At 64.4% G+C, this 53,373-nt stretch carries 65 protein-coding genes (2 of these 65 cut by a window edge); 23 read left to right on the top strand and 42 right to left on the bottom strand.

What is annotated here, in order from left to right; genetic code table 11:
• Positions 1-758: the final stretch of an ABC transporter ATP-binding protein gene (locus tag IEV75_RS10645; protein WP_188452544.1), read on the top strand. 1,096 nt of this gene lie to the left of the window's left edge; the window shows 758 of its 1,854 coding nt (coding positions 1,097-1,854); the start codon falls outside the window, past its left edge; the stop codon is at positions 756-758.
• 315 nt (positions 759-1,073) lie between these two features.
• Here the strand turns inward: IEV75_RS10645 and ndk are convergent, their stop codons facing one another.
• Positions 1,074-1,496, bottom strand: a complete 423-nt coding sequence (gene ndk / locus IEV75_RS10640) for a nucleoside-diphosphate kinase (RefSeq protein ID WP_188452543.1) — start codon at positions 1,494-1,496, stop codon at positions 1,074-1,076.
• A gap of 97 nt (positions 1,497-1,593) precedes the next feature.
• Here ndk and IEV75_RS10635 point away from each other — a divergent pair, with 97 nt between their 5' ends.
• Positions 1,594-3,480: an ABC-F family ATP-binding cassette domain-containing protein gene (locus IEV75_RS10635; protein WP_188452542.1), complete on the top strand. Its 1,887-nt coding sequence runs from the start codon at positions 1,594-1,596 to the stop codon at positions 3,478-3,480.
• A 6-nt stretch (positions 3,481-3,486) separates the two neighbouring features.
• Here IEV75_RS10635 and IEV75_RS10630 read toward each other — a convergent pair whose 3' ends face one another.
• The 5 genes from IEV75_RS10630 to IEV75_RS10610 form a co-directional block, all read right to left on the bottom strand.
• Positions 3,487-4,134 (bottom strand): hypothetical protein, encoded by a 648-nt coding sequence (locus IEV75_RS10630; RefSeq protein WP_188452541.1) that lies wholly within the window; start codon positions 4,132-4,134, stop codon positions 3,487-3,489.
• Positions 4,135-4,281: 147 nt separating this feature from the next.
• Positions 4,282-4,965 carry a hypothetical protein gene (locus IEV75_RS10625; RefSeq protein WP_188452540.1) on the bottom strand — a complete coding sequence of 228 codons (684 nt, stop codon included), beginning with the start codon at positions 4,963-4,965 and terminating at the stop codon, positions 4,282-4,284.
• Positions 4,966-5,070: 105 nt separating this feature from the next.
• Positions 5,071-5,364 (bottom strand): I78 family peptidase inhibitor, encoded by a 294-nt coding sequence (locus IEV75_RS10620; RefSeq protein WP_188452539.1) that lies wholly within the window; start codon positions 5,362-5,364, stop codon positions 5,071-5,073.
• Positions 5,361-5,810 (bottom strand): DNA polymerase III subunit chi, encoded by a 450-nt coding sequence (locus IEV75_RS10615; protein ID WP_188452538.1) that lies wholly within the window; start codon positions 5,808-5,810, stop codon positions 5,361-5,363. The genes IEV75_RS10620 and IEV75_RS10615 overlap by 4 nt, the downstream gene beginning before the upstream one ends.
• 10 nt (positions 5,811-5,820) lie before the next feature.
• Positions 5,821-7,293 (bottom strand): leucyl aminopeptidase, encoded by a 1,473-nt coding sequence (locus tag IEV75_RS10610; RefSeq protein ID WP_188452537.1) that lies wholly within the window; start codon positions 7,291-7,293, stop codon positions 5,821-5,823.
• Positions 7,294-7,459: 166 nt separating this feature from the next.
• Between IEV75_RS10610 and IEV75_RS10605 the strand changes: the two genes are divergently transcribed.
• From IEV75_RS10605 to rsmA, 5 genes are all read left to right on the top strand, one after another.
• Positions 7,460-8,584, top strand: coding sequence for an LptF/LptG family permease (locus IEV75_RS10605; RefSeq protein WP_188452536.1), 1,125 nt, complete (start codon positions 7,460-7,462; stop codon positions 8,582-8,584).
• Positions 8,581-9,675: an LptF/LptG family permease gene (locus IEV75_RS10600; RefSeq protein ID WP_188452535.1), complete on the top strand. Its 1,095-nt coding sequence runs from the start codon at positions 8,581-8,583 to the stop codon at positions 9,673-9,675. Before IEV75_RS10605 ends, IEV75_RS10600 begins: the two co-directional genes overlap by 4 nt.
• 84 nt (positions 9,676-9,759) lie before the next feature.
• Positions 9,760-11,013, top strand: a complete 1,254-nt coding sequence (locus IEV75_RS10595; RefSeq protein WP_217979566.1) for a peptidylprolyl isomerase — start codon at positions 9,760-9,762, stop codon at positions 11,011-11,013.
• Positions 11,013-11,996 carry a 4-hydroxythreonine-4-phosphate dehydrogenase PdxA gene (pdxA, locus tag IEV75_RS10590; RefSeq protein ID WP_188452534.1) on the top strand — a complete coding sequence of 328 codons (984 nt, stop codon included), beginning with the start codon at positions 11,013-11,015 and terminating at the stop codon, positions 11,994-11,996. The genes IEV75_RS10595 and pdxA overlap by 1 nt, the downstream gene beginning before the upstream one ends.
• Positions 11,993-12,856 carry a 16S rRNA (adenine(1518)-N(6)/adenine(1519)-N(6))-dimethyltransferase RsmA gene (gene rsmA / locus IEV75_RS10585; RefSeq protein WP_188452533.1) on the top strand — a complete coding sequence of 288 codons (864 nt, stop codon included), beginning with the start codon at positions 11,993-11,995 and terminating at the stop codon, positions 12,854-12,856. The genes pdxA and rsmA overlap by 4 nt, the downstream gene beginning before the upstream one ends.
• 3 nt (positions 12,857-12,859) lie before the next feature.
• Here rsmA and gmk read toward each other — a convergent pair whose 3' ends face one another.
• The 9 genes from gmk to IEV75_RS10540 form a co-directional block, all read right to left on the bottom strand.
• Entirely contained in the window at positions 12,860-13,519 is a 660-nt protein-coding gene (gmk, locus tag IEV75_RS10580) for a guanylate kinase (protein WP_188452532.1), read from the bottom strand.
• Between the two features lie 4 nt (positions 13,520-13,523).
• Positions 13,524-14,414 (bottom strand): YicC/YloC family endoribonuclease, encoded by an 891-nt coding sequence (locus IEV75_RS10575; RefSeq protein ID WP_188452531.1) that lies wholly within the window; start codon positions 14,412-14,414, stop codon positions 13,524-13,526.
• A 2-nt stretch (positions 14,415-14,416) separates the two neighbouring features.
• On the bottom strand, positions 14,417-15,487 hold the full coding sequence (gene mltG, locus IEV75_RS10570) for an endolytic transglycosylase MltG (RefSeq protein WP_188452530.1): 1,071 nt from the start codon (positions 15,485-15,487) through the stop codon (positions 14,417-14,419).
• Positions 15,488-15,512: 25 nt separating this feature from the next.
• The gene (fabF, locus tag IEV75_RS10565; RefSeq protein ID WP_188452529.1) at positions 15,513-16,802 is read right to left on the bottom strand and encodes a beta-ketoacyl-ACP synthase II; all 1,290 of its coding nucleotides are present in this window, start codon (positions 16,800-16,802) and stop codon (positions 15,513-15,515) included.
• A 14-nt stretch (positions 16,803-16,816) separates the two neighbouring features.
• Positions 16,817-17,053 carry an acyl carrier protein gene (locus tag IEV75_RS10560; RefSeq protein WP_036511926.1) on the bottom strand — a complete coding sequence of 79 codons (237 nt, stop codon included), beginning with the start codon at positions 17,051-17,053 and terminating at the stop codon, positions 16,817-16,819.
• A gap of 199 nt (positions 17,054-17,252) precedes the next feature.
• Positions 17,253-17,990 carry a 3-oxoacyl-[acyl-carrier-protein] reductase gene (fabG, locus tag IEV75_RS10555; RefSeq protein ID WP_188452528.1) on the bottom strand — a complete coding sequence of 246 codons (738 nt, stop codon included), beginning with the start codon at positions 17,988-17,990 and terminating at the stop codon, positions 17,253-17,255.
• A 1-nt stretch (position 17,991) separates the two neighbouring features.
• Complete coding sequence (fabD, locus tag IEV75_RS10550; protein ID WP_188452527.1) at positions 17,992-18,945, bottom strand: ACP S-malonyltransferase; 954 nt, start codon at positions 18,943-18,945, stop codon at positions 17,992-17,994.
• Between the two features lie 84 nt (positions 18,946-19,029).
• Positions 19,030-19,320 carry a type II toxin-antitoxin system RelE/ParE family toxin gene (locus tag IEV75_RS10545; protein ID WP_188452526.1) on the bottom strand — a complete coding sequence of 97 codons (291 nt, stop codon included), beginning with the start codon at positions 19,318-19,320 and terminating at the stop codon, positions 19,030-19,032.
• On the bottom strand, positions 19,313-19,564 hold the full coding sequence (locus tag IEV75_RS10540; protein ID WP_188452525.1) for a type II toxin-antitoxin system ParD family antitoxin: 252 nt from the start codon (positions 19,562-19,564) through the stop codon (positions 19,313-19,315). The genes IEV75_RS10545 and IEV75_RS10540 overlap by 8 nt, the downstream gene beginning before the upstream one ends.
• A 151-nt stretch (positions 19,565-19,715) precedes the next feature.
• On the opposite strand from IEV75_RS10540, the gene IEV75_RS10535 reads away from it, so the two are divergent.
• Together IEV75_RS10535 and IEV75_RS10530 are read left to right on the top strand one after the other, a co-directional pair.
• Complete coding sequence (locus IEV75_RS10535; protein ID WP_188452524.1) at positions 19,716-19,985, top strand: type II toxin-antitoxin system Phd/YefM family antitoxin; 270 nt, start codon at positions 19,716-19,718, stop codon at positions 19,983-19,985.
• A complete protein-coding gene (locus IEV75_RS10530) occupies positions 19,972-20,193 on the top strand; it encodes a type II toxin-antitoxin system RelE/ParE family toxin (protein WP_188452523.1) in 222 nt (73 codons plus the stop codon). The genes IEV75_RS10535 and IEV75_RS10530 overlap by 14 nt, the downstream gene beginning before the upstream one ends.
• A 6-nt stretch (positions 20,194-20,199) precedes the next feature.
• Here the strand turns inward: IEV75_RS10530 and IEV75_RS10525 are convergent, their stop codons facing one another.
• Positions 20,200-20,343: a hypothetical protein gene (locus tag IEV75_RS10525; protein WP_188452522.1), complete on the bottom strand. Its 144-nt coding sequence runs from the start codon at positions 20,341-20,343 to the stop codon at positions 20,200-20,202.
• A gap of 104 nt (positions 20,344-20,447) precedes the next feature.
• Between IEV75_RS10525 and rpsF the strand changes: the two genes are divergently transcribed.
• The 4 genes from rpsF (at position 20,448) to IEV75_RS10505 (ending at position 22,239) form a co-directional block, all read left to right on the top strand.
• Positions 20,448-20,798 carry a 30S ribosomal protein S6 gene (gene rpsF, locus IEV75_RS10520; protein WP_188452521.1) on the top strand — a complete coding sequence of 117 codons (351 nt, stop codon included), beginning with the start codon at positions 20,448-20,450 and terminating at the stop codon, positions 20,796-20,798.
• A 12-nt stretch (positions 20,799-20,810) separates the two neighbouring features.
• The gene (gene rpsR / locus IEV75_RS10515) at positions 20,811-21,068 is read left to right on the top strand and encodes a 30S ribosomal protein S18 (RefSeq protein ID WP_188452520.1); all 258 of its coding nucleotides are present in this window, start codon (positions 20,811-20,813) and stop codon (positions 21,066-21,068) included.
• An 11-nt stretch (positions 21,069-21,079) separates the two neighbouring features.
• Positions 21,080-21,673 (top strand): 50S ribosomal protein L9, encoded by a 594-nt coding sequence (rplI, locus tag IEV75_RS10510; RefSeq protein ID WP_188452519.1) that lies wholly within the window; start codon positions 21,080-21,082, stop codon positions 21,671-21,673.
• A gap of 92 nt (positions 21,674-21,765) precedes the next feature.
• Positions 21,766-22,239 (top strand): GNAT family N-acetyltransferase, encoded by a 474-nt coding sequence (locus IEV75_RS10505; RefSeq protein WP_188452518.1) that lies wholly within the window; start codon positions 21,766-21,768, stop codon positions 22,237-22,239.
• 1 nt (position 22,240) lies between these two features.
• Here IEV75_RS10505 and IEV75_RS10500 read toward each other — a convergent pair whose 3' ends face one another.
• Positions 22,241-22,615 carry a DUF6768 family protein gene (locus tag IEV75_RS10500; protein WP_188452517.1) on the bottom strand — a complete coding sequence of 125 codons (375 nt, stop codon included), beginning with the start codon at positions 22,613-22,615 and terminating at the stop codon, positions 22,241-22,243.
• Positions 22,612-23,163, bottom strand: a complete 552-nt coding sequence (locus IEV75_RS10495) for an RNA polymerase sigma factor (RefSeq protein ID WP_188452516.1) — start codon at positions 23,161-23,163, stop codon at positions 22,612-22,614. Before IEV75_RS10495 ends, IEV75_RS10500 begins: the two co-directional genes overlap by 4 nt.
• A gap of 154 nt (positions 23,164-23,317) precedes the next feature.
• Here IEV75_RS10495 and IEV75_RS10490 point away from each other — a divergent pair, with 154 nt between their 5' ends.
• From IEV75_RS10490 to IEV75_RS10455, 8 genes are read left to right on the top strand one after another with little or no spacing between them, the layout of a single operon-like run.
• On the top strand, positions 23,318-24,811 hold the full coding sequence (locus IEV75_RS10490; protein WP_188452515.1) for a replicative DNA helicase: 1,494 nt from the start codon (positions 23,318-23,320) through the stop codon (positions 24,809-24,811).
• Positions 24,777-25,868, top strand: coding sequence for an alanine racemase (gene alr / locus IEV75_RS10485; protein ID WP_188452514.1), 1,092 nt, complete (start codon positions 24,777-24,779; stop codon positions 25,866-25,868). Before IEV75_RS10490 ends, alr begins: the two co-directional genes overlap by 35 nt.
• Entirely contained in the window at positions 25,865-26,638 is a 774-nt protein-coding gene (locus IEV75_RS10480; RefSeq protein WP_188452513.1) for an MlaE family ABC transporter permease, read from the top strand. Before alr ends, IEV75_RS10480 begins: the two co-directional genes overlap by 4 nt.
• 8 nt (positions 26,639-26,646) lie before the next feature.
• Positions 26,647-27,396, top strand: coding sequence for an ABC transporter ATP-binding protein (locus tag IEV75_RS10475; protein ID WP_373290529.1), 750 nt, complete (start codon positions 26,647-26,649; stop codon positions 27,394-27,396).
• A gap of 23 nt (positions 27,397-27,419) precedes the next feature.
• Positions 27,420-28,790, top strand: a complete 1,371-nt coding sequence (gene radA / locus IEV75_RS10470; protein ID WP_188452511.1) for a DNA repair protein RadA — start codon at positions 27,420-27,422, stop codon at positions 28,788-28,790.
• A gap of 10 nt (positions 28,791-28,800) precedes the next feature.
• A complete protein-coding gene (locus IEV75_RS10465) occupies positions 28,801-29,394 on the top strand; it encodes a CvpA family protein (protein WP_188452510.1) in 594 nt (197 codons plus the stop codon).
• Between the two features lie 20 nt (positions 29,395-29,414).
• The gene (gene purF / locus IEV75_RS10460) at positions 29,415-30,893 is read left to right on the top strand and encodes an amidophosphoribosyltransferase (protein WP_188452509.1); all 1,479 of its coding nucleotides are present in this window, start codon (positions 29,415-29,417) and stop codon (positions 30,891-30,893) included.
• Entirely contained in the window at positions 30,890-31,606 is a 717-nt protein-coding gene (locus tag IEV75_RS10455; protein ID WP_188452508.1) for an SDR family NAD(P)-dependent oxidoreductase, read from the top strand. The genes purF and IEV75_RS10455 overlap by 4 nt, the downstream gene beginning before the upstream one ends.
• 265 nt (positions 31,607-31,871) lie before the next feature.
• On the opposite strand, the gene der is transcribed toward IEV75_RS10455, so the two are convergent.
• The 10 genes from der to IEV75_RS10405 all read right to left on the bottom strand — a co-directional run bounded on the left by der (position 31,872) and on the right by IEV75_RS10405 (position 39,302).
• On the bottom strand, positions 31,872-33,236 hold the full coding sequence (gene der / locus IEV75_RS10450; protein WP_188452507.1) for a ribosome biogenesis GTPase Der: 1,365 nt from the start codon (positions 33,234-33,236) through the stop codon (positions 31,872-31,874).
• A gap of 23 nt (positions 33,237-33,259) precedes the next feature.
• Positions 33,260-34,675 (bottom strand): outer membrane protein assembly factor BamB family protein, encoded by a 1,416-nt coding sequence (locus tag IEV75_RS10445; RefSeq protein ID WP_188452506.1) that lies wholly within the window; start codon positions 34,673-34,675, stop codon positions 33,260-33,262.
• Positions 34,672-35,430 carry a tetratricopeptide repeat protein gene (locus IEV75_RS10440; protein WP_188452505.1) on the bottom strand — a complete coding sequence of 253 codons (759 nt, stop codon included), beginning with the start codon at positions 35,428-35,430 and terminating at the stop codon, positions 34,672-34,674. Before IEV75_RS10440 ends, IEV75_RS10445 begins: the two co-directional genes overlap by 4 nt.
• Positions 35,431-35,513: 83 nt before the next feature.
• A complete protein-coding gene (gene panB / locus IEV75_RS10435) occupies positions 35,514-36,341 on the bottom strand; it encodes a 3-methyl-2-oxobutanoate hydroxymethyltransferase (RefSeq protein WP_188452504.1) in 828 nt (275 codons plus the stop codon).
• A 68-nt stretch (positions 36,342-36,409) separates the two neighbouring features.
• On the bottom strand, positions 36,410-36,748 hold the full coding sequence (locus IEV75_RS10430) for a hypothetical protein (RefSeq protein ID WP_188452503.1): 339 nt from the start codon (positions 36,746-36,748) through the stop codon (positions 36,410-36,412).
• Positions 36,745-37,287, bottom strand: a complete 543-nt coding sequence (locus IEV75_RS10425; RefSeq protein WP_188452502.1) for an RNA polymerase sigma factor — start codon at positions 37,285-37,287, stop codon at positions 36,745-36,747. The genes IEV75_RS10430 and IEV75_RS10425 overlap by 4 nt, the downstream gene beginning before the upstream one ends.
• Before the next feature lie 27 nt (positions 37,288-37,314).
• Positions 37,315-37,719: a DUF6249 domain-containing protein gene (locus tag IEV75_RS10420; protein ID WP_188452501.1), complete on the bottom strand. Its 405-nt coding sequence runs from the start codon at positions 37,717-37,719 to the stop codon at positions 37,315-37,317.
• A gap of 44 nt (positions 37,720-37,763) precedes the next feature.
• Positions 37,764-38,348, bottom strand: coding sequence for an NnrU family protein (locus IEV75_RS10415; RefSeq protein WP_188452500.1), 585 nt, complete (start codon positions 38,346-38,348; stop codon positions 37,764-37,766).
• Positions 38,349-38,418: 70 nt separating this feature from the next.
• Positions 38,419-38,973 carry an HAAS signaling domain-containing protein gene (locus tag IEV75_RS10410; RefSeq protein WP_188452499.1) on the bottom strand — a complete coding sequence of 185 codons (555 nt, stop codon included), beginning with the start codon at positions 38,971-38,973 and terminating at the stop codon, positions 38,419-38,421.
• The gene (locus IEV75_RS10405; RefSeq protein WP_188452498.1) at positions 38,973-39,302 is read right to left on the bottom strand and encodes a PadR family transcriptional regulator; all 330 of its coding nucleotides are present in this window, start codon (positions 39,300-39,302) and stop codon (positions 38,973-38,975) included. The genes IEV75_RS10410 and IEV75_RS10405 overlap by 1 nt, the downstream gene beginning before the upstream one ends.
• Before the next feature lie 182 nt (positions 39,303-39,484).
• Between IEV75_RS10405 and IEV75_RS10400 the strand changes: the two genes are divergently transcribed.
• On the top strand, positions 39,485-39,913 hold the full coding sequence (locus tag IEV75_RS10400) for a DUF2178 domain-containing protein (RefSeq protein ID WP_188452497.1): 429 nt from the start codon (positions 39,485-39,487) through the stop codon (positions 39,911-39,913).
• Entirely contained in the window at positions 39,906-40,118 is a 213-nt protein-coding gene (locus IEV75_RS10395) for a helix-turn-helix transcriptional regulator (RefSeq protein WP_188452496.1), read from the top strand. The genes IEV75_RS10400 and IEV75_RS10395 overlap by 8 nt, the downstream gene beginning before the upstream one ends.
• A gap of 7 nt (positions 40,119-40,125) precedes the next feature.
• Here IEV75_RS10395 and IEV75_RS10390 read toward each other — a convergent pair whose 3' ends face one another.
• From IEV75_RS10390 to gspD, 14 genes are all read right to left on the bottom strand, one after another.
• The gene (locus IEV75_RS10390; protein WP_233351835.1) at positions 40,126-41,811 is read right to left on the bottom strand and encodes an FAD-dependent oxidoreductase; all 1,686 of its coding nucleotides are present in this window, start codon (positions 41,809-41,811) and stop codon (positions 40,126-40,128) included.
• Between the two features lie 88 nt (positions 41,812-41,899).
• Positions 41,900-43,822 carry an AsmA family protein gene (locus tag IEV75_RS10385; RefSeq protein ID WP_188452495.1) on the bottom strand — a complete coding sequence of 641 codons (1,923 nt, stop codon included), beginning with the start codon at positions 43,820-43,822 and terminating at the stop codon, positions 41,900-41,902.
• Between the two features lie 83 nt (positions 43,823-43,905).
• A complete protein-coding gene (locus tag IEV75_RS10380) occupies positions 43,906-44,106 on the bottom strand; it encodes a SlyX family protein (RefSeq protein ID WP_188452494.1) in 201 nt (66 codons plus the stop codon).
• A gap of 50 nt (positions 44,107-44,156) precedes the next feature.
• Entirely contained in the window at positions 44,157-44,900 is a 744-nt protein-coding gene (gene gspN / locus IEV75_RS10375; protein WP_188452493.1) for a type II secretion system protein N, read from the bottom strand.
• Positions 44,897-45,391 carry a type II secretion system protein M gene (locus IEV75_RS10370; protein ID WP_188452492.1) on the bottom strand — a complete coding sequence of 165 codons (495 nt, stop codon included), beginning with the start codon at positions 45,389-45,391 and terminating at the stop codon, positions 44,897-44,899. Before IEV75_RS10370 ends, gspN begins: the two co-directional genes overlap by 4 nt.
• Entirely contained in the window at positions 45,388-46,608 is a 1,221-nt protein-coding gene (gene gspL / locus IEV75_RS10365) for a type II secretion system protein GspL (RefSeq protein WP_188452491.1), read from the bottom strand. Before gspL ends, IEV75_RS10370 begins: the two co-directional genes overlap by 4 nt.
• A complete protein-coding gene (gspK, locus tag IEV75_RS10360) occupies positions 46,605-47,591 on the bottom strand; it encodes a type II secretion system minor pseudopilin GspK (protein WP_188452490.1) in 987 nt (328 codons plus the stop codon). The genes gspL and gspK overlap by 4 nt, the downstream gene beginning before the upstream one ends.
• The gene (gspJ, locus tag IEV75_RS10355) at positions 47,588-48,226 is read right to left on the bottom strand and encodes a type II secretion system minor pseudopilin GspJ (RefSeq protein ID WP_188452489.1); all 639 of its coding nucleotides are present in this window, start codon (positions 48,224-48,226) and stop codon (positions 47,588-47,590) included. Before gspJ ends, gspK begins: the two co-directional genes overlap by 4 nt.
• Positions 48,223-48,591, bottom strand: a complete 369-nt coding sequence (gene gspI, locus IEV75_RS10350; protein ID WP_188452488.1) for a type II secretion system minor pseudopilin GspI — start codon at positions 48,589-48,591, stop codon at positions 48,223-48,225. The genes gspJ and gspI overlap by 4 nt, the downstream gene beginning before the upstream one ends.
• Positions 48,581-49,078, bottom strand: coding sequence for a GspH/FimT family pseudopilin (locus IEV75_RS10345; protein ID WP_188452487.1), 498 nt, complete (start codon positions 49,076-49,078; stop codon positions 48,581-48,583). Before IEV75_RS10345 ends, gspI begins: the two co-directional genes overlap by 11 nt.
• Positions 49,075-49,521 carry a type II secretion system major pseudopilin GspG gene (gene gspG / locus IEV75_RS10340; protein ID WP_188452486.1) on the bottom strand — a complete coding sequence of 149 codons (447 nt, stop codon included), beginning with the start codon at positions 49,519-49,521 and terminating at the stop codon, positions 49,075-49,077. Before gspG ends, IEV75_RS10345 begins: the two co-directional genes overlap by 4 nt.
• A gap of 18 nt (positions 49,522-49,539) precedes the next feature.
• A complete protein-coding gene (gene gspF, locus IEV75_RS10335) occupies positions 49,540-50,772 on the bottom strand; it encodes a type II secretion system inner membrane protein GspF (protein WP_188452485.1) in 1,233 nt (410 codons plus the stop codon).
• A complete protein-coding gene (gspE, locus tag IEV75_RS10330; protein ID WP_188452484.1) occupies positions 50,759-52,234 on the bottom strand; it encodes a type II secretion system ATPase GspE in 1,476 nt (491 codons plus the stop codon). The genes gspF and gspE overlap by 14 nt, the downstream gene beginning before the upstream one ends.
• An 8-nt stretch (positions 52,235-52,242) precedes the next feature.
• On the bottom strand, positions 52,243-53,373 hold the 3' portion of the coding sequence (gene gspD, locus IEV75_RS10325) for a type II secretion system secretin GspD (protein WP_188452483.1). It continues 798 nt past the right edge of the window; 1,131 of the gene's 1,929 nt are visible here — the last part of the coding sequence; its start codon lies off the right edge, out of view; it ends in the stop codon at positions 52,243-52,245.

Below are 53,373 nucleotides of genomic sequence, written 5' to 3'. Positions count from 1 at the left end.
TCTCCTTCCATTATGGCAAGGAGGCCGGCGTGATCGACGGGCTCAGCCTCGACATCGCGGCGGGCGAGAAGGTGGGGCTGGTCGGGCGTTCCGGCGTGGGCAAGTCCACCCTCGTCAACCTGCTCCTGCGCTTTTACGACCTTGAGGGCGGACGCATCACGATTGACGGGCAGGATATCTCGAAGGTCACGCAAGATTCCTTGCGCCGCCAGATCGGCATGGTGACGCAGGACACCTCCCTGCTGCACCGCTCGATCCGGGATAATATCGCCTATGGATCGATGGATGCAGACGATGCGGCCGTGATGGAGGCCGCGCGCCGGGCGCAGGCCGATGCCTTTATCCCGGACCTCTCCGACATCGATGGCCGCACCGGCTATGACGCGCATGTTGGCGAGCGGGGCGTGAAGCTCTCCGGCGGGCAGCGCCAACGCATCGCGATTGCGCGCATCCTGCTGAAAGACGCGCCGATCCTGGTGCTGGACGAGGCGACGTCCGCGCTGGACTCCGAGATCGAGGCCGCGATCCAGGAACAGCTCTATCAGCTGATGGAGGGCAAGACCGTCATCGCCATCGCGCACCGCCTCTCCACCATCGCCATGCTGGACCGGCTGGTGGTGATGGAGGAAGGCCGCATCATCGAACAGGGCAGCCATGACGCGCTGCTGGCGAAGAACGGCGTCTACGCCCAGCTCTGGAAACGCCAGTCCGGCGGGTTCCTGAACGTGGATGCGGACTGGACCGTCGCGGCGAAGTAGCTCGTGCCGTCACCCTTCCAGCGTCATTCCGGGCGGAGCGCGTTAGTGCGCAGACCCGGAACCCAGGCTTGTTTCAGGTCCCGGCTCGGGGACCGGGACCCCGGTCTTGTTGTTCCCGGACCTCTCAACCGGGTTGCCGGGCTTGACCCGGGATCCATTGGGCGGGGAATGCGTTGCGCAACCAAAATAAAGACTGGGTTCCAGATAAGCGCCTCGCGCTTTCTGAAATGACGATTAAAAAGGGCGCAGACGATAAAAAAAAAGCCCGGCATCGCTGCCGGGCTTTTATCGTCTCGGGGAAGGCAGAAGAAAGCCTTAGCCCACCAGTTCCAGACCGGAGAAGAAGAAGGCGATTTCCTCGGCGGCCGTTTCCGGCGCGTCGGAGCCGTGCACGGAATTGGCTTCGATCGACTCGGCGAACACCTTGCGGATCGTGCCTTCATCGGCATTGGCCGGGTTGGTGGCGCCCATGACGGTACGGTATTTCGCAATCGCGTCTTCGCCTTCGAGCACCTGCACCACGACCGGGCCGGAGATCATGAAGGATACGAGGTCGTTGAAGAAGGGGCGTTCGCGGTGCACGCCGTAGAAGGTCTCGGCCTGCGCCTTCGTCATGTGGATGCGCTTTTGCGCAATGATGCGAAGGCCCGCATCCTCGATCATGGCGTTGATCTTGCCGGTGAGGTTACGCTTTGTGGCGTCGGGCTTGATGATGGAGAAGGTGCGTTGCAGCGCCATGGTGTCGTGTCCCTTGGGTGATGATTGGGGAGGTGTGGTTTGGCGCGGCTTATAGCGGCGCTTTTACCTGCCAGCAAGCCGTGCTACGCGGCGCTTCATGCTGCACATCAACGACCTCACCTACCGTATTGAAGGGCGCATCCTGTTCGATCAGGCAACGCTCTTCCTGCCGGCAAAGACGAAGATGGGCCTTGTCGGGCGCAATGGCACCGGCAAATCCACCCTGCTCCGGCTGATACGCGGAGAAACCGCGCCGGAGAGCGGCGATATCCGTATCCAGCCGGGCATGCGCATGGGCAGCGTGGAGCAGGAAGCGCCCGGCGGCCCGGTTTCCATCATCGATTTCGTACTGGCGGCGGATACCGAGCGGGCGAGCCTCTTGGCCGAGGCCGAAACCGCCACCGACCCCAACCGCATCGCCGATATCCAGACGCGGCTGGCCGATATTGATGCGCATTCGGCCGAGGCACGCGCCGGTGCGATCCTGCATGGTCTTGGCTTCTCCAACGAGGAACAGCAACGGCCCTGTTCGGCGTTCTCGGGCGGCTGGCGCATGCGCGCCGCGCTGGCGGCAACGCTGTTTGCCAGACCTGACCTTCTCCTGCTCGACGAGCCGACCAACTATCTTGATCTGGAAGGCGCGGTCTGGCTTGAAAACTATCTGCAGAAGTTTCCAGGCGCCGTACTGCTGATCTCTCACGACAGGGGGCTGCTCAACGCCTCGCTGGACATGATCGCGCACCTGAAAGACGCCCGGCTGACCGTCTGGGAAGGCGGATACGACCAGTTTGAAAAGCAGCTCGCCGAGCGCCAGCGTCTGACCATGAAGCTGGTTGAAAAGCAGGAGGCGGAGCGCCGGCGCCTGCAGGGCTTCGTCGACCGCTTCAAGGCCAAGGCCAGCAAGGCCAAACAGGCGCAGTCGCGTGTGAAGAGGCTGGAGAAAATGCAGCCCGTGGCGACGTCGGTCGATGATCCGGTTGCGCCCTTCGATCTGCCGGTTGCTCCGCGCCGCATGGCCAACCCGCTGGTGCGCCTCGACGGCGCGGCTACCGGCTATGGCGAGGATGCGGTGATCCTGAAGAACATGGATCTGCGTATCGATATCGATGACCGGATCGGCCTTCTGGGGCGCAATGGCGCGGGCAAATCCACTTTCGCCAAGCTGCTGACCGGTCAGATACCCGTGCTCTCCGGCGCGATGCGCATGCACAAGAAGCTGGAGATCGCCCATTTCGCCCAGCACCAGATCGATGCGCTGCACCCCAATACTTCCGCCTATCAGCACATTCTCGAGCTGATGCCGGATGCGACCGAAGCCCAGCGGCGCGCGCGCCTGGCCCGTTTCGGCCTGCCGGGCGACCGGCAGGAAACGCCCGCCAAAGACCTTTCGGGCGGCGAGAAGGCGCGATTGCTGATGAACCTCATCAGCTTTCACGGAGCGCACCTTCTCATCCTCGACGAGCCGACCAACCATCTCGACATGGACAGCCGCGCCGCGCTGATGGACGCCATCAACACCTATGAAGGGGCAGTGATCCTGATCAGCCACGACCGCCACCTGATCGAGGCGTGCGTGGACCGGCTGTGGATAGCCGAAGGCGGCACGGTGAAGCCCTATGAGGGCGATATGGACGAGTACCGCAAGCAGCTCCTACGCCCTGAAACCGAGGGCAATGGACGCGGGAGAGTCAAACCCGATGCCAGGCTGGAGCGGCGCAAGGATGCAGCCGAAGCCCGCTCAAGGCTCAAACCACTCAAGGCCGAGGCGCTGAAATGGGAGCGTGAGGCAGAACGCCTGAAAGGCGTGCTGGAGACCATCGACAAGGGGCTGGCCGTGCCGGGCCTTTGGGAGAAAGACCCGAAGCTCGCCACCGAGCTGACGAAGAAGCGCGCCCGCGCCGAGGAACTTATCGACGCGGCCGAGATGAAGTGGCTGGAGGCCGACGAGGCCTATGAACAGGCGCGCGAGGCGGCGGGGGTTTAGCGTCAGCTAGTCGAACCGGCCTGCGACGGCCACCGCGCCCGGATTCACGGGGGGATCAAACCTCTCATCATCGGGCGTCAGGGTGATAAAGAGCGCATACCCTTCGCGCCTTGCACGCTGCCCGAAACTGACCGCTACCTGGTCCAGCTCCCGAGCGGAAGTAATGAAGGTGTCAGTCGGAAAGAAGTCCACATCCGGATTGTGTTTGTGGAAAGTGTCGGTCGGAAAGAACATGTCTCCCGGAAAGGCCTGTGTGACGGCCCGCTCCAGCTCGCGCTGGTTGAGACGGACATCGCCGCGTTCGGACACTTCGGCGCGCACGCTCGCGCGTCCGGCGATCCGGCCGGACGCATCGGCTACCAGTACATGAAGCTGCGCAGGCGCGGGCGGTCGCGGGGCAGCCTGCTCGACGCCCATTCGGGCGTTGGCCCCGAACCAGCGCGAGAAGTCAGCAGCCGTGATGCCTGCTTCACCGGCGCGTTCGGCCAAAGCGGAGACGGTCCGCTCATCGAGTTGCAGTACGTAGTTGTCGCCGCGTTGGGCACTGGCGGCCCCGGACGCGGCTACCGCCAGACTGGCCGCTAGGGAAATTGCGAAAAGCGGTGCAAGCACACGCAGGCCCGATGTCACCAATTTCTCTGATAGTTCAGCCATAACCTGTCCTCCCTGATCGTTATCAATCGAACAGGACAGGCAACAGCGCCCGGCTAGGCGTACGGACCGGTTGCCCGGTCTGTTCGTCATGTAGCGTGGTCACCCTAGTCAGGCCGTTGGCAGGCTTCAACCCGCCGCCCGCGCGGCTCAGTTGTTGGAATTGGCCGGATCCATGAACATGGACAGGATCAGCGCCGTCACGACCGCGATCTGCCGGTCCTCATCACCTTCAGGCGGGATGTAGAGCAATGGCCGCATGATACGGTAATCCATCCCGCCAATATCACGCCCATCGGGCGTTGTGAGGATGTAGCCCGGCACCCGGCCCGTCGGCAGGCCGATACCGCCGCTCAGCCGGCGTGTCTCGAACTGGAGCGAGCGGCCATCAAGCGCGACCTGTCCGGCCCGCTCGGTGCGCGCCCGCGACAGGAAGCCGCCAGAACGCGAGAAGGCCAGCTCAAGACCGGCATCGGGCAGCACCTCGCCGTTGCGCGAGAAGGTGCACGAATAGGTGATGCGCTCGCGGTCCCAGGTGATGATGAAGGTCGTGCTGCTCTCGCGGCCCGCGCAGTCGACGCTCAGCGGCCCGTCCTCGAAGCCCGGCCCCTCGACAGTGAAGGCATTGCGGATACGGTCCAGCGACCGGATACCCATGATGCGCGCGCTCATGCCGCCCACCGTGAACTCGCCGCTCCACGGCCCGGCGCGGTAGACATTGCGCCCGTCCTCGCGCGATGCGCGCACCTCGACCTGCTCGCTATTGGCCATCATGGCTTCAGCGCCGGTGTCCTGCACCAGCAGTGCAGCCGCCATCATCAATATCGAAATCATCTTGCCCTCCCCGGCATCGGCTGGAGAGCAACCGTAGGGTATTGCGGCAAGGGAGTCAGCCCGCCGGGCCGGAGACAACCGGCCCCGGACCAAGGCAGACAGGAGTTACCCGCAGGTGACGCGCTCCACGCGGCCATTTTCACCGACAATGACATTCATCCGTTCCGGACGGTAATCCATCGTCACCGCTTCATCGCGGCCATAAATGCGGTAGGGAACGGGCAGGGTCGACGCGTCGATCTCGGAGCGCAACTGGCCGACCAGCAGCTGGAATTGCTGGGCCGGACACTCACGCGCTCCGGAACGGTCCACCACGCCGCCGTCCGCCGCATCATTCACGGCCGTGGCGCAGGCGGCCAGCATGGCCAGCGAAGCAAATGTGGCTGCGTATCGGATCATCCCTGTTTCTCCCAGCGTCCCTGATCGGACTGTTTCCAGTAGGATACCGTCTTTCCCGACTTTTTCATGGCCGACCAAAGCGACCGCGCGCTCTGCTTGGCCGCCTCGTCCCTATCCTCGAACAGGAGGATAACGCGGTTCCACCCGTCCGGGTTGCCCGGATCGGCGCCTCCGAGGCAGAACAGCATGTCAGCGCCATTCACATTGCGGGTTTGCGTAGAGATCAGAACCGGCTGACGCGGAGCGCCCGGCTCGCTGTCGAGCCCATGCGGCAGAAAGCTGTCCTCGCGGTAGGTCCACAGACGGGTATCGAGACTGGTGGCGGTTTCGGTATCGGGCACCACCACAAGCGCGCGAGAGCCGCGCTCCAGCACCTTCTGGATAAGGCCGGGCAGGACATCGTCCACGCCGGCCTTTTCCAGATGATAGAACCAGAGCTCGGCCATCAGCGCGGTATCAGTTCTCGTAGAAATCGCGCACGAAGCGGTCCAGCACACGGACACCATAACCGGTGCCGAAGGCAGGCAGGCGCGGATCCTTGGACCCGGCATACATGGCCGTTCCGGCGATATCCATGTGAACCCACGGCTTGCCGTTGACAAAGCGCTGCAGGAACACCGCGCCGGCAATCGAGCCGGCATTGCGGCCCTGGCCGAGGTTTTTCATGTCGGCGATATCGCTGTCGATATGGCGATCATATTCCGGCCCGATCGGCAGGCGCCACACGCCCTCGTCAGACGCCTTGCCTGCGGCATAGAGCCTGTCAGCCAGCTTGTCGTCATTGGAGAAGATGGCGGCGTGTTCATGACCGAGCGCCACAAGGACAGCACCGGTCAGCGTCGCCAGATCGATGATGAAGGCAGGGTCGAACTTCTCCTGAGTATACCAGAGTGCGTCTGCCAGCACGAGGCGGCCCTCGGCGTCGGTGTTCAGGATCTCGATGGTCTGGCCGGACATGGAGGTCACCACGTCACCCGGACGCTGGGCATTGCCATCAGGCATGTTCTCGACCAGCGCGACCACGCCGACCACATTGGCCTTGGCCTTGCGGCCCGCCAGCGCGCGCATCAGGCCGACCACGGCGGCCGAACCGCCCATATCGCCCTTCATCTCTTCCATGCCGGGTCCGGGCTTCAGCGAGATGCCGCCTGTATCAAAGGTCAGGCCCTTGCCGACGAAGGCGAGCGGCTTGTCACCCTCCTTCCCGCCATTCCAGCGCATGATGACCAGCTTGGCTTCGCGCGCGGAGCCCTGGCTGACGCCCAGAAGCGAACCCATGCCCAGCTTCTTCATCTGCGCCTCGCCGAGCACCTCGACCTCCAGGCCTTCTTTTTCCAGCTTGGCGATCCGCTTGGCATACTCCTCGGGGTGGAGAATGTTTGGCGGCTCCATCACAAGATCGCGCGCCAGCGTGACCCCGTCGGCAACCGCCTCCCAGCTCTTCCAGGCCTTGCGCGCCGCCTTTTCATCGGCCGCGACGATCTCGACCGTGGTCAGGGACGGTTTCTTGTCGGACTTCAGCTTGGTGCGGTACTGATCGAAGCGATAGGCCGCCATGGTGGCGCCAAGCGCTGCGCGCGAAGACAGTTCGCCGTCCTCGGCATCAATGTGAACCGAAAGGGCCTGCGTACCGCCAAGCAGAAGCTGTTTGACCGCCGCCGCGACCGCCTTCTCGTAGACATTGCCGTTGGCAGTCTTCTTCGAACCCAGACCGAACAGCACAATCCGCGCGGCCTTCACGCCGGCCGGCGCGGCAATCTCCAGCACCTGTCCTGCTTCACCGGTGAAGCGCGAAGCCTTGATGGCCCGGGTCAGGCTGCCGCTGCTTGCCTCCTCCAGAGCCTTGGCCGATGGCGACAGGCTCGCCTTCTCGTAAACAGCCACGGCCAGCGCGTCGCCGGAGGGTTTCGAGGAGAACTTGATGTGCATGGAATTCCTTTCTGAACGACGGGTTCCCAGTGTCGCATCCGGCAGGCCCTTGACACCCTCTAGGTGCCGGGCAGCCGAACTGCGGGAATTAGGCTGGCTTTAGTGGTATCCGATCTGAAGCCGGGGTAGAAGTCTGTCGTCACACAGAAGACCGCAAAGCATCTCCATGAAACTGTTTCAGCGTTACGCCTTCCGGCAGGCCATGCTGCCCTTCCTGACCACGCTTGCCGCGCTGACGGGTCTGGCGATTCTCACGCAGTCGCTTTCCAACCTGAACCTTGTGGCCGACCGGGGCGAAACCCTGCTCGTCTTCCTGTGGGTGACCATTCTGGCCGTACCGCAGATCGTCGCCCTGCTTATGCCGATAGCTGTTTTCATCGCCTGTGCCGGCGCGCTGAACCGGATGATGAGCGAGTCCGAGCTGACGGTCGCGGCCGCCGCGGGACTTAGCCGGCGCGAACGGCTCTCGCCGTTTTTGCGGGTGGCTGTCTATGCGATGCTGATCAATCTCGGCGTGAATCTCTTTGTCCAGCCTGCTGCCTATCGCGAGATGCGCCAGGCCATCTACGATGTGCGTACAGACATTGCCGCCAGCGTCATGCGTCCCGGGGAGTTCGTGGCCATGGGCGTGGATGTGACATTCTACGCCCGCACGCTGGGTGAAGGCGGCACGATGAGTGATGTGTTCATCGAGGATGGCCGTGGCACGGCAAGCACAGCCTATTCCGCCCGTCAGGGACAGATCGTGCGCGCAGAGCGCGGGCCTGTCATGCTGCTGCGCAACGGCGTTGTCTCGCAGATCGAGGAATCCGGCACGCTGTCGAGCCTGACCTTTGACAGTTACGAATTCGACCTCACGGCCTTCATCGATCCCACTGACGCCTTCTTCTTCAAGGAAAGCGACCGCTATCTTCCCGAACTTTTCAGCCCAAGCCCCGGCGAGGCCGCCCGTGCGCGCGGGCGGGGCAATCTGTTGGCGGAGGGCCATTACCGGCTGGCCGCACCGCTTTACAATCTGGCCTTCGCCATGATTGCGCTTGCAGCCTTTCTGAGCGGGCCGCCCCGGCGCACCGGCTATGCGCGGGCCGTCGCCCTGGCCGGCGCATGCGCGCTGATCGTACGGCTGACAGGATTTGCCGTTCAGGCCGGCGCGGCGAGTACACCTGAACTGAACTGGCTCCAGTATGCGATACCGCTCACTGCCATAGCCGGAGCCTATATCGTCATTCACCGCCCAATGCGCTTTGCCGCCAGGCGGCTCTCGCCACACCATGAGGGGGTGACCGCATGAGGGTGCTCACGCGGTATCTCCTCTGGCAGACATTGCTCGGCCTGCTCGGCGCCGCTGCGGTAATCATCGCGGTCATCCTGCTTATCGACTTTGTCGAAACCTCACGCGATATCGCGACGCGTGTGGATATATCCCCTGCCGACGCGGCCTTGTTCAGTCTTCTCAAATTGCCACTGCTGCTGCAGGACACCCTGCCCTTCATCGTGCTGTTCGGCGTGCTGTGGACCTTTTTCCGCCTGAACCGGCGCAGCGAGCTGATCGTCATGCGTGCTTCGGGCGTATCGGTCTGGCGAATCATGGCGCCGGTGGCTGGACTGGCTTTCGCGACCGGGCTGGCCGGCAGCTTCCTGCTCAATCCGCTCGGCGCAGCAACCAGTGCGGAGTTCGAAGCGCGCCGGTCAGCCTTGTTCGAGGGCCGTCCGGTGGAAGAAATCAGCGGGGCGCGGGTCTGGCTGCGCGAAGTGCGGGAGAATCAGTTCGTGATCATCGCCGCGCAGGGCATTGATGATTCACGCCTCATTGCGCCGGTGTTCAGGATCTACAATCCGCAGGGCACCGATGGTGGCCCGCCTGAACTGGAGCAGCAGGTCCATGCCAGCCAGGCAAGCCTTGCCGGCGGATTCTGGCAGCTCAGCGAGGCGGTGGAATATCGCCCTGAGTCCGGTGCGGCGGAACTGGGCGATATCTCCATCCCCACCAGCACCGGACCGGAAGCCCTGTTCGAGCGCACCCGGTCTGCGCAAGGCGTGTCTTTCTGGCGTCTGCCCGAGGTCATCGTGTCAGCGCGCGAGGCCGGACTGTCCGTACGCGCCTATCAGCTGCGCTGGCAATCGCTTCTGGCCCAGCCGCTCCTGCTGGTTGCCGCCGCGCTGATGGCGATAGCCGCCACGCTGCGCCTTACAAGGCTGGGCGGTGCTGCCGGGTTCGCACTGGCAGGCGGGGCGGGCGGGTTCCTTCTGTATTTCCTTCAGCGCATGCTGAACGGGCTGGGCAGTGCAGGCAGCCTGGACGTGGTCAGCGCGGCATGGTCGGCGCCAGCCCTGTTCGCCCTCGGCGCGCTATTGTATATCGCCGTCACCGAAGATGGCTGAAAGCTGTCATCAAGCTGCCGTTATGATTGCCTAGAGGCTCCCGATCAGTATGGTCTGCGGGTCGACAACCAGGAAGCTACACATATGCCGATTTCGTCCCTGAAGCGTCTGATGCTGTGCCTGGCCGCACCGTTCGGCCTGGCACTCGCAGCCGATGCGCACGCACAACAGGTCGAGGGCATTGCGGCGATCGTGAACGATCAGCCGATAACCACCTATGAAGTGCGTGACCGCATGCGCTTCATTCTGACCACATCAGGCGTCCAGCCCACCGAGGAAGTGCTGGCGCAGGTGCAGGAACAGGCCCTGCGCTCACTGGTCGAGGAATCGCTGCAACTGCAGACGGCGCAGGAATACGAAGTACCCATTACAGAAGAGGAAGTCGACGAAGCGATAGCCGACATTGCCGCCCGCAATGGTGTCACGGTGGCTGATATCCAGGCTGATCTCGAGAGCGCCGGCGCCAGTATCGACACCATGCGCCAGCAGCTCCGCGCTGAAATCGCGTGGTCATATCTGGTCAGCGGCCGCTATCGCAGCCGCATCCGTGTCTCCGACGCGCAGATAGAAGGCGCGCTTGAACGTCTGGCCGAAAGCGCTTCCCAGACCCAGTACCGGGTCGCCGAGATCCAGGTAAATCTGCCCGCCAGCGGCGATGAGGCAGACGCAGAACGCCGCATCACGGCCATCTACCGCGCGCTCGAGCAGGGCGCTCCCTTCCCGGCAGTGGCACAACAGTTTTCCGATGCGCCGACAGCGGCCTCCGGCGGAGATGCAGGCTGGCTGAGCGCTGCCCAGGTGCGCCCGCAGGTCGCACAGGTGCTGCAACAAATGCCCGTCGGCAGCATTTCCAACCCGGTCCGTGTACCGGGCGGCTACATGATCGTGGCGCTGGCAGACCGCCGTGAAGGCCAGGTGACCGAACAATTCACCCTTCAGCAGGTTACACTGGTCAGCTCGCAGATCACGCCGGAGCGCCGTCAGGCGCTTGAGCGCGCCGCAAGCCGCGCACAAGGGTGCAGCAATGTCCCTGCCGCTTTCGAACGCGTGCCGGAAGCGATCATTACCGATATCGGAACTGTTGGTGCGAACGCGCTGGTGCCGCAGATCCGCTCAGCCCTGTCGGGGCTTGAGGACGGACAGGCGAGCCCGGTGCTCGAGACGGCAGCAGGGCTCCAGGTTTTCATTCTGTGTGAACGCCGGCTTGGCGGGCCGGGTCTGCCCGGCTCCAGCGAGATCGAGAGCCAGATTGTGAACCAGCAGCTTTCCTTGCTGGCGCGCCGCTGGCTTCGTGATCTGCGCAATAGCGCCACGGTGGAGATGGTTGGCGATTTCTGATGCCGGAACCGCTGGCGCCTCTGGTCCTGACGCTGGGAGACCCTGACGGCATCGGCCCTGAAATTGCTTTGAAAGCCTGGGCGGCACTCCGGCCTGACGGGCCGGTATTTGCAGTGGCAGGCGGGCTGGATATTCTCTCGCGTACCGCCCGATTGCTGAACCTGCCTGCTCCCGCCGCCATTGCCGATTGTTCTGCGGCGCACGACGCGTTTGACCGCGCCCTGCCGGTTCTGCCCGGCGGTACAGGTTCGCCCACCCTTGCCTCTATCGAGGACGGTGTATCGCGCGTGCGTTCCGGTGAAGCCTCCGGCCTCGTCACAAACCCTGTCTCGAAAGCGGCGCTGTACGCGCAAGGCTTTGCTTTTCCCGGCCATACCGAATTCCTCGCCCATCTGACCAGTGATATGCCGGTGACCGGCGAACGCGGCCCGGCCATGATGCTCGCTGTTCCGGGGCTGCGCACTGTTCTGGTAACCATCCATCAGCCCCTGCGCGAAGCCATCGCATCACTGACCAGCGGCAAGATCGTGCAAACCGCGCGGCTGGCATTTCAGGCGCTGCAGCGGGACTTCTCCATCACCAGGCCGCGCCTGGCGCTGGCCGGGCTGAACCCCCATGCGGGGGAAGGGGGAAGCATGGGGCGCGAGGAAATCGACATTCTGGCGCCTGCGCTGGAGCAGCTGCGCGCCGAAGGCATTGACATCGCCGGACCAATGCCGCCCGACACCCTGTTCCATGCCGAGGCCCGTGAACGCTATGACGCCGCGATATGCCTCTATCACGATCAGGGGCTTATTCCCGTCAAGACGCTCGATTTTCATGGCGGTGTGAACGTTACGCTCGGGCTGCCAATCGTGCGCACTTCGCCCGATCACGGCACTGCGAAGGATATCGCGGGCAAGGGCGTCGCCCGGGCCGACAGCCTGATAGCGGCTGTCCGGCTGGCGCAGGAGATAGCGGGAAACCGGGGCCGGACGCGATGAGCGGTGATACGCTGCCGCCACTGCGCGACGTGATCGCAGCCCATGGGCTCGCCGCAGACAAGCGTTTCGGACAGCACTTTTTGCTGGACCTCAACCTGACAGCCAAGATCGCGCGTCTTTGCGGCGATTTGCCGGACAGCACGGCCGTCGAGATCGGACCGGGACCGGGCGGGCTGACGCGCGCCCTCCTGAGCGAAGGCGCCGCGCGCGTCATTGCCATTGAGAAAGATGCGCGGTTTCTTCCCGCTCTCGCCGATATCAGTGCGGCGTTCGGCAACCGGCTGTCGGTGATCGAAGCCGATGCCCTGAAAGTCGGGCGTGAGGCCCTGGGTCTAGCGGCTGGTGAGCGCGCCGTGATAGCGGCCAACCTGCCCTATAATGTCGGCACGGCCCTGTTCACGGGCTGGCTGGAGGCTGAGCCGCCCTGGTGGTCGCGCGCTGTCCTCATGTTTCAGAAGGAAGTGGCCGAACGGATTGTCGCGCGTACCGGCGAGGATGCTTATGGCCGTCTGGCGATACTCACCGCCGCCCGTGCAAAAGCGAAATACGCGTTCACTCTGCCTGCGCGGGCTTTCACTCCGCCGCCCAAGGTGGACAGTGCGGTCGTGGTTGTCGATCCGCTGCTTGGCGGCGAACGTTTCAGCGATGTCGAGGCGTTGTCCGTAGTGACAGCCAGCGCGTTCGGCCAACGGCGCAAGACATTGCGCAAATCGCTGGCCCAGGCCGCCTCGCAGACCCGCGCCAGCGCGGAGGAGTTGCTGACGGCCTGCGGTATCGATCCGGGTGCGCGCGCCGAGACCATACCGCCGGACGGTTTCATGGCCCTGGCAAAGGCATGGCGGGCCGCCCGGAGCGCGTAGCGGCTAACCTTCATCCATCAGGGCGTTGACGAAACCCTCCAGCCACGGGTGGCGCACCCGGCGCAGGCGTTCGGCATGAAGGATGAGTGACAGGCGCTCCAGCGCCTCTGAGAAATCGTCATTGAGGATGACATAGTCATACTCGTCCCAATGCTCGATCTCGGCCTTGGCCCGTGCCATCCGGCCATTGATCACTTCGTCGGAGTCCTGCGCGCGCTTGGTCAGCCGGTCGCGCAGCAGGCTCAGCGAGGGCGGGAGGATGAAAACCTTCACACAGTCCTGCGGTGCTCCAGCAGCCAGTGCGCGGCCGCCCTGCCAGTCAACGTCGAAAACGACGTCGCGCCCCTCCTCGAGGGCCTCCTCCACGGGTCCTTTCGGGGTGCCGTAATAATGGCCGAACACTCGCGCATACTCGTAGAACTCGTCATTCTCCGCCTGGCGCTCGAACTCTTTTTCGGTGAGGAAGATATAGTCCTGCCCGTCCACCTCGCCGGGGCGCGGCGCGCGCGTCGTGGCCGATACCGAAAGCACCAGATCAGGATTGGACGCGATAAGGCGGCGCGACAGCGTCGTCTTGCCCGCGCCAGAGGGGCTGGACAGCACCAGCATGAGGCCACGCCTCTGCCCGCGGAACACCGGACCTGATAGGGAACCAACAGGCATGGGCCTACTCCAGATTCTGGACCTGCTCGCGGAACTGGTCGACGACATGCTTCATGGACAGGCCGATTTCGGTCAGGCCGCGATCAGACGATTTGGAGCACAGAGTATTGACCTCGCGGTTAAATTCCTGTGCCAGAAAGTCGAGCTTGCGCCCACACGGTGAACCGCCGGCGAGAAGGCTCCGTGCGGCCTCGACATGGCCGGTCAGCCGGTCGATCTCCTCGCGCACATCGGCCTTCACCGCCAGCAGCGCCGCTTCCTGGGCAAGCCTGTCTGCATCGATGCCGGACGGCAGGAGATCATCAATCTTCTGCTTGAGCCGGTCCCGGATGGCCTCGGCGGCGGCCGCCGGATGGCTTGCGGCCTGTTGCTTGAGGTGCTCGATCTCACTGATCTGGGCTTCCAGAACCGGCTTCAGCTGGGCACCTTCCGCCTGACGGGCCGATTTCAACGCGGCGGCGACTTCGTCGATCACCGCAAGGACCGCGCTGTCGGCCTGCGCCGTGACAGCGTCCCCGGTGGCCGCCTGGTCTTCGCTGATGATGACGCCGCGCAAGGCCAGCAACCCGTCAATACGCGGCGGAGCGGCCAGGCCCTTGTCGACCAGATCGCGCCCGGCCAGTGCCAATGCCCGCAAGCGCGCCTCATCAATGTGGGCGCCGGCCTCTACACTTGCGGGCTTCTCGAGCGATACGGTTATTGATACGGAGCCGCGCTCGAATGCGGCCTTGATACGGCTGCGCGCCTCGGCTTCGAGATGGCCTGTGCCATCGGGCAGGCGCAGGCGGATATCCAGCCCCCGGCCGTTCACCGAACGCGCCTCTGCCGACAGCGTGCCGAAATCACCGCTGGATGTGGCACGGGCGAAACCGGTCATGCCGGAGAGAACACCCATGATCAGCGTCCCCCGGAGCGGGCGCGCTCGCGCTCGATCTGGCGCCAGCGGGCGACATTGCGGTTATGCTCGGCGAGTGTGCGCGCGAAAGCGTGGCCGCCCGTACCGTCCGCCACAAAGTAGAGATACTCGCTCTCGGGCGGGTTCAGTACCGCCGCAATCGCCTCGCGTCCGGGGTTGGCGATCGGCGTCGGGGGCAAGCCGTCGATATGATAGGTGTGATAGGGGTTTGTGGTGTCGTCCAGCTCGGAGCGCCGGATGCCGCGGCCCAGCGGCTCGCCGCCCGAAATCCCGTAAATGATCGTCGGATCGCTCTGCAGGCGCATGCCCCGGCGCAGCCGGTTCACGAACACGGCCGCCACCATGGGACGTTCATGGGCAATGCCGGTTTCCTTCTCGACGATGGACGCGAGATTGATCGCTTCCTCCCGGGTCGAGAAGGGAAGGTCCGGATCGCGGCTATCCCAAAGCTGGTCAAGAAGGCGTGTTTGCGCCGCCGCCATCCTGTCCAGCACGGCCTGACGGCTTGTGCCGCGATCCACCAGATAGGTGTCGGGCAGGAGTGAGCCTTCAGCCGGAATACTTTCGATCTCGCCGGTCAGAACATCGGAGGCCTCGACAATACGCACGATCATGGCCGTCGTCAGGCCTTCGGGCACGCGGACCGGGTGCTGGATGACTTCGCCATAGGCGAGCTCGTCGTAAATTTCCGCCATCGAGGCGCGGGCCGGAATGGCAAACTCTCCAGCGCGCATGGGCGCGCGCGCGCGGCCGAGTTCCTCGTCAATGCGCAGCTGAGCCAGGAAAATCCGCTGATCGGTGATGAACCCTTCCGCTTCCAGCCGCGCCGCAATCGCACGCACGCTGGACCCGCGCTCCAGGAGGATGGTGGTGTCCTCCTCCAGCGGGCCTTCGGCCCTGAACTGATAGCCGAGCCACGCATAGCCGCCGACAATGGCCGCGCCCGCCACGAGCGCAAGCGCACCTATCAGAAACAGGCTGATAATGAAAAGACGCAATGGACCGAGCCCCTTGCTGACCTGTTTGCCGGGAGGCGTGCTATCCGTGCTCATGGCCCCTCACCCGCAAAAGAGGGCCTTAGCCGGCAGCCTTCAGGACCACCGAGGCATTCGTGCCGCCAAATCCGAACGAGTTTGACAGGGCCACCTTGATATCTTTTTTCACGGCCTTGTGGGGTGCCAGATTGATCGGGCTCTCCACGGACGGGTTGTCCAGGTTCAGCGTGGGCGGGCAGATGCCATCGCGAATGGCGAGGATCGAGAAGATCGCCTCGATAGCGCCGGCAGCCCCCAGAAGATGGCCGGTTGCCGACTTGGTCGAGGACATGACGACCTTGCCGGCATGGTCGCCCAGCAGGCGCTCAACGGCCTTGAGTTCGATCTCGTCGCCCTTGGGTGTCGAGGTGCCATGCGCGTTGACGTAATCAATGTCGGACGGGCTGAGGCCCGCGCTTTTCAGCGCAGCGCTCATGGAGCGGAAGCCGCCATCACCATCTTCGGCTGGCGCCGTGATGTGATAGGCATCGCCAGACAGGCCATAGCCGACCACTTCGGCGTAGATCGTGGCGCCGCGGGCCTTGGCCGCCTCGTATTCTTCAAGCACGACAACGCCTGCGCCTTCGCCCATGACAAAACCATCCCGGTCCGTGTCATAGGGGCGCGAGGCCGCTTCAGGCCGGTCATTAAATCCTGTGGACATGGCACGGGCAGCACAGAAACCGCCAAAGCCAAGCCGGGTGATCGCGCTTTCGGCGCCGCCGGCGACCATCACATCGGCATCGCCATAGGCAATCAGACGCGCCGCATCGCCAATGGCATGCGCGCCGGTAGAACAGGCGGTGACCACGGAGTGGTTCGGCCCTTTAAGTCCATGGCGGATCGACACCTGGCCAGAAGCCAGATTGATCAGCATGGCAGGGATCACGAAGGGAGAGAGCTTGCGCGGCCCACGCTCATGGAGCGTGATCGAGGCGTCATACATGGTCTGCAGACCGCCAATGCCCGAACCGATCAGCACACCGGCACGCTCGCGCGCAGCGTCATCGGCAGGCTGCCAGCCCGAATGGGCAATCGCCTCGTCGGCGGCAGCAATGCCGTAAAGAATGAAATCATCGATGCGTTTGGCGTCGCGGGCGGGCATTACAGCATCCGGATCAAACGATCCGGGAACATCAGGCCCGCCCCCATTGCGGCCGTCCACGCGGGGGATCACGCCTGCGATCTGGCAGGGGAGATCCTCCGTCTCGAAATGGGTAACCCGGGCAAGCCCGGATTTCCCTGCGAGCAATTGCGCCCAGACATGCTCCACGCCGCATCCGAGCGGGGAGACGATGCCGAGGCCGGTGACGACAACACGACGCTTGGACATGGTCCGGTGCCGGCCTAGCCGACTTTCTCGGAGATGAATTTCACCGCATCGCCAACGGTCTGGATGTGCTCGGCTGCGTCATCGGGGATTTCGATGTCGAACTCTTCCTCGAAAGCCATGACCAGCTCGACATTGTCCAGCGAGTCCGCGCCAAGATCATCGATGAAAGAGGCTTTCTCGGTGACTTTATCCTCTTCCACATCGAGGTGCTCGATGACGATCTTCTTAACGCGATCAAAAACGTCAGACATGACGGACCCTTTATCTAATATTTCCGGGCAGGGCCATCAGACCCCTTATGCCCCCTGACTGGAATGGGACCGGAACACCTGCACCGGCACCCACAAGGTTGCGGCTGATAACACGCCAATTCAGGCAAGGCTAGCAACCTCAGCGGCTTGACGCCAGCGCGAAGACGATCCCCTCGTTCCGCCGCGACTCAGCTGGCGGTCAGATCATGGCCATCCCGCCATTCACGTGCAATGTCTGACCTGTCACATAGCCTGCTTCCTCACTGGCGAGATAAACGCACGCTGCGGCAATGTCCTTGCCCGTACCAAGATCACCGGCAGGGATTTTGGTCAGGATGGCCGATTTCTGCTCCTCATTGAGCGCATCGGTCATGGGCGAGGCGATGAAGCCCGGCGCAACGCAGTTCACCGTCACCCCGCGCGAGGCGATTTCCTGGGCCAGCGCCTTGGAGAAGCCGATCATCCCTGCCTTGGAGGCGGCGTAGTTCGCCTGGCCCGGATTGCCGGTCACGCCCACCACCGAGGTGATGCCGATAATGCGTCCCCAGCGGTTCTTCATCATGCCGCGCATGGATGCCCGGCAGAGGCGGAAATGGGCTTCAAGATTGACCTTGATGACCGTCTCCCAGTCCTCGTCCTTCATGCGCATGAGCAGCTGGTCGCGCGTCACACCGGCATTGGAGATGAGGATGTCGAGCCCGCCGAGCGCGTCGCTGGCGGCCTTCGGCAGATTATCGACCGCCTCTGCGTCAGAGAGATTGCAGGGCACCACCGCGGTGCGCTCACCCAGCTCATCGGCCAGCTTCTGCAACACTTCAGCGCGCGTGCCCGACAGCGCAACCGATGCGCCTTGCGCATGCAGCGCGCGGGCGATCTCGCCGCCGAGGCCGCCGGTCGCGCCGGTTACCAGCGCCTTTTTTCCTTCAAGAGAGAACATGTTACGCATTTCCTTTCAGTGAGGCGGCAAAGGCTTCCAGATCAGCCGGGCTGTTGAGGGCCACGCCCTCCACGCCTTCCACGGTACGTTTCAGCATGCCGGAGAGCACCTTGCCCGCGCCGGCTTCCGCAAACCGGGTGATACCGCCCTCGCCTGCCATGTACATCACGCTTTCACGCCAGCGTACGCGCCCCGTCACCTGCTCGACCAGCTGGGCGCGGATGGCTTCGGGATCGGTCGCCGGGCCAGCTGTCACATTGGTGATGACGGGCACTTTGGGGGCATTGATCGCAGCGCCTTTCAGCGCTGCGGCCATGGCGTCCGCAGCCGGCTGCATCAGCGTGCAATGGAAGGGCGCGGACACCGGCAGCAGCATAGCCTTGCGGATACCGTCGGCCCTGGCCGCCTCTATGGCGGCCTCGACAGCGGCCTTCGCACCGGAAATCACGATCTGGCCGGGCGCATTGTCATTGGCGATCTGAACGACGCCGGCCGCAGAACCGGCCTCGACGGCCTTTTGTACCTGGGCCTCCTCGGCGCCGAGAATCGCCGCCATTGCGCCCTCGCCCACCGGCACGGCCTTCTGCATGGACAGGCCGCGCAGGCGCAGGAGCCTGGCCGCGTCGTCAATGGAGAGCGCCCCGGCAGCGGCCAGCGCGGAATATTCACCCAGCGAGTGCCCTGCCACAAACTTCGCCGCCGTCACATCGATGCCGAACCCTTCCTTCAGGGCCGCCATGACAGCCAGCGAGGTCGCCATCAGCGCAGGCTGGGCGTTCTGGGTGAGGGTCAGGGTCTCGATCGGGCCGTCCCAGATCAGCGTGGAGAGCTTTTCGCCCAGCGCGTCGTCAACAGCCTCGTAGACGGCACGGGCCGCCGGATAGGCCTCTGCCAGCTCGTGGCCCATGCCGGCCGCCTGACTGCCCTGGCCTGGAAAGATGAATGCAAGCGCCATGAAGCGCGTCCTCCCTTGTTCTGATGTGGTGCCCGGATAGACCGTGAGGGGCGGGCAAGGCAAGCCGCAGCGTAGCGCAGCTGGTCAGAAATGCGCGTCAGGCAGCATGTGGCTATGCAGCACGAGCACGATCTCCACACCATAGCCTTCAGGCCGGTAAAAGATGACGTGCGACCCGCACACGCGCTGGCGATAGCCCTCGCGGATGTCGCTGGCATCCTGCCCGGCGAGCGGGAAATCGGCCAGGGCCGCAAAGGCGTCGAACAGAAGGGAGATGTAAGTTTCGGCCTGCTGCTGAGACCAACGCTCCGCAGTGTCCTGCCATATGCGTTCGAGATCGAGCCGGGCGGCCGGGCGCAGCCGGAATTCAGCCACGTGCCGTTGCTTTGGCGCGCATCGCCGCCACGAACTGCTTGCGCGTGACGGCCTCAGCAGGGCCGCTCTGCTCGCCCTGCTCCAGTGCGTGGCGCAACGCCGTCAGCCGCGCCTCACGCTCCTGCAGCAGGCGCAGGCCCGCGCGCACAACCTCGCTTGCCGAGCCAAAGCGGCCCGATGCAACCTGCTCATCAATATAGCTGGCCAGCTGGTCATTCAGGGCGATGGAGGTGTTCCGGCTCATCGCGCGCTCCTTGTTTGAAGCGCCCATATTACCAGAAATTGGTAGTGCGGGCCAGCCGGATGCCCCGCCCTGCTTCAACCCGCCAGCCGGACGATCAATGCCCTTCCCACTTTCGGCTAAATTAGACCAATCAGCCGATCGGAGCCGCCCCATGCGCACGTTCACCGCCGCCGATGCCAAGAACCGTTTTGGCGAAATGCTGGATGCCGCCCGGCGCGAACCGGTGCGCATCGAGAAGCATGGCCGCGCGGTCGCCGTGATGGTCTCGGAAGAAGATTATGCCCTGCTGCAACAGATGAAGCGGGAGGCGGTTCTGGAACAAATCGCCGAAGGACAAGCGGCCGCAGACGCCGGAAACGCTGTCGACGGCGACAAGCTGTTTGGCCGGTTGGGCGAAAAGCTGAACCGTGGCGCGGCTTGAGTTCTCTGCCCCCGCCGCGCAAGCGGTTGAGGGCGTCTTCGACTCTACGCTTGAAAACCGGGGGCCGTCACAAGCTGACCAGTATCTCACCGAGCTGATGCCGGCATGCCGCAGGCTCAGCGAGAACCCCAATCCGGGCAGCCGCTTCATGTCATCTCCAAGACCTGTGCGCCGCTTCCTCATCAATCAGCACTGGTGCTATTATTAGCCTGTCTCAGACGGCATTGTCGTACGCGCCATCGCCCCTGTGCGCCAGGAACCCGATCTGCCGCCGGGCCAGTCCTGAACCCTCCCGCTTGCCCTTTATGCGCTGATAGCGTATGTCCCGCGCCTTCACCGGCTGCGGTCTGGTGGGCATGACCGTTCCTGACATGGTGTCGGGGCGGGCCTGACCAGAGCCATCGCGGGGTCTGCCTTCCCTGGCAGGAACCGTGCCGCATCCACAGAAAACAGGGACTTAACATGGCATACTACGAACACGTGTTCGTTGCCCGCCCGGACGTGTCTCCGGCGCAGGTGGAAAGCCTCCTTGAGGAGCTTAAAGGCCTCATCGAGGAAAAAGGCGGCAAGGTCGGCAAGACCGAATACTGGGGTCTTCGCACCCTGGCCTACCGCATGCACAAGAACCGCAAAGGTCATTACGGCCTGATCGACATGGAAGCGGGCGCAGACGTGCTCGAAGCCATCGATTCGCGTCAGCGCTATTCCGATGACGTGATCCGTTACATGACCGTGCGCCTGGACGCGCTCTCCGAAGAGCCGTCCGCCGTTCTTCGCAAGAGCGAAGAGCGCAAGCGCCGCGACCGCCAGTAGGAGATCCGATCCATGGCTAGCGATGTCCCCACAATCGGCGCGCCTGTGCGCCGTCCGTTCGCCCGCCGCCGCAAGGTCTGCCCGTTCTCGGGTGAAGGCGCGCCGGCGATTGATTACAAGGATGTGAAGCTGCTTCAGCGCTACATGTCCGAACGCGGCAAGATTGTCCCCTCGCGCATCACGGCGGTCTCCGCCAAGAAGCAACGCGAGCTGGCCCGCGCCATCAAGCGCGCGCGCTATATGGGCCTTCTGCCCTACGCGCTCGACTAGGAGAGAAACCCATGAAAGTTGTTCTTCTTGAGCGCGTGGAAAAGCTCGGCACCATTGGCGATGTCGTCAGTGTGCGCCCCGGCTTTGCCCGCAACTTCCTCCTGCCGCAGCAAAAAGCGCTGCGCGCAACGGAGGCCAACATGGCCCGCTTCGAACGCGAGCGGGAAATCCTTGAAAAGCGTAATGCGGAGCGTGCTGCCGAAGCGCGCGGCCAAGGCTCGCACCTTGACGGTGCCAGCTTTGTGCTGATCCGTCAGGCGTCTGAGTCCGGCCAGCTCTACGGATCGGTGTCCACCCGTGACATCGCCGACGCAGCTTCGTCCGACAGCCTGACCGTCACGCGCGGCATGGTTGACCTCAACACGCCGATCAAGACGCTGGGCGTGCACACGGTGCGCGTCGTCCTGCACCCGGAAGTCATCGTTGAGATCACTATCAACGTGGCGCGCACGCCTGAAGAGGCCGAGCGCCAGGCCAAGGGTGAGGATGTCATCGCGGCAGCCGCCGAGGAAGACCGCGCCCTTGCCGATGCGCAAGCGGCCGAGCTGTCCGAGGCCTCTGCCGAAGGCGCCGAAGAGCGCGGCGGTGACCGCGACGAGGAGTAGTCCTCGCGTTTCACGCCTTGCTTGTTGCAAGATCAGGGGCGGCTCCTTTCAAAGGGGCCGCCCTTTTTCGTCATCAGGAGGGAAATCGCGCTTTGCTGATACGAGATTACACATGCGCTGATGCCAAGGACCTGGTAGATATCTTCCAGAGCGCGGTTCTGGAGGGAAGCGCGCCGCTCTACACCCGCGAACAAAGGGCGGCGTGGGCCGCTCGCATCACCGAGGGCGCGGCCTTACACGCACGGCTTGAAGACCAGACCTGCCTTGTGGCCATCGGCGATAGTGGCGCTCTGGGCTTCACCGCCCTGCAGGTAAACGGGCATCTCGACATGCTGTTTGTACTGCCCGGCCAGCGCCGTAGCGGCACCGCCGGAGCGCTGCATGATGCGCTACTGGAGCGCGCGGCCTCAGCCGGTCATGCCGGCCTGTCCGTCCATGCCAGTCATCTCGCGCGGCGCTTTCTCGCCAAACGCGGCTGGCAGTTCGTGCGCACAGAAACGGTAAACCTGCACGGGGTGACGCTGGAGCATCATTACATGACGCTCCAGCTCGGCCACCCTGCCTAGTTCAGCTCCGCTCGGCGCGCATCCGTTCGATGCGAAGCTCCAGCCGGCGGATTTCGGTCAGCAAGCGGTTCTCGCTGATATAGGGCGTCATGCTGGTCTTGATGACAATCGCCATGACAAACAGGGTCACAGCGGGCAGGCCATAGCGCAGCGCGTCCAGCGCATCTGAAGCCTGGAAAAACTCCCAGGCAAACCACACACCCACGACAAACATGATGCCTTGGCTAACCAGCATCACCCAGTTGGCCCAGGCGCGCGGCCCGGTCAGAAGCGGCCAGAATCCGCCAAGCACGCCCGGCTCCTTGCCCAGAACCTCACGCAGCGCCCGGTCCTCATCGTCCAGTGCCTGTTCGATCAGGCGGTCCACATCACTCATTTCATGCCTCCTTCGAGACTGTCGCGCAGCTTGCGCCGCGCATGCATCAGGCGGGTCTTTACCGTGCCCGCCGGCACGTCCAGAGCGATGGCGGTCTCCGCCACGCTCAATCCTTGCAAGTGGAAAAGCGCTATCGCCGCGCGCTGTTCACGCGGCAGTGCCTCCATCGCCTGTTTCACGCGCGCGCCATCGCCATCATCATGCCTGTCTTCAGCGCCGGTCTCGCGCGGCTCAGCGTCTACTGCACGAGCCAGCCGCCGGTCTGACCGGCGTTGCCCGATCAGCCGCGCGCACCGCCGTGTCGTGATACGGTAGGCCCAGGCGGCAAAGGCACGATCATCACGCAAGGCCGGCAGGCCGCGCAGTATTTCCAGCCACGCCTCCTGCACCGCGTCGGCGGTCAGTTCATGATCGCCTGTCAGCCGCCAGGCATGGGCGGTGAGCAGCGGATACCAGCGCATTGCCAGCTGGCGCAGGGCGTCGCGGTTATTGGTCCGCGCAGCGGCAGCCAGAAAGGCGTCGAAGGCATAGTCGGCATGCTTGCGCATCGGGCTTCCTGTCACACGTTCAGGGTAAAGGTGCGCACCAATGCCAACCCGGTTCAATCGCACAGCAGTTTTCCACAGTGCTGGCGAATCATTCCACATGGCGGGACGGCTGAGCGCTCGCATAGCCAGCCCCGATCCGGTATCACCTCTCCCCATGACCGCAGAAACCGCAGACATGAGCTTTGCCAGTGATGGCGGAGACGGGACCAGCCCGCCGCACAATATCGAGGCGGAGCAGGCCTTTCTTGGCGGTCTTCTCTACGATAACGAGATATTCAACCGGGTCTCCGACTGGCTGCTGCCAGAGCATTTTTACGACCCCTTCCATGGCCGGCTCTACGCCAAGGCGCGCGAGCTGATCGGCAGCGGGGCGCTGGCCGATGCCGTCGTTCTGAAGAACCGCCTCGCAGACGATGACGGGCTTAAAACACTAGGCGGGCCGGTCTATCTGGTCGATCTGATGCGCGAGGCGCCCGATAGCGTCAGCGCGCCTGAATATGCCCGCCTGGTCTATGAGCTGGCGTTGCGCCGCGAACTGATCACCATCGGGGAAACCATCTCTTCCCAGGCGCGCGACACCAGCGAGCAGGGCAATGCGTCCAGCCTCATCGAGAGCGCCGAGCGCGAGCTGTTCAGCCTTGCCGAGAAAGGCACGGCGCAGAAAAGCTTCCAGCCCTTCTCCGCTGCGCTGGCCCAATCACTCGAGGTGGCAGCCGCCGCCTATAAGCGCGGGGGCCAGCTGTCCGGTATAGCCTCGGGCCTCAAATCGCTGGATGACAAGCTGGGCGGGCTCCACCGTTCCGACCTTATCATCCTTGCCGGACGCCCATCCATGGGCAAGACGGCGCTGGCGACGAACATCGCATTCGCCGTTGCGCGCGCTGCCGAATTCGAGGAAGGCCCGGACGGCAAGCGCCGCGTCATCAAGGGCAAGGGCGGGGTCGTCGGCTTCTTCTCGCTGGAGATGAGCGCCGAACAGCTCGCTACCCGCCTGATCGCGGATTATACCGGCATTCCCGGCTATCTGATCCGGCAGGGACGGATCGACCAGAACCAGTTTGGCGAGATCAATGACGGTGTCCGCGAGATCTCCGAAGTGCCGCTTTATATCGATGATACGGGTGGCATCTCGATTGGCGCCCTGGCGGCACGCGCACGGCGGCTGAAGCGCACGGTCGGTCTGGACCTTCTTGTGATCGACTATCTGCAGCTGATCACCGGCGGTTCGCGCCGCAGCGAGAGCCGCGTGCAGGAAATTTCCGAGATCACCATGGCGCTCAAATCGCTCGCCAAGGAACTCGATATTCCCGTCATTGCGCTGTCACAGCTGTCACGCCAGGTAGAACAACGCGATGACAAGAAGCCTCAGCTTTCGGACCTGCGCGAATCCGGCTCCATCGAGCAGGATGCTGATGTTGTGATGTTCGTCTACCGCGAGGCCTATTATCTTGAGCGCGCGGAGCCTAAAGAAGGCAGCGAGGAGCATCTTCGCTGGGAAGATGAGATGCGCGAGATCCGCAATCTCGCCGAAGTGATCATTGGCAAGCAGCGCCATGGCCCGATTGGCGCGGTGAAGGTGGCGTTTGACCCTGAGCGGACCAAATTCTCCGATCTTGAAGACTCAGGACGCTATTCCAGCCGCGACTAGCGCCGGCGAGCCGGCGCGCCTTGTGGTCGATCTGGCCGCACTGCGCCACAATTATTCCACGCTCTGCGCACTGGCGCCCGGTGCACGATGCGCCGCGGTGGTAAAGGCCGACGCCTACGGGCTCGACGCCGGCCGGATCGCCTCCACACTGCATGATGCGGGTTGTGATATCTTCTTCACCGCTACGCCTGATGAGGGCGTTGAGGTCCGCCGGGCAGCCGGGCAGGCCTCCACCGTGTTTGTACTCAACGGGTATCAGTCCGGCACTCATGGCTTTCTTGCCAGTCACGGCCTGATACCCGTCATCAGCTCCGCAGACAGCCTGCAGGCGTTTCATCGCGAGGGCGGCGGGCCGTTTGCCCTGCATGTCGATACCGGCATGAACAGGTTGGGACTGACGGTGAGCGAAGCGCTCGACCTGCCCGCAGCGCACAAGGCCGGCTTACAGCTGGTGATGAGCCATCTGGCGTGCTCGGACGTTCCGGATCATCCGATGAACACGCGCCAGCTGGAACGGTTCAGAACGGTCCTGAAAAGCTTTCCCGGCATACCGGCCAGCCTCTCCAACACAGGTGGCGTTCTGCTGGGGCTCGATTATCATTTCGACATCTTGCGCCCGGGGATCGGGCTTTACGGGGTCAATCCCGCGACAGAACAGGCCGCGCCATTCCGGCCGGTCCTGCATGTCGATGCTCCGATACTCCAGATACGTCAGGTGCCGGCCGGTGACACGATCGGCTATGGCGCGCGCTACACGGCACAGAACGAGCGCTCGGTGGCCATTGCCGCGTTCGGCTATGCGGACGGTTTGCCCCGCGCTGCATGGCAATCCGGGACAGCCCGGCTCGGCAACATTGCAGTGCCACTGGCTGGCATGGTGTCGATGGACCTCACGGCGTTGGACATTACCGGCCACGAGGCCCTTGCCCGGGCGAGCGGACGTGTGCAGTTCTACGGAGAAGACCTCGGCCCGGTGGCCGGAGCGTCGGGGACTATCGGCTATGAATTGCTGGTCCGGCTCGGACAGCGGCTGAAACGTGAGTATCGCGGACAATGACACTCTTCAATCCGGTCAGAGCTCTTGGCAGGGGTGTCCTGTCGCTCCTGCGGTCCATAGGCGCTATCGCTATTTTCGCCGGCCTCAGCCTGCGGGCCGTCATCGGGCCCTTCTTCCTGGGCCAGTTCACCCAGCAGCTGGTACGCATCGGCTTTCTGTCGCTGCCCGTAGTGGGCCTGACAGCATTGTTTACGGGCGCGGCGCTGGCACTGAACATCTATGTCGGCGGTGAACGCTTCAACGCGGAAAGTTTCGTTCCCAATATCGTCGCGCTGGGCATTGTGCGCGAGCTGGGGCCGGTCATCGCGGCACTGATGCTGGCAGGACGGGTCTCGTCGGGCATTGCCGCCGAAATCGGGGCCATGCGCGCGACCGAACAGATAGATGCCCTGCATACCCTGACCATCGACCCGATGCGCTTTCTGGTGGTGCCGCGCGTGCTGGCCGGGATTGTGGTTCTGCCGCTGCTGGTTCTGGTGGCCGATATCATCGGCGTGTTTGGCGGGTTTCTGGTCGGCATCACGACACTGGAATTCGACCCCACCGTCTATGTACGCAACTCGGCCGACATTCTGGAACGCTGGGACGTGATCTCCGGCCTCATCAAGGCCGCCGTGTTCGGCTTTCTGCTGACGCTTATGGGCTGCTATCACGGCTATTACGCACAAGGCGGCGCGCAAGGGGTTGGCCGGGCAGCGACGCACGCCGTGGTGTCAGCCGCGATGCTGATATTCGCGGCCAATTTCATCCTCACCTCGATGTTTGTGTAAGGGAGGCGATGATGAGCAGCACAGTCAAAATCGCCTGGAAAAATGTCACCAAACGCTTCGGGAGCAAGACGGTCCTGGACCGCCTCTCGCTGGACGCCAATGAGGGCAAATCGCTGGTCATTATAGGCGGTTCGGGCACCGGCAAGTCGGTGACCATCAAGACCGCGCTGGGCCTGATCCCGCCAGACAAGGGCCATGTGGAGATTGACGGGCGGCGCGTACGCTCTGGCGACCCGTCCGATCCCGGCCTTGACCAGATCGGCATGCTGTTTCAGTCCGGCGCGCTGTTTGACTCGCTGACCGTCTGGGAAAATGTCGCGTTCAAGCTGCTCAAGGCCCGCAAGATGAAGCGCGCCGAGGCACGCGAGCGCGCCATCGAGGCGCTGGAGCAGGTCGACCTGGAACCCGATGTGGCAGGCCGCGCGCCGCGGGAACTGTCAGGGGGCATGCTCAAGCGGGCATCACTGGCACGTGCCATCGTCACCCGGCCTGCTATCCTGTTCTTTGACGAGCCGACCACAGGTCTCGACCCGGTTACGGCAGACGTCATCAACCGGCTGATCGTGCGGCAGGTGAAGTCGCTGGGCGCAACCGCGGTGACGATCACCCACGACATGGCCTCGATGCGCATGATCGCCGACGAGGTGGCCATGATCGAGGACGGCAGGATACGCTGGCGCGGCGGGCTGGACGGTATTGATTCCTGCGCTGATCCGGCGGTATGCGCCTTCGTGCAAGGGCGCTCGATAGACGATTGAAAGCTGCCAGCCGGAGACCTGATTTGGCCCGTTCCGACACTGTCTATGTCTGCCAGTCCTGCGGGGCGGTCCATGCCAAATGGGCCGGGCGCTGCGATGATTGCGGGTCGTGGAACACGCTGCAGGAAGAGACCCAGTCGGCCCCTCTGGGCACGCAGGCCAGCGCGCCGAAGCGCTCAGCCGGGCGCCGCGCGCGCCTGGAACTGGTGGATCTGGGCAGCGCCACCGATGATCCGGCCCGGTTTGAAACCGGCATGGCGGAGTTTGACCGGGTGGCCGGCGGCGGTCTGGTGCCGGGCTCTGCCGTGCTGGTGGGCGGTGATCCGGGTATCGGCAAGTCCACGCTTCTCCTGCAGGCCGCCGCACGCCTGGCCCGGGCCGGACAGCGCGCGGTTTATATCTCCGGCGAGGAGGCCGCCGACCAGGTACGCCGCCGCGCCCGCCGTCTCGGTCTTGCCGATGCGCCGGTGGAGCTGGCAGCCGAAACGTCGCTGGAGAGTATTCTGGACGGGCTGAAAAGCGCGCCGCCCGCGATTGCCATTCTCGATTCCATCCAGACGCTGTGGTCAGACCAGCTGGCCGCCGCGCCGGGCACGGTGGCACAGGTGCGCGCCTGCGCGCAGGAGCTGGTCCGGTTCGCAAAGAAGCGCGGCACGATCGTTATCCTTGTCGGCCACGTTACCAAGGACGGGCAGATCGCCGGTCCGCGCGTGGTCGAGCACATGGTCGATGCGGTGCTCTATTTCGAGGGCGAACGCTCTCACCAGTTCCGCATCCTGCGCGCGGTCAAGAACCGTTTCGGCCCGACCGACGAGATCGGCGTGTTCGAAATGAGCGATGCAGGTCTTGGCGAAGTGGCGAACCCTTCCGCCCTCTTTCTTGATGGACGGGGCAGCGCGGCGCCGGGCGCGGCCGTATTTGCAGGCATGGAAGGCACACGCCCCGTCCTCACCGAGATACAGGCCCTGGTGGCTCCGGCCGCATTCGGCACGCCGCGCCGGGCGGTGGTGGGCTGGGATTCGGGACGTCTTGCCATGGTGCTGGCCGTTCTGGAAGCGCGCTGCGGGCTCGGGTTTGGCGGCAAGGATGTCTATCTGAATGTTGCCGGCGGACTGAAGATTGGCGAACCGGCCGCCGATCTGGCGGTGGCGGCAGCACTGATTTCCTCGGCCTTTGATGTCGCTCTGCCCGCTGAAGGCGTGGTCTTCGGCGAGATCGCGCTATCGGGCGAAGTGCGCAAGGTGGGCCGGGCCGAGGCACGCCTGAAAGAGGCGGCAAAACTCGGCTTTTCGCGCGCGATAGTGCCAGCCGGCGTTGAAGGCGCCGGTCTGGAGGTGACGGGAATCGATACAGTGCATACACTGGTCTCCCGGCTCGACCCGGGACCGCAATAGGGGGATTGCGATGGAAGCCGGTCTGGCAGGCTTTGACCTGTTCGCACTTCTGGTGCTTTTCGTGTCAGGCATTCTGGCGCTCATGCGTGGTTTCGTGCGTGAGGCGCTGACGATTGCCGCCTTTGTCGCAGCGGCGCTGGCTGCCCTGTGGAGCAGGCCTGTCTTTGCGGGCCTGCTTGAGGGGCTCACAGGTTCACCGCTCATAGCCAACATCATCGCGCTCGCGGGCGTGTTCATCCTGGTCTATCTGGCCGTAAGTTTCGTCACCTCGTCCCTGCAGCCCAATGCCAAGGCCGGTGAGGATGTGAATGTGATCGACCGGTCACTGGGCTTTGTGTTCGGGCTGGTGCGCGGGCTGGTCTTGCTGGGCCTGTTCGTCCTGGTGTTCCGCAATACATTGCCCGGAGCGCAGCCTGAATGGCTGCAGGGCGCGCGGATTTACCCGCTGGCCAATGCCACGGCGACATTGTTGCAGCGGCTTGCGCCGGAGGGTTCGTGGGCGGAAGGCGCACGCGAAAGTGAAGCTGAAGATGAGCCGCCCACTGATGAAGACCTTGACCGCGAGGCTCTGGACAGGCTTATCCGGTCCACAAATCCCGATTAGCCGCTTCTATCGAGGTTCGGATGCCCGCATCACCCCCTTTGCCGACCCTCACCTATGACCCGATAGCCGACCGCGCCCGCGAAGAATGCGGCGTGTTCGGGGTGAGAGGGGCCGACAAGGCCGCCGTGCTCGCCGCGTTCGGCCTGCAGGCCCTCCAGCATCGCGGACAGGAGGCGTGCGGCATCACCAGCTACGATAATGGCCGCTTCCATTCAGAGCGCCATCAAGGGCTGGTCGCTGACCATTTCACCGATCCGGCGAGGCTCGACCAGCTCGCCGGCTCGATGGCGATCGGGCATGTGCGCTACTCCACCTCCGGCGCGCCGGTACTGCGCAATGTGCAGCCGCTTTATGCCGATGTGCGCGGCGGCGGGCTCGCAATTGCCCATAATGGCAATCTGACCAATGCGCGCATATTGCGCGAAGAGCTGGTGCAGGCTGGCGCCATCTTCCAGTCCACCTCCGACACCGAAGTCGTGCTGCAGCTGGCAGCCCGTTCGCGCAAGACCAAATCGGCCGACCGGCTGCTGCACGCGCTCAAGCAGGTCGAGGGCGCGTTCGCACTCGTTGCCATTTCCAATGACAAGCTGATCGGCGCGCGCGACCCGTTCGGCATCCGCCCGCTGGTGATGGGCGAGCTGGAAGGCGCGGTGATCCTGGCCAGCGAGACCTGCGCACTGGACATGATCGGCGCACGCCTGATCCGCGAGATCGAGCCGGGTGAGGCCGTGATTATCAGCGATAACGGCATTGAGAGCGTACGCTATGCGCCTGTGCGCCCGCCCCGCCCCTGCGCCTTTGAATACATCTATTTTGCGCGTCCCGATTCGGTGATCGCAGGCCGCTCGGTCTACGAAGCGCGCAAGCGCATGGGCCAGCGCCTTGCACAAGAGACACCCGCCGATATCGATGTTGTCGTGCCCGTGCCCGACAGCGGCATCGCCGCTGCACTGGGCTATGCGGAGACCATCGGCAAGCCGTTTGATCTGGGCATTATCCGGGCTCACTTCGTTGGCCGGACCTTCATCCAGCCAACGCAGGCCAAGCGCGATCTTGGCGTGAAGCGCAAGCACGCCGCCAATGCCGCCGTGCTGAAAGGCAAGCGCGTCCTGCTGATCGACGATTCCATCGTGCGCGGCACGACCTCGAAAAAGATTGTCCGCATGGTGCGCGAAGCCGGAGCCACGGAAGTGCACTTCCGCTCCGCCTGCCCGCCCATCACTCACCCGGATTTCTACGGCATCGACATGCCGATGCGCGAGGAGCTGATGGCGGCCAGCCACGACCCGGAACGCATGCGGGTATTGCTGGAATGCGATTCCCTCGGCTTCCTGTCGGTCGAGGGCCTCTATTGGGCGGTGTGCGATGCGCCGCGCAATCCGGCGCAGCCGCAACTGGCAGACCATTATTTCACCGGCGAGTATCCCACCCGGCTCGCAGACCGGGACCGGGCCAGCTCTGCCAAGGACCAGCAACTTTCCCTGCTTGTGGACGCATGACCGAAAACAATTCCCTCTCCGGGCGCGTGGCACTCGTCACCGGCGCCTCGCGCGGCCTTGGCTATGCCACGGCGAAAGCCCTTGCCGCTGCCGGCGCCCACGTCATCGCGACCGCGCGCACGCGTGGCGGGCTGGAAGCGCTCGATGATGAAATCAGCGCCGCTGGCGGGTCTGTCACGCTGGTGCCGATGGATTTGATGGCGCCAGACGGGATCGAAAAGCTCGCCGAGGCTGTCGCCGGGCGATGGGGCAAGCTGGACATTCTCGTCGCCAATGCTGGTGCGCTCGGCAAGCTGATGCCAGCCCATCAGATACCGTCCAAGACCTGGAACGAAGTGCTGGCGGTCAATCTCGTTGCCCCCGCACGCCTGATCCGCGCGTTCGAGCCGCTCCTTCGCAAGTCCGATGCCGGGCGCGCCGTGTTCATCACCACGTCTGAAGGCGCCAAGACGCGGGCCTACTGGGCCGCCTACGGCGCGTCCAAGGCAGGCCTCGAAGCGCTGGTGAAAAGCTGGGCCGCAGAGCTCGCAGGCGGCACCATCCGGGTGAACCTGCTCGATCCGGGCCGTATGCGCACCGCCATGCGGACCCGTGCGGTACCGGGCGAAGACCCGCAAAGCGTGCCGCTACCGGAAACCGTCACGCCGCTGGTTGTGGAACTGGCCGGTCCAGCAGAGACACGCCATGGGGAAGTGGTGCGGGCCGGGCAGTAACGCTCACTCTGCCGCCCATACACGAATATACCACCAGACCGCGCCCGCCGGACAAGTGCGGTGTGTCGCCTCTTATGACATTGATATGGCGCAGAGTTTGACCCCGCTGGCCGGGGCAGGCGCAGACTTATGCGCCTATGAAGGGCTCCGCCCGCTTGCTTCGAGACGCTTTCTTCGAAAGCCCTCAGCATGAGGACGTATAGTGCTTTTCCCTCATCCTGAGGGCGAACACAGCGAGCGTCTCGAAGGCTCAGGGAAAAGCTCCCTACCCCTTATCTGCATACGGGTTCTTGCCCGCCTTCACGATCAGGCGGATCGGCACGCCCGGCAGCTCAAACGCTTCGCGCAAGCCATTGACCAGATAGCGCTTGTAACTGTCGGGCAGTTTCCCGGCGCGCGACGCCATCAGCACAAAGGTCGGCGGACGTGCCTTGGTCTGGGCCATGTATTTGGGACGGATACGCTTGCCATCGACAGCGGGTGGCGGGTGGCGGGCGACCATCTCGGCCAGCCAGTCATTGAGGTCGCGCGTCTTCACCTTCACCGACCAGTTTTTATGCAGCGCCACGACCGCCGGCATGATCTTGTCGAGGCCAAAGCCGGTAAGCGCCGACACAGGAATTAGCGGCGCACCGCGCACCTGCGGCAGCATGCGCTCGAACTCTTCGCGCAGCTCGGCGAGCTTCGCCTGCTTCTCCTTGACCAGGTCCCACTTGGTTACAAGCACGATCAGGCCACGCCCTTCGCTTTCCACGCGGTCAGCTATGGTCAGGTCCTGCTTCTCGAGCGGATGTTCGGCATCCACCAGCAAGAGAACAATTTCGGCAAACTTAATGGCGCGCAGCGTGTCGGCCGCGCTCATACGCTCCAGCCGGTCATCGACCTTGCCACGCTTCCTGAGGCCGGCCGTATCGTGCAGGCGCACGCGCTGGCCGTCCCAGATCCAGTCAACCGCGATCGCATCGCGGGTCAGGCCCGCCTCCGGCCCTGTAATCAGCCGCTCCTGGCCAATCAGCGTGTTGATGAGGGTGGACTTGCCGACATTCGGCCGCCCTGCCACAGCGATCCGCAGCGGAGCGCCTTCCTCGTCACCGGCATCGGGGGTAGGCGCGTCCGTAATGCCTGCCTCGCCAAGTGCCGCGCGAATGGCCTGGTAGAGATCGCCCATCCCCTCGCCATGCGCCGCAGAGACGGGAATCGGCTCGCCAAGGCCCAGATTCCAAGCCTCCAGAATACCGTCATCGCCCTGTTTTCCCTCGGCCTTGTTGACCAGAAGGATGACCGGCTTGGACGCACGCCGCAAAATCTCGCCAAAGCGCTGGTCCAGCGCCGTGACACCTTCACGGCCATCGATCAGGAACAGGCAGACATCGGCTTCAGCCAGCGCAATTTCGGTTTGCTGGCGCATGCGCACTTCGATGCCGGTTTCCTTGTCCTCATAGCCCGCCGTATCGACAAGCCTCAGATCAAGATCACCCAGCCTTCCGCGCGCCTCACGGCGGTCACGCGTGACGCCCGGCCGGTCATCGACCATGGCAAGGGGCTTGCCCGCCAGACGGTTGAACAGGGTCGACTTGCCGACATTGGGCCTGCCGACTATTGCGATGCTCGCAATGCGCTCAACGGACATGGCCGGTTCCTGTGTACCCTGTCTCAGCGCAGGGCAATGAGCCGGCCGTTATCGGTCACGATATAAACGGTCTCATTGGCAATGACCGGCGCGATGAATACCGGGTCGCCAAGATTGCGCCGCTCCTGAACCGAGCCATCAGCTGGATTTATGATAACAAGCTCGCCGCGTGATGAGGCCACCAGCAGGCGGTTGCCCGCCAGTACCGGACCCGCCCAGGCAATGCGGTCGCGGCGGCGGCGCTCATTGCGGAAGGCTTCCAGCTGCGTGATCCAGGCGACATTGCCCGTCTGGCGCTCGAAGGCCGCCAGCTGGGCATCGCTGGTCATCACAAACAGATAATTGCCGGCAAGCCAGGGCGCATGAAGAGCGCTCGCAGGCTGGGTCCAGTTACGCTCGCCTGTGCGCATGTCGAACGAGGCCATGATGCCCGAGTGGCTGAGCGCATAAACTTCCGTCCCGCCGATAACCGGCGAGCCGGCAATGTCATTGATCGAGGACATGGGCGTAAGGCCGCCAGCGCGCGTGAGCGAGTCGCTCCACAGGACGGTTCCGTTCTGGGCCCGCAGGGCGATCAGCTCGCCGGAGCTGAACGGCGCGACCACGACATCGCCCAGCACGGCAACACTGGGCGCAGTGAGCAGACGCGCGGAATCGGCAATCGCCCTGTGCGTCCACTGTATGTTGCCTGACGTGGCATCAAACGCGATCAGCTCATTTTCGTGGGTGATGGAATAAACGCGTCCATCGGCGACTGTCGGTGCGGCAATCAGTGGCGTCAGCACTGTTTCACGCCAGACTTCCTCGCCCGTCGAGGCGTTGAGGGCAACCAGGAAGCGGCGTCCTGTATGCACGTAGACACGTCCGCCATCGACGGCGATACCGGCCCCGAACGCATAGCGGTCCGGACCGCCGCCCTCGCGTCCAATGAAGGGAATGGGCAGCGCAATGCCGCCACCTTCCGCATCGTCCCGGGCGGTCAGGCGGACCTGCCACTGACGCGCGCCTGTGTCGGCATTGGTGGCGGTTACGCGGCCGTCGCCGTCAACGGTATAGACCGTCCCGTCGAGCACGACGGGGCGGGCATTGATACGCCGGTCGCGGTTTGAGCCTGCACCGATATCAACCCGCCAGATGCGCTCGAGGCTGCCGCGCGCCTGGGTGTGCTGCATGGAATGGGTCGGGAAACCGTCCGGCTGGGGCCAGCGGTCATTCACATAGGCCGGCGGCAGGCTGACCCGCGCATCACCGCTGACTTCAAGGCTTTCGCCAACGCCCAGAACCGGTACGCGCTGGTCACGCGGCGGCGCATTGGGATCCTCTCCTGTCAGCCCGCTGAACGGGTTCAGGCGGGACAGCTGATCCGCCGCAGAACAACCGGCCAGCGCAAAGCTGCCCGCCAGAACCGCCAGCATGGCGATGCGAAGGGTAGAAGTCATTCGACAGTATCCTCTTCCTGTGCGGCGGCGTCTGCCGAATCCGGCGCAGCAGCAGTATCTGCAGCTTCCGCCGTTTCATCAGCGGCGTCTTCAGCCGGCACTTCCTCGGGCGCTTCACGGGCAATCACGGCCAGAGCGTCACGGGCCCGTGTACGCATGGCTTCCGAGGCATCTATGGACAGTTGCACAAATTCATAATGACGGCGCGCCTCGGCCCAGCGCTCGTCGCGCAGGGCCGCCGCACCTATCAGCTCACGCGACAGCAGGGCAAAGCCGCCACCGCCCGAGACCAGCGGGTCAAGCCGCAGAGCCAGATCGTCACTGGACAGAGAGTCAAAGCCCGCCACGGCAGACTGGTAGCGCGCCAGATCGCGAATGAGTGCCACCGGCGAACGCTGGCCAGCCTCTTCATACAGACGTGCTGCTTCCTCATTATTGCCCGCTTCGCTGGCCAGCGCCGCCTGGTGCAGCAGCGAGAGAGTTGCGTAGCCACGCGGACCTTCGCTGACAAGCAAGGCATAAGCATCAGCCGCCTCGGCCGTCTGGCCAGCCTCATGGAGGGCCCGGGCCTCGGCAAACTGCGCGGACGCTTGTGCGCTCTGGCTGTCCTGCCAGGCGCGCCAGCCCTGATAGCCTGCGACGCCAGCAATTACGGCCACAGCTGCGCCGAGCACCCACGGGCCCCAGCTGCGCAGCATCTGCATATAGCGCTCTTTGCGCAGTTCTTCTTCAACTTCGTCGAAAACGTCGACCAAGGCCCGCCTCGCAATTCATGCCAGTTCAATATCCGGCGGACCCTAGCGGCCCTGCCGGGCCGCCGCAATACGCGCGAGCCGCGTTACGGGCGTGTAATGCGGTAGACCTGATCGGGTCCGGGAAAGCGGCGGGCCCGCACGTCTTCGGCGTAAGCCTTGACGGCATCCTCGGTCAGCCCTTTCAGATCGGCGTAGCGCTTCACAAAGCGCGGTGTCCAGTCGAACAGGCCGAGCATGTCGGGGGTCACGAGAATCTGCCCGTCACAGCTGGCCGAGGCGCCGATACCAATCGTGGGGGCGGCCACGGCCTGGGTGAGTTCTGCGGCGAGATCCTCCGCCACGCCTTCCACGACTATCGCAAACGCGCCTGCCGCATCGGCGGCCCGGGCCTCGTTCAGAACGCGCGCCCGTTCGTCATCATTGCGGCCCTTGGCCTTGAAGCCGCCCTCGGCGAGCGCTGCCTGCGGGCGCAGACCCACATGGGCCATGACCGGCACACCGCGATCCACCAGATAACGGATTGTATCGGCGATATAGACGCCGCTCTCCAGCTTCACGGCTTGCGCACCTGTCTCCTGCAGTATCCTGGCGGCATTGGCGAAGGCCTGCTCAGGTGAAACTTCGTAACTGCCAAATGGCATGTCCACGACAACCATGGCGCGGCGGGCCCCGCGCATCACGGCCTGACCGTGCAGGATCATCATGTCCAGCGTGACGGGAATTGTGTTGGGAAGCCCGTGCACGACCATCCCTACCGAATCGCCAACAAGCAGCACATCGCAGTGCGGGTCCAGAAGACGAGCAGCCGGGGCATCGTAAGCCGTCAGGCACACCAGCGGTTCGCCGCCCTTGCGGGCCCGGATGTCCGGAACGCCAATGCGTTTTGCCGGGGCAGGGTTCTGTGCGGACATCGTCTCACTCCGTAGGTGGCATCTCCCCTCACGCTAGCCCAAGTTCGCAATTGCACAAATTGCCCGTCTCACCAGGTCAGGTTTCCTCGCCGGAAAAGCACCAGTGTCACCGCTGCAAGTCCCACGGCCACAATGCCCATGGCCAGTGCCTGGGCCCCCATCGTATCGATTGCCGCAACACCCAGGCCGCCAGCGATCATATCCATGGCCAGCACCAGCTCAGGAAGCTGAAAGCCCGCTATCAGAACCCCCAGCAAGCCCGCCAGCGCCAGAATGGCCGGCCGCAGCCAGGGCGCGCGCGGCAAGGCGGTGAGCACGCCTGCAGTGAACGCAGGGTCAGGCCCCGGTGACGCAGCTGCAAACAGGCTGCGCAAATCCTCGTCGAAGCGCTCATCTGGCCGCGTCATGCTGCACTCTCCTGTCTATCAAACCAGTCCTTCAACCGGGCGCGGCCGCGGGTGACGTGGGATTTCACTGTTCCAAGCGGCAGGCCCGTAATGCTGGCTGCATCCGAATGACTGAGCCCGGCCGCATAACACAGCACGACGCAGTGGCGTTCGTCATCGCCCAGCATGGCCAGAGCGCGGTCAAGGTCTACCCGGCTGCCGGGCTGGCCGGGAGAGGATGCAAGCTCTGCCGGCTCGCGCGCGGCGGCATCCAGCAAGCGCTGGCGCGACTTTTCCCGGCGCAATCCCATCAGAAACCGGCTGTAGGCGATCTGGCACAGCCAAGGCCTGAAACTGCCCTGGCCGCGATAGGTCTCGATGCGCCTCCACGCCTGTACGAATGTTTCCTGCGCGAGATCATCAGCCTCCGGCGCGCCGCCTGTCAGGCGTGCCAGCAATCCCCGCACCACGCCCTGATGGCGAGAGACCAGCATGGCGAAGGCGCGCCGGTCTCCGCCTGCTGTCACGCGCGCCACCAGCGCTTCGTCGGTATCAGTCATGGCGCGCTGCCCGTATTGTTGCGCTCCTCAATCGGCCGACCTGCCGGGATGTCTTTTCTGGAAAAGCCCGAAAGCGGCCAGGACCAATCCGATGAAGCCCGGTATCGCCGCGATACCGGCAAAGATGAAGGTAAGCGAGGGATCATCATTTTCCGCCGGGATGGTATGGCCGAACATGGCGCCCATCACCACCAGTCCCACAGCCACCGCGACAAGGATCAGGCCTGACTTCAGGTCATTATCCTGACCCTGCTTTTTTGGTGCGCCCAGCGCCTTGATGGCATCCGCATCGAGTGTCTTGCCCTGACGCAGGGCCTCGCGGACGGTTTCATGCAGATTGAACCGGTTGATGACCGCAGCGCCCACCGCGATGAGTACAATCATCACGCCTGCCAGAAAGAAGGCGATCGGTATGAGAATATCTTCGTCCATGTCAGTCTCCCATTGGCACCCGCCTGCCGGGCACCCGATGAAGACTAGATGCCTGGCGCGTAGGGATCGGATGCAAATTCAACCACTGCGACGCCAAATAACTGCATGTGGAACCAGGCCAGCAGTCCGGCAGCTACAAGACCGATGATTATGGCCACGGCATCGGCGGACCATTTTCCCTCGGTTGCAAAACTGCCGCCGCGCGCATAGGCGCCGATAACGGTGAGCAAAGCCCAAACGGCAAAACTGCCGAAGAGGATGACGCTCGCGATCTCGCCATTGGCCAGAAGGTGTGCGACTGCCCAGACCAGAACGCCAAGCGTCATCGGGTGACGCACGCCCGAACGGATATGCCCCGGAACATAGGCGGATACGATCAGGATGATGCTGACGGGCACCAGCACGAGCGCCAGCGTGCGCGTCCATTCAGGCGGCGCCCAGACGGCCATGGACGGGTGAGCCAGGATGTGGCCATACACGATGAGCGCAAGGCCGATGGCACTGACAAGCGAGTAGACAATCGAGTATGCGCCCTGCCCCATCGCCGCGATCATGGGCCCGCGCAATCCGACAAGGCGGACAGAGTGAATTCCCAGAAACAGTACGAGCCCGACAATCAGGAATTCCATCAACCCGCTCCCAGTGACGTGAATCGTCCCTGTGCAACCCTAAGGCAAACGGCCGGCAACTGGCACCGGATTATCGCGCGCCCGGCAAAGGTACCGGCCGGGATGAGGCTTTCAGGTAACGGCGCACCTCGCGGATGGCGGCTCGCGCCGACACATAGCTGAGCAGGGCAGTCGCCAAGGCTGCGGACATCGACGCCAGTGACAGCCAGGCGCCGGCCAGCTCCTGCGCCCGCGAGGTCATGCCTGCAAGCCCGAAATAGACCGCACCGGTCGCCGGATTGACCCATATCCCGAAGGCGGGCACCAGGATGTCGATTATGGCGACGGCAACAAAGGCAACGGCCAGCAGGCCCATGACCACACTGCCAAGAAAACTGCCCGCTGCCGTCCAGACATTGCGCTCTTCCGTGCCGGCGGCTGCCTGGTCCTCGAGGAACTGGCAGGCGTAGGTTTCGGGTGTGCCGAACGCGGCAAGTGTGGCTTCGAGACGGCCCGCCTGTGCGCTTGCCTCCAGATGTGTGTAGGCCTCCTGGACGATGTCGCTTCGATCATCCTCCGGGAGCGCCTTCAACGCTGTACGCAAGGCATCCGCGTAGGCGGTTATGTCGTGCTGTTGCTTGCCCATTATGCCCTCACGATCAGATTGAGCTGCGTCTCGAACTCGCTCCAGAACGCAGCCATGCCTTCAACGGCCCGCCGGCCTGCCGGCGTCAGCGAATAATATTTGCGCGGAGGCGCGTTGTCATTGACTTCCCACCGGGCCTGCAGGCGTCCATCCGACTGCAGGCGGCGCAACAGGGGATAAACCGTCCCCTCGGAAAGGCCCACGCTGTCTGCTCCGGTCAGGCGCGCGACCAGTTCCACGCCATAAAGTTCTCCCTCGCGCAAGGCCGACAGGACCGCAAATTCGGCTGCGCCCTTACGCATCTGGGATTTCCAGGAATCGAGATTCATTGACCGCCCGCACGCCATACGCCCTTCCCGCACCTATCTAGCGGGCGCCCGGCCTGTGTGGCAATCGCACCGGGCCTGAAGGGGCAGTATGGAAACGGGCTGCGCCATAATTTTTTACTTGATGTTTATAATTTTTAACATCATGTTCGCTCCGAATTACAGATTTTCTGGCGGAGGCCGCGATGAGCGAACGTGAACAGTTTTCCTGGGTGTGGTTGGGTGCCCTGACCGTTTTTTATGGTGGCTATTTCGTCGCCATTTCCGTGCTGGAGGCGTCCGGCGAAGTCGGTCTCTTCACGCGCCTTGGGCTGCTTACAGCAGCCGCAGCCGCGTCTGGCCTGGTCATCGGCTTCAGCATGCTGGTGGCCCGCAGCCGCCGCGAACCGGGCGAACTGGTTACGCCCGACGAGCGCGACCGCGCGATACAGCGCAGGGCGCGCTCGATTGCTTACGGGGTATTGCTGGTGGGGATGATTTTCGTCGGGTGTGTGATGCCGTTTGAGGCAACGCCGTGGGAAATCGTACAATCAACCATCTTTGTGATCGTGATTGCAGAGATCGTCAGCTGCGTCGTGGTAATTACCAGCTACCGGAGGGGCTGGCGTGTCTGAATCCAGGCTCACCAACCAGGTGAAGGTGCTGCGTTTTCTGACGGGAGAGATGACCCAGTCCGAGCTCGGCCGGAAAGTGGGCGTCACCCGTCAGACGATCGCAGCCATCGAGGCCGGAAAGTATTCGCCCACGCTGGAAACCGCCTACCGGATTGCCGATGTGTTTGGCAAATCCATTGAGGAGGTATTTCCGTGGGAGCGGTAGTGCCGGCTTACTCTGGCCGTCCGAACTCCGCGAGCGCGGCATGGATGGCGCTGACCACGACCGAACCTTCGCCAACCGCGCTCGCCACGCGCTTTACCGAAGCTGAGCGCACATCGCCCACCGCATAGACCCGCTCAAGGCTGGTCTCATAGGCAGACGGCATACGGTCGAGCGCCCAGCCGCCGCGCACCAGCTCGCGCGGCTCGATCTGCGGGCCTGTCTTCACGAAGCCCTTCGCATCGCGGGCCAGGCCAGCGGGAAGCCAGTCCGTAAAGGGCGCAGCGCCAATGAACAGGAAGACGAAACCCGCCTCTATCTGCGCCTTGCCGGCCGGCGTCGTCACCTCGAGCGCGTGCAGGCGCCCTTGTGCGCCATCAGCGGTACCGGCAAGACCCGATATCTCGGTGGCCGGATGCAGGGTGATATTGGGCTGCTCCTCCAGCCGCCGGACCAGATATTCGCTCATGGTTTCACGAATATCAGCGCGCCTGTACAGCACATGGACGTGGCGCGCCGTGCGCGCGAGAAACACCGCGCCCTGCCCGGCCGAATTGCCCGCGCCCACGATCGCCACATCAGCACCGGCGCAGAGCTGTGCCTCCAGTGGCGAGGCGCCGTAATAGAGCCCTCGGCCCTCATAGGCTTCCGCCTCGCCGACCGGCAGGCGCTGGTATTGTGCGCCAGAGGCGATGACGACCGCACGCGCCTCCAGCTTGCGGCCATCGGCCGTGCTCACGCAGTAGCAGCCGCTCTCCAGCCGCTCCAGCGCGCAGGCCTTTACCGGCGCGGCGAGGCGCACGCCGAATTTCTGCGCCTGAATGGCAGCGCGGTCCGCGAGCTCGCGGCCCGAAACGCCCATGGGAAAGCCCAGATAATTCTCGATCTTGGAACTGGTTCCCGCCTGGCCGCCCGGCGCCTCGGCGTCCAGCGTCACCACGGTCAGCCCCTCGGAGGCCGCATAGACTGCCGCCGCCAGACCCGCTGGTCCGGCGCCCACCACGATCACATCCGCCGCGGCGCCATCGGGCAGAAGATCCGAGCCGAAATACTCCGCCAGCGCACTCACCGTCGGCTGGACCATCACGCGCGAGGCGCTGAGCACCACGGCGGGCAGGTCATCGCGGGTCAGGCCTTTGGCCTCCATGATCGGCGCTGCAAGCGAGTTGGTGTCCGGGTCCAACCATGCGTGAGGCAGGCCGTGGCGGGTCAGGAAGTCGCGCAGGGCAAACACGCTGCGGTCCAGCGCGGAGCCGATCACGATCACCGAATAGCCCTCGCGCGCGAGGGCGAAGGCCCGCCGGGCTGAGAGCGTGCGCACGAAGACATCCGACAGGGCGGAGTTCTCGACGAGCAGGCGCTGAAAGGCGGCAAACGGGATGTGCAGCACCTCGCCCGCCTTGCCCATGATCGTGCGCGCGAGTGCCGCCTGCCCTGTCAGCACACCAATGTCGCCGGCAAACTGGCCGCGCTCCATCCAGCCGAGCCGCACCGGCCCGTCCATGTCGTCGATGAAGATATGCGTCTCGCCCGACAGGGTGACGAGGCAGTCGCCGCCCCGCTCGCCCTGGACGGTCAACACTTCGCCCTCCTCATGCCAGCGTGCTTCGCCGTAAGGCATGAGAGCGGCCAGCTCCGCATCCGAGAAGGTGTAGTTCACATCGGCAGGCGGCTTGTTGGCGGCGAGAGTGTTCACGCGGGGGCGCCTCCGGGCATTTTTTACAGCACAGGAGCCTAGCGCCGCACCCCGTCCCCGCAAGCCTCAGATTTGTGACGGCCGCAGGCTAAGCGCCCCCTTGTTTATCCGCCTGCCCCAGCAGGCGCTCGCATACACCTCCATCGACCGTGTCGACCTGGACGGTGCCCAGCACGCTGGCGAGCGGGCTCAGCAGAACGCCCAGCGCCACGCTGGCGGCGCCGCGTACATAGGTTTCATCGTCAGGTGCAATCTGCGGATTGCGGAAGGTGCCGCTGATATTGACCGGTCCGCCGAGCGATCCGACATTCGGATTCGTGTCGCGCGCCTGTATCTGCAGATCGAAACGTTCACGGCGAAAGTCGAACGCGCCCTCGCCGTGAATCTGGCTGTCCGGTGTGGCGACCAGAAAGGTCCCGGCCTGTCCGGTGCCGCCTTCCACCTCGATATCGACGGCTCCGCAGGAGGTTGCCACCGCCTCGTCACTGGCAAAGACGTAGTTGAGCAGGTCGAGCCCTATCAGCTCCAGCGTGCGCCGCGAAATACTGCCCTCGTCGAGCACAACCGTAATGCGGCCGTCTGAACTGGCCATGGCGCGCCTGATGCTGTCTCCGGTCCCGGTGAGGCTGACCTCGCCAGAGATCGCGCCCGCAACCCGGTCATTGGGGATGAAATCCTCCAGCCGCAGACCGGAGAAGCGCCCGTCAGCAGATGTGAGCGTCTCTCCGCCGCTGGCATCCACCTCCACGCGCGCATCGAGCCGTCCGCCTCGGAAGCCGAATTCCAGCGGGTCGAAGAGCAACACCCGGTTATCGAGGCTGATAACCGTGGAGACCCCGGTCAGAGCCTGCCCGGCGCCGGTTACCTCCCGCCCCTCAAAAACCAGGCGGCCGTCCACACCGGAGATCCGCTCCACATCCAGCGGCGCTGCCGGGAAGATGCGTCCCTCGGCACGCAGGGCACGCGCCTGCGCACGCTCCAGCCCGCTTTCGCTCATGTCGTCAGGATCAATGGCCGGAGCGCCGATCAGCATGCCGATATCGGAGAAATCCAGCGTGGTGGAGGACAGCTCGGCTTCGACATAGGGCCGGTCGCGTCCAGTATCGTAGTCGAGCCGGCCGGAGAGGTCGCTATCGCCTACCACGCCCTCGATATTGCGCGCCTGCCAGACATCGCCTGCCCGCGCCAGATCCAGCGTCAGTTCATAGGGAGGCGTGTCGGGAACAGGAATGCCCGTGAACTCGTAAATTCCGCGCAGGTTTTCGCCGCGCAGCATGAGTGAACCTGCAATCTCACGAAAGCTGCCTCCCGGTCCCAGCCGCCCGTCAAACGCGAAGCGTGTCTCGCCGCCTTCGATATCGAGCCGGAACGCAAAGCTCTGATCGGGATCGCGCAGGCGCATCACCCCGTCACCCTCGCCGGTGAAGCTCAACGGACGACCACGCATCTCACCCTCGCCGGAGATGGAGGTGCGGTCCGCGCCTGCCTCATCCTCCGCCGCGACCGTATCGAGATGGGCGGTGAAGGACACATCGCGCGCCGCATTGCGGTAGATCACCTGACTGTCGACCAGATGCAGCCCGCCGACGATGGGGATGCGGCCCTGTCCGTCTCCCCGGCCAAGACCCCAGTTATTGCGGCCTTCCTCATCCACGCTGAGGCGCAGCTCAAGGCCCCGGATCCAGGCTTCGCGCAAGTTCACACGTCCGCGAAGAAGGTCGAGTACGGCAATGTCCGCTACCGCGCGGTCCAGCACGACGAAATGCGCGTCTCCGGTCCAGTCCACGTCGGCTATAGTGACACTGTCGACCCGTACACGGGGCACGAAATTCCACCGCCATCGCACGGAAAGCGGTTCGCTGATCGTCACCTGACGGTCAAGCGCGCGGGAGACGCGGTTCTCCACCGGGCCGCGCAGCCAGTCCCACCCCGCCAGCTGGATCACAAGAACCAGGGCGAGGCACGCCGTGAAGAGTATGGCCACAAGGCCAACAAGGATGCGCACGAACATGACGGAACCGAACAGCGGACACGTATCAACTAAGCGCGCAAGCCCGCTCGCGGTTCCCTGCAGCGTCAGCCAGCGATCTGCGCTCAGTAGTGCGGCGGCTTTTCAACCGCGGCGGCAGGCAGACCGGCTTCCAGCTCGGCAATCCGGCTGTCAGAGCGATGCAGGCTGGCTTTCAGCCGCTCGATATCCTTCTGCTGCAGCGCCAGTGCCTCGGACAGATCGTCAATGGCCTGTTGCTGCTGGGCGATATGGATTTCGAGCGTGTCGAGACGGGTATCGGTCATGGAGCTGCTCGCATTCGATTATGAGTACCAGGCTGACCGCTGCAGACAGATCAGCGCCCGTCCCAGACGGTACGGCCTGCATTGCGCAAGGTGCCACCGCTGCCATCAAACCCGACAGAGCGCAAGGTCAGCGCCATCGCATCGCTGCGCGGCTGCGCGGCTATATTCCAGTTCACAGCGCCGGACCCGAAGCGGGCATGACCCTCGATGGCCACGTCATCTGTCTCGCCGGCAAACCGGATGGCGGGGAGGCTGCCGGCGCATTCCAGCGTGCCGTCGAGAACCGGCAAACTGCCCGTGCTGCGGCTATCGATAGCCAGCAACCCGCCAAACCTGGCCTCGCCCGATGCGGCTTCACAGCCGTGCGGCCCGAAGCGGATATCGATGCCGGAGAAAATCACCGGTTCGGTCAGCACGGCCCGGCCTGGCCCCGACAGCGTAACCAGCCGAGCTGGAACAATGCGGCCTGAAACTCCCAGCAGCTCCACACGATTATCGCGTACCACCAGACGGCCCTCAGCGCGTCCGCGCGGGTCAGACACACTCATCTGAAAGGCAGGCCCGCCGCGCAGCAGCGACAAGAGCTCCAGGCCGCCTTCCAGACGTGTGAGGCGCACCGGACCAAGCTGCACATCGTGCCAGTATCCGTTCCAGACGGTGCCGGAAACATGACCGGCCTGAACGCCGCGCGGGACAAGAATGAGCGCATGGAGGGCGCTGGCGGGCATCAGGGCGATAGCGGCAACGGCAAACGCCAGAACACCGGCGAAGACGTACAGAAAGAGGCGCCTCATGCCCCGCTCCGCCCCAGCAGCAGCAGCTGGGCGCGCACTTCGCTGCCGCGCCCGGCCTGTTCGATACCTGCGCGCAACACGGTCACGCCATGCTCCTGCGACAATGTTTCCAGCCAGACCATCAGGCGCGCCGCATCTACCCCGTCAATCCACACATTCAGCCGTCCGGCATCATCGGGGAGCACACGGGAGAGGACGATCCCGGCGCGGCTGGCAGAACCGGCCACCACGCTGCGCACCGGTTCGCGTTCATCAGAGACGCCGGCTTCGGCCGAATTCAGGGCGGAGAGGCGCGCCACACCGTCAGCAATTATCCGGTAGTCGCCCGCGGCGCCCACATAGGCGAGGCGTGCGCGCTCCCGCCAGTCCAGCGCAGGCTGAACCAGCCCGAGCCAGACGGCGCACACCAGCGCCAGCAGCGCGCCCACCAGCAGCAGGGCCTGCTCTCGCACGGTGAAGCGCTGCCAGCGCGACAGTATCGCATCCTTCATGGCCGCCATCTCACTATAAACTCGCCACTGACACCGTCGGCGCCCTGGCGCGCGCCGGCATCGGCAATCTCCAGCCCCTCTGCCTCGCCCGCGTCCCGCAGCGCCTCGAAATCGGAAAAGCCGCCATAGCGCGCCGAGACAGACAGGGCTTGCTGACCTGCCTCGAAACGCACCGCGACGATCTCGATCCCGGACAGGCCCTGTGTCACGCCGGCCAGTGCGCCCGCCAGCTGAAGGAAGCTGTCACCTCCGGCGTCCTGGGCCTCCAGTTCACGCAGGCGCTGGGCCAGCTGGGCGCGCGGATTGACGATGCGGCGGCTATCAGGGAAAGCCTCGGCGAATGCCAAGCGGCTTGCCTCCTCATAGCGCCGGGCTTCACCGGCAAGCCACGCCGCCTCAGCGCCAATGCCCGCCAGAGCGAGAGCGGCAGCTACGCCAGCAAGCCCGGCCGCACGCCGCCAAGGTTTCAACAGCGCAGACCAGTCCAGCGACGCGGCAAGACGCGCGCCGAAGAGGGCGGGCATCAGCTGTAATCGCGCGATATCGAGGCTTGCCGCTGCCTGCACCGGATCGAGCGGCCCTGTACGATGGAGCGGGGTTTGCGTCAGCTGAGGCCAATCCGTGCCCTGCCCGCCCGCCAGCGTGATGCGCGAAGGCTGATGGCTGGCGATCAATGCCGGGATCATCATGTCTGCCAGCGCCTCGGGGATGCTGCCCGCGGTGTCCTCCGTGCCCGCACGATAGCGCCAGAGCAGGCTGGCTCCGTGCACCGCGAGCGCAAGTTCGCCCTCAGCCGGGTCAAGCAGCAGGGCTTCGCTGATCGCAAAGACCGGGCGGACAGCCAGCGCCTCCAGAGCGCTCTGCCAACGCTGCGCAAGATTGGCATCGAGCGCGGCACCCCAGCGCACGCCGCCCTGATCGGCGGTGCCGCAAGCGATGCGTTGTGTGTCCAGCGGGGTGGCAAGATATTCTTCCAGCGCGAAGGGCGCGGCCTGCCGGGCGGCATTGTCGCTACGGGCCGGCATCACAAGGCGGCGCATATGGACGTGGCCCGCCGGAATGATGACGACTGTGGTCGAGACGGCAATGCCAGCCGGCAATGTGAAAGTTTCCAGACCCTCGCCGGAATCGAGCACATCGCCAAAGGCGCTGCATAGCGACCAGCTGATCGCATCGTCTGCCTCGGCAGGCAGGCTTATGATCAGACGTGCGCTCACCACACCGCTCCCTGTACCGGCGTCAGGCGCGTGAATTGTCCGGTTCGGTCCAGGCGGACGGTCTGGTTGCGCGACAGGCGCGCTTCGCCGAGGCGCACGCTCACCTGCAATTCAAACCATTCAGAGCGCAGCGCCACCGCCGCTTCCGGGCGTTCCTCCGCGCTCAGCAGCGCCAGTGCCGGATCTGCCCAGAAGGCCTCGAGGCTTTCAAATCCGGTGGTCGGCCTGCGGAACAGCGCCTGCTGCGCGGCCTGCACGCTGACTGTACCTTCAGTGATCGCGGTTATCAGCACAGCCTCATCACCGCGCAACGTGTTCACATTGACCGGCGGCTGTATACTGACAGGCAGGGCGCAGAGATACGGCGCGATGCGCACATACAAGGCGCGCGTCATCACGGGAAGGAGACGCAGCTCAGCGAGCTCGGTGAAGGGCTGGTTGGCAGCGCGGAACGGTTCGGATCGGGCGAGATAAGTCTCGTCCTCGGCGCCGCCAGGGCGGGGCATGCGGTCAGGATCAATCCAGTCGGCCGCCTGCGCGATCAGGCTTTCCGCATCGCCGGGTGCGACATCCAGCGCCGCCAGAAGCGCGCGCATCCGGGCAGCAGCCAGCCGGTCTGCCTCGCCATCGCCGCCATGCGTGTGAAGCGCATTGATATTCAGGCAGTTATTGCGATCCCGCACGCGCGCGGCCATTTCGCCATTGTCGAGCGGAAAAATGCGGGCCTCCCCGTCCCACGGGCCCGCGGGTGTGAAACGCTGGTCTGCATCCCCGGCAAAGCGGGCGATCAGCACTTCGCCATAGCTCACCGCACCATCGAGATAGGCCGCTGCCTGCAGACGGTCCTCGATGACGCTGGTGCGTTGCAGATGGCTGCGCATCATCTCTACCAGCGAGACACTGACAGCTGCCATGAAGGCGACCACCATCAGGGCCGTGATCAACGCGGCGCCGCGTTCGCTATTCTCGCGCCGTACGTTCATGAGGACACCCCCGCAGACGCGGTCAGCGCGATATGCTCGATCTCGCGGCCTGCCGCGTCGGTATAGGCGAGCCGCAGGGCGTCCGGCATAGGCGCATCGCCGGAGGGTCCGGGGCGTACCGGCGCGTCGAGCCAGTTGCGGCCATAGCGGAAGCGGACGGCAACGTCTTCAAGGCCCTCGGCCAGTATCATCGTCTGCGGCGTGGTGGAGAGTGCCGGATCAGTGACCGTCCATATGTCGCGGAACAGGGTTCCGTCTTCCACACGCCACACCACGCGCACCAGGCTGGAGCGGTCCGCCGCCTCACCCGGATTGGCACGGCCCCGGCGGGTGAAGGCGGCCAGACGGCCCTGGTCTTCATCGAAGGCAAACGCACTGGCTGACGGGCCAGACAGCGCCGCGCCATCATAACCACCATCGGATGTGCGGTGCGGACGCATCACCATGTGCGCCGCATCATCGCGCCAGAGCGCGCGCACCTGCTGCAACTCCGACAGGCGCTCCATCGCGGCTTCCTGCCGCTCGCGCGCATCGATAGTGGTCACGAGCAGCCCGGTAGAGATGGTGCCGACCAGCGCAAAGACCGACAGCGCCACCATGACCTCGACAAGCGTGAAACCGGCTTCGCGTGTCATCGCTCTGCCCGCTCGAACTGCGTGAGCGTGAAGCCCGGGCCGCGGTTGAAACTGCCTGCCGGGCTGATCTCGAGGCTTACCGCGACAAGGCCTGCTTCCGATGTCTGAGCCATCTCGATGCGCCATTCGTAATCGCGCCCGGCAAACGCATACTGGCCCGACGCAGTGCGAGGCGGCCCCGTACGCTCCAGCCGCCAGTCTGCCAGCACGTTTTCCGCCGCCATGGCCGCCAGCGCCCGGTCCTCGGCCAACGTGGCCGCGCGCGCCGACTGGCTAAGGGCCTGGACCAGCGCAAGTCCCGCAATCGCCAGCACGACCAGGGCTGCAAGCATTTCAACAAGCGAAAACCCGGCATCAGCGCGCATCGCTCACCTCCACCGGGGCGAGTGCGGAGACGAGGAGCTGATACTCCCTGCCCTGCCCGCGCAAATACAGGGTGACCGGCGGTTCGGTGCCGGCGGGATCAAACCAGAGATCGGGGACCGGTACGTCCAGCACCCGGCCGTCGGTACCTGTCACTGCGCCCAGCCGGACTTCACCGGCAAAGCGGACAGGACCGAGCGTACGGTCACCATGGCGCACCCGCCACCCCTCGGCATGGAAATCCATGAAGGTGTAGCCGGCGCCATCCGGGTCGATTGAAAAGCCCAGAACGGCACCTGTCGCCAACGCATTGCGGCGTGCGGTTTCGAGGCGCAGGGCCAGCTGTTCCGCCTCGGTATCCACTGCATGACGGGGCGGCGTGATCTGTGTCACCGCCACCACGGAGACAAGCGCGATCACGGCGATGACCACCATCACCTCAACGAGCGAAAACCCGCTCTGATCGCGCTGGCGGCGGGCTTTGCTCATGGGGCCGTCCAGTTGCCGATATCGGCGTTGTTGTCTTCGCCGCCCGGCCGGGCATCTGCGCCCAGTGACCAGACATCAAACCGGCCATGCTCGCCGGGCGACATGTACTGGTATTGCCCGCCCCAGGGGTCTTCGGGGAGGCGGTTGATATAACCGCCCTCGGGAAAGCGCGCGGCAAGGCGCGGATCGGCGGGTGCCGTCACCAGCACCTCAAGACCTTCATCGGTTGTGGGGTAGCGGCCCATATCAAGGCGGAACATTTCGACGGCCTGTTCGATACGGCCGATATCGGCCCGCGCTTTCTCGATGCGGGCGCGGTCCTGGCTCGGCAGCACGTTCAGCACGACCACGGTCGCCAGCAGGCCGATAATCACCACCACAACCATGATCTCCACCAGCGTGAAACCGGCTTCGGTGTCTCTCGGGGATGTCGGCAAGCGCATGTCAGGCCTCCTTCGGTCTCAGTTGAGCGCCAGCGTGTTGAGCTGGAGGATGGGCAGGAGAATGGAGAGCACGATCAGGGCGACGACCGCGCCCATGACGATGATTATGGCGGGCTCCAGCAGGCCGAGCGCGGTGGAGCTGGCTGCTTCCAGCTCGCCTTCCAGCTGGTCGGCGGCGCGCGGCAGCATGGTTTCCAGCGCGGCGGAACGCTCGCCGGCTGCGATCATATGCAGGGTCAGGGCGGGCAGGAAGCGCGCGCTTTCCAGAGAGGAAGAGAGGGTGCGGCCGGTTTCCACCTCTGCGGTCACGGCATCCAGTGCCGCGCCGATATGGGTGTTGGCGGTCGCCTTGCGGGCGGCACGCAGGGCGTCGGGCAGTACTGTTCCCGCCGCCAGGAGCACGCTCAGGGTCCGGGCAAAGCGCGCCGCTTCCAGCTTGCGCAGAAACCCGCCCAGAAGCGGCAGGGAGAGGCTCGTGCGGTCCAGCCGGGCGCGAATGGCCGGCCGGCGAAGGAGCAGCCTGACGACCACTACAGCAAGCACCAGCGCTATCAGCAGGAACAGCCATCCGGCCTGAAGGAACTCCGACAGGGCGATCACGGCACGCGTCAGCAGCGGCAGAGTAATGCTCATCGTGTCGAACTGGGCGGCAAGGCGCGGCACGATGGCGACCATCAGTACGCAGATCACGGCCATTGCCGTGACCGCAAGCGCGCCCGGATAGATCAGCGCCGTCATCACCTTGCGCGATAGCGCTGCAGACTTTTCCAGATGGGTGGCCAGCCGGTCCAGCACCTGCCCCAGCGCGCCGGAGCTCTCACCGGCCGCCACCATCGCCCTGTAGACCGGCGGAAAGCTTGCCGGAAAAGCAGCCATGGCCGCCGACAGGCGCTCGCCCTCAAGCACCCGTTCACGCAAGGCGATAAGGATCCGGCGCGAGGCCGCATGAGCCGTCTGCGCCGACACCACTTGCAGCGCTTCGGCGAGCGGCAGTCCGGCTTCCACCAGTGTTGCGAGCTGGCGCGTCATCAGAAGCCGTGCGGAAGCCGGCATCGACGGCGCGCGCCTTAGCGCTGACAGGCTGAAGCCTGCCTGACCCGAGCGGCGGACCTCATCGGCGCGTTCGACGCTCAGCGGGGCAAGCTGCCTGCGGCGCAGCTCTGTGCGTGCTGCCACGCCCGAAGCCGCCGAGATCACGCCGCGCATCTTGCGGCCGCTTGCGTCCAGCGCGCTGTATTCAAAGGCGGGCATCGCGCTCGCCCTCCTCACGGCATACGCGCAGCACTTCGGCGAGTGTCGTTGCGCCGGTGCGCGCCAGCTCCAGGCCCGTCTCGAACAGGCCTCCGCCGCGCGCGAAGGCATGCCGGGCGAGTTCCGCCTCGCGGGCATTGTCATGGATCAGGCTGCGCAGGCCCTCATCGACCATGATGATCTCATAGACGCCCTGCCGCCCGGCAAAGCCGGTATGGTGGCAGGCCTCGCACCCGCGCGGGGTATAGAGCGTCAGCGGACCGGAAACGCCGGCCAGCGCTTTCTCACGCTCGCTCGCCTCATAGGGCTCATGGCAGTGCGGACAAAGGCGGCGCACCAGACGCTGGGCCAGTACCGCGCTCAGCGTGCTGGCGAGCAGATAGCTCTCAATGCCCATATCGCGCAGGCGGGCAATCGCGGCGGCTGCCGAATTGGTGTGGACGGTGGAAAGAACCAGATGGCCCGTCAGGCTCGCCTGAACCGCAATGCGCGCGGTCTCGCCATCGCGGATCTCGCCGACCATGACGATATCGGGGTCCTGGCGCAGTATGGCGCGCAATCCGGCAGCAAACGTCATCCCGACGCGGGTATTGACCTGCGTCTGGCCGATTCCGTCCACCGCGTACTCCACGGGGTCCTCAATGGTGAGGATATTGCGCGTCTGGTCATTGAGGGCGGTAAGGCCGGCATAGAGCGTGGTCGTCTTGCCGGAGCCGGTAGGGCCGGTAACGAGGATAATGCCGTTGGGCTGCTCCAGCGCCCGGCGATAGCCCGCCGCAACAGCCGCCGGCATGCCCAGGGCGTCAATCGCCATCAGGGCGCTGTTCTTCTCCAGAAGACGCATCACCACACGCTCGCCATGGCGCGAGGGCAGCGTAGACACGCGCACATCCACGCCCCGCCCGGCAAGGGTCAGCGTGACCCGGCCATCCTGCGGCACACGCCGCTCGGCAATATCGAGCCGGGCCATGACTTTCAGGCGGGAGACGAGAGCAGGCGCCAGGTGCGGCGGCAGGCTGACGCGTTCATCCAGTACACCATCGAGACGGAAACGCACCGAGACCCGGTCCTCGAACGGCTCGACATGGATGTCGGATGCCCCGGCCCTGATGGCATCGGCCACGAGCCCGTTGATGAGGCGGATCACCGGCGCCTCGGAATCCGATGCCAGCAGGTCTTCAGCCTGCGGCATGTCCTCGATCAGGCGCGACAGGCTGTCGCCCTGCCCGGCTTCCTCGCGCGAAGCGGCCAGCGCATTGGCGGCATAGATTTCCGACAGGGCCCGGTCGAAGGCCGGATCGGACAGTGCTGTGACCGGCGCCAGCATTCCGGCCGCGCGCACTACTTCGGCAAACGCCAGCGGATCCGCGCTGCCGCGCATCAGGAAACCGGGGGCGTCTCCGGGCTGGAATGCGATGCCATGCTCGCGGGCAAAGGCGTATGTGAGAAGGCCCCGTGACATTGCTGCCGCTACTGACCTCCGCTTTCGGCAGGGGGCGCGTCCATCATCATGTGCACCAGGTCTTCAAGGCTGGACCCGCGCCCGTCAGTGGCGCGGCGCTGTTCGGCCGACGCGGTGGCATAGGCATCCAGCGCCAGGGCCCGCATGTCTGCCGCATTGCGCACGATGACCGGACGGATAAAGACGACGAGATTGGTACGCCGGTCCGAGCGGGCCTCATTGCGGAAGGCACGGCCCAGAACCGGTATCCGCCTAAGGCCCGGCACGCCGCTATCGCTGATCTGCTCATCGCGTTCAATCAGGCCGCCGAGCACGATGATCTCGCCATTATCGGCCAGAACGGTCGTTTCAATGGCGCGGTTATTGGTCACCAGCTCGGCAAAGGTCTGGCTGACGGGTCCGGCCACCGATGACACTTCCTGACGCAGGTGCAGGCGGATCGTGTCGCCATCGGAGATCTGCGGCTGGACGCGCAGCTGCACGCCGACATCCTGGCGCTCGATCGTGCGGAACGGGTTGGAGTTGTTGGCGCCCAGCACCTCGCCGGTCGTGATCGGAATCTGCTGGCCGACAATGATGGAGGCCTCCTCATTGTCGAGCGTAAGGATGGACGGCTTGGACAGGATGTTAGAGCCGGTATCGGCTTCCAGCGCATTGAGGATCGCGCCGAAGATGGCGCCGTTGGAGTTCTGTCCGCCCACCCCGATAAGCGCGCCGCTGGAGCGCAGAAGCGACTGGATCGCGGCTTCACGCAATGTTTCCGACGCCTCATCATCGCCGCGCGCCGTCAGCCCGCCGGTGACAGCCAGAATATCCGGTGATGCGCCATAACGCGTGGCAAGGAAGGGAGTCGCGCTGCCTTCATTGCCCGAGAGCAGCAATTGCAGGCCCAGATCACGTGCAGCCTGATCGGATATCTCGACAATGATGGCTTCCACCAGCACTTGCGGCCGGCGCACATCGAGCTGGCGGATCACCAGTTCCAGCTCGCGAAGCTGGTCGGGGTCGGCATTGACCACAATGGTATTGGTAGGTGCGTGATGGGCAATGGAGGCCCGGCGCGCCGTGCTGCCTTCGCTGTCAGCGGGCGTGAGGCTGACCGAAACCTGCTCCAGTATCGGCAATAGCGCTGCGCCATC

Origin of the sequence: Glycocaulis albus (assembly GCF_014639075.1) — a bacterium.
GTDB classification, from domain to species: Bacteria; Pseudomonadota; Alphaproteobacteria; order Caulobacterales; family Maricaulaceae; genus Glycocaulis; species Glycocaulis albus.
This window is presented reverse-complemented; position numbering and strand designations above follow the sequence as displayed.

Bases quoted from the DNA above. Each gene is read 5' to 3' on its own strand.
- ndk (WP_188452543.1), bottom strand. From the start codon at position 1,496: ATGGCGCTGCAACGCACCTTCTCCATCATCAAGCCCGACGCCACAAAG.
- IEV75_RS10635 (WP_188452542.1), top strand. From the start codon at position 1,594: ATGCTGCACATCAACGACCTCACCTACCGTATTGAAGGGCGCATCCTG.
- IEV75_RS10630 (WP_188452541.1), bottom strand. From the start codon at position 4,134: ATGGCTGAACTATCAGAGAAATTGGTGACATCGGGCCTGCGTGTGCTT.
- IEV75_RS10625 (WP_188452540.1), bottom strand. From the start codon at position 4,965: ATGATTTCGATATTGATGATGGCGGCTGCACTGCTGGTGCAGGACACC.
- IEV75_RS10620 (WP_188452539.1), bottom strand. From the start codon at position 5,364: ATGATCCGATACGCAGCCACATTTGCTTCGCTGGCCATGCTGGCCGCC.
- IEV75_RS10615 (WP_188452538.1), bottom strand. From the start codon at position 5,810: ATGGCCGAGCTCTGGTTCTATCATCTGGAAAAGGCCGGCGTGGACGAT.
- IEV75_RS10610 (WP_188452537.1), bottom strand. From the start codon at position 7,293: ATGCACATCAAGTTCTCCTCGAAACCCTCCGGCGACGCGCTGGCCGTG.
- IEV75_RS10605 (WP_188452536.1), top strand. From the start codon at position 7,460: ATGAAACTGTTTCAGCGTTACGCCTTCCGGCAGGCCATGCTGCCCTTC.
- IEV75_RS10600 (WP_188452535.1), top strand. From the start codon at position 8,581: ATGAGGGTGCTCACGCGGTATCTCCTCTGGCAGACATTGCTCGGCCTG.
- IEV75_RS10595 (WP_217979566.1), top strand. From the start codon at position 9,760: ATGCCGATTTCGTCCCTGAAGCGTCTGATGCTGTGCCTGGCCGCACCG.
- pdxA (WP_188452534.1), top strand. From the start codon at position 11,013: ATGCCGGAACCGCTGGCGCCTCTGGTCCTGACGCTGGGAGACCCTGAC.
- rsmA (WP_188452533.1), top strand. From the start codon at position 11,993: ATGAGCGGTGATACGCTGCCGCCACTGCGCGACGTGATCGCAGCCCAT.
- gmk (WP_188452532.1), bottom strand. From the start codon at position 13,519: ATGCCTGTTGGTTCCCTATCAGGTCCGGTGTTCCGCGGGCAGAGGCGT.
- IEV75_RS10575 (WP_188452531.1), bottom strand. From the start codon at position 14,414: ATGGGTGTTCTCTCCGGCATGACCGGTTTCGCCCGTGCCACATCCAGC.
- mltG (WP_188452530.1), bottom strand. From the start codon at position 15,487: ATGAGCACGGATAGCACGCCTCCCGGCAAACAGGTCAGCAAGGGGCTC.
- fabF (WP_188452529.1), bottom strand. From the start codon at position 16,802: ATGTCCAAGCGTCGTGTTGTCGTCACCGGCCTCGGCATCGTCTCCCCG.
- IEV75_RS10560 (WP_036511926.1), bottom strand. From the start codon at position 17,053: ATGTCTGACGTTTTTGATCGCGTTAAGAAGATCGTCATCGAGCACCTC.
- fabG (WP_188452528.1), bottom strand. From the start codon at position 17,990: ATGTTCTCTCTTGAAGGAAAAAAGGCGCTGGTAACCGGCGCGACCGGC.
- fabD (WP_188452527.1), bottom strand. From the start codon at position 18,945: ATGGCGCTTGCATTCATCTTTCCAGGCCAGGGCAGTCAGGCGGCCGGC.
- IEV75_RS10540 (WP_188452525.1), bottom strand. From the start codon at position 19,564: ATGAGCCGGAACACCTCCATCGCCCTGAATGACCAGCTGGCCAGCTAT.
- IEV75_RS10535 (WP_188452524.1), top strand. From the start codon at position 19,716: ATGCGCACGTTCACCGCCGCCGATGCCAAGAACCGTTTTGGCGAAATG.
- IEV75_RS10525 (WP_188452522.1), bottom strand. From the start codon at position 20,343: ATGCCCACCAGACCGCAGCCGGTGAAGGCGCGGGACATACGCTATCAG.
- rpsF (WP_188452521.1), top strand. From the start codon at position 20,448: ATGGCATACTACGAACACGTGTTCGTTGCCCGCCCGGACGTGTCTCCG.
- rpsR (WP_188452520.1), top strand. From the start codon at position 20,811: ATGGCTAGCGATGTCCCCACAATCGGCGCGCCTGTGCGCCGTCCGTTC.
- rplI (WP_188452519.1), top strand. From the start codon at position 21,080: ATGAAAGTTGTTCTTCTTGAGCGCGTGGAAAAGCTCGGCACCATTGGC.
- IEV75_RS10500 (WP_188452517.1), bottom strand. From the start codon at position 22,615: ATGAGTGATGTGGACCGCCTGATCGAACAGGCACTGGACGATGAGGAC.
- IEV75_RS10495 (WP_188452516.1), bottom strand. From the start codon at position 23,163: ATGCGCAAGCATGCCGACTATGCCTTCGACGCCTTTCTGGCTGCCGCT.
- IEV75_RS10490 (WP_188452515.1), top strand. From the start codon at position 23,318: ATGACCGCAGAAACCGCAGACATGAGCTTTGCCAGTGATGGCGGAGAC.
- IEV75_RS10480 (WP_188452513.1), top strand. From the start codon at position 25,865: ATGACACTCTTCAATCCGGTCAGAGCTCTTGGCAGGGGTGTCCTGTCG.
- IEV75_RS10475 (WP_373290529.1), top strand. From the start codon at position 26,647: ATGATGAGCAGCACAGTCAAAATCGCCTGGAAAAATGTCACCAAACGC.
- IEV75_RS10465 (WP_188452510.1), top strand. From the start codon at position 28,801: ATGGAAGCCGGTCTGGCAGGCTTTGACCTGTTCGCACTTCTGGTGCTT.
- purF (WP_188452509.1), top strand. From the start codon at position 29,415: ATGCCCGCATCACCCCCTTTGCCGACCCTCACCTATGACCCGATAGCC.
- IEV75_RS10455 (WP_188452508.1), top strand. From the start codon at position 30,890: ATGACCGAAAACAATTCCCTCTCCGGGCGCGTGGCACTCGTCACCGGC.
- der (WP_188452507.1), bottom strand. From the start codon at position 33,236: ATGTCCGTTGAGCGCATTGCGAGCATCGCAATAGTCGGCAGGCCCAAT.
- IEV75_RS10445 (WP_188452506.1), bottom strand. From the start codon at position 34,675: ATGACTTCTACCCTTCGCATCGCCATGCTGGCGGTTCTGGCGGGCAGC.
- panB (WP_188452504.1), bottom strand. From the start codon at position 36,341: ATGTCCGCACAGAACCCTGCCCCGGCAAAACGCATTGGCGTTCCGGAC.
- IEV75_RS10430 (WP_188452503.1), bottom strand. From the start codon at position 36,748: ATGACGCGGCCAGATGAGCGCTTCGACGAGGATTTGCGCAGCCTGTTT.
- IEV75_RS10425 (WP_188452502.1), bottom strand. From the start codon at position 37,287: ATGACTGATACCGACGAAGCGCTGGTGGCGCGCGTGACAGCAGGCGGA.
- IEV75_RS10420 (WP_188452501.1), bottom strand. From the start codon at position 37,719: ATGGACGAAGATATTCTCATACCGATCGCCTTCTTTCTGGCAGGCGTG.
- IEV75_RS10415 (WP_188452500.1), bottom strand. From the start codon at position 38,348: ATGGAATTCCTGATTGTCGGGCTCGTACTGTTTCTGGGAATTCACTCT.
- IEV75_RS10410 (WP_188452499.1), bottom strand. From the start codon at position 38,973: ATGGGCAAGCAACAGCACGACATAACCGCCTACGCGGATGCCTTGCGT.
- IEV75_RS10405 (WP_188452498.1), bottom strand. From the start codon at position 39,302: ATGAATCTCGATTCCTGGAAATCCCAGATGCGTAAGGGCGCAGCCGAA.
- IEV75_RS10400 (WP_188452497.1), top strand. From the start codon at position 39,485: ATGAGCGAACGTGAACAGTTTTCCTGGGTGTGGTTGGGTGCCCTGACC.
- IEV75_RS10385 (WP_188452495.1), bottom strand. From the start codon at position 43,822: ATGTTCGTGCGCATCCTTGTTGGCCTTGTGGCCATACTCTTCACGGCG.
- IEV75_RS10380 (WP_188452494.1), bottom strand. From the start codon at position 44,106: ATGACCGATACCCGTCTCGACACGCTCGAAATCCATATCGCCCAGCAG.
- gspN (WP_188452493.1), bottom strand. From the start codon at position 44,900: ATGAGGCGCCTCTTTCTGTACGTCTTCGCCGGTGTTCTGGCGTTTGCC.
- IEV75_RS10370 (WP_188452492.1), bottom strand. From the start codon at position 45,391: ATGAAGGATGCGATACTGTCGCGCTGGCAGCGCTTCACCGTGCGAGAG.
- gspK (WP_188452490.1), bottom strand. From the start codon at position 47,591: ATGAACGTACGGCGCGAGAATAGCGAACGCGGCGCCGCGTTGATCACG.
- gspJ (WP_188452489.1), bottom strand. From the start codon at position 48,226: ATGACACGCGAAGCCGGTTTCACGCTTGTCGAGGTCATGGTGGCGCTG.
- gspI (WP_188452488.1), bottom strand. From the start codon at position 48,591: ATGCGCGCTGATGCCGGGTTTTCGCTTGTTGAAATGCTTGCAGCCCTG.
- IEV75_RS10345 (WP_188452487.1), bottom strand. From the start codon at position 49,078: ATGAGCAAAGCCCGCCGCCAGCGCGATCAGAGCGGGTTTTCGCTCGTT.
- gspG (WP_188452486.1), bottom strand. From the start codon at position 49,521: ATGCGCTTGCCGACATCCCCGAGAGACACCGAAGCCGGTTTCACGCTG.
- gspF (WP_188452485.1), bottom strand. From the start codon at position 50,772: ATGCCCGCCTTTGAATACAGCGCGCTGGACGCAAGCGGCCGCAAGATG.
- gspE (WP_188452484.1), bottom strand. From the start codon at position 52,234: ATGTCACGGGGCCTTCTCACATACGCCTTTGCCCGCGAGCATGGCATC.